Genomic DNA, 57,489 nt, shown 5'->3' on the forward strand with positions numbered 1-57,489 from the left:
AAATCTCGTTGCTTGCTGCGATCAGCGAAGCCTTGAATTCTATCACAACTTTGCCGCCTGATTTCTTTCAGATCGACTAGCAAAAATTTGCATTTCGCTCAGTGAAGCCTTGAATTGTACACAGATTTTGGCAGGCCAGGCAACATCCACACGGACATCCAGACAAAGAACCCCGGCAGGCCTTGCCTGCCGGGGTTCTTTGTCGCTTCTCAGGCGCTAGCTGCCTGCTCCAGTGCATCAACAAACAGTGCTGCCACATCGCAGCCGGTCTGATCAAAGATCTCCTGGAAGCAGGTGGGACTGGTCACATTGATCTCGGTGACGTTGTGACCAATCACATCCAGTCCGATCAATAGCAGGCCACGCTGCACCAAACGCTCCCCAATGAACTCGGCAATTGCCTTGTCCTGCTGCGCCAATGGCTGGGCAACCCCCTTGCCGCCAGCCGCCAGATTGCCACGCACCTCATTGCCCTGCGGAATGCGTGCCAGGCAGAACGGCACGGGCTTGCCGCCGATGATGAGCACCCGCTTGTCGCCATGAACGATGTCGGGCAGGAATTTCTGCACCATGACGCTGGTGGAGCCGCCCTGATTCAGGGTTTCGATGATGCTGCCGAGATTGCGACCGTCTTCGCCAACCCGGAAGATGCCCATGCCGCCCATGCCGTCCAGCGGCTTGAGGATGATGTCCTTGTGCTCTGCATGAAAAGCACGGATGTCCTGGGCGCTGCGCGTGACCAGGGTGGGCGAGATGAACTGTGCAAACTCCATGATGGCGAGCTTTTCGGGATGCTCGCGCAGTGCGCTGGGTTTGTTGAAGACCTTGGCGCCCTCACGCTCGGCCTGACCGAGCATGTGCGTGGCGTAGAAGAACTCGGAATCGAAGGGCGGATCCTTGCGCATGACGATGGCATCAAAATCTGCCAGTGCCGTCAAAGCGCTTCGCGTCTCCTCAAACCAGCGGTCTTGTTCCCCGGTCAGGCTGATGTGGCGCACCTGCGCCATGACCTTGCCGCCGCTTTGCCAGGAGATATGGCGGGGCTCGCAGGCCACGATCTGGTGTCCTCGGCGTTGAGCCTCACGCATCATGGCAAAGGTGGAGTCCTTGTAGATGACAAAGGATTCCAGCGGATCGGCAACAAACAGTATTTGCATGGTGAAAAACTCTAGCGGTAGAGGTAGATACCGGCATCATGCCCAGCCGGGCAAAACACCACAATATGACGGCAGATACTCAGGCCCTGCGCGCACGCAGGCTCTGGACAAGCAAGGCCAGGCTGCCAGCGACCACGCCCCAGAAGGCTGAGCCCACCCCTGCGATGACAACGCCGCTGAGCGTGACCAGAAAGGTGATGAGCGCTGCCTCTCGGTGCTTTTCCTCCTTGAAGGCCGTCGCCATGCCGCCGCCTATGGAGCCCAGCAGGGCCAGTCCGGCGATGCAGGCCACCAGTTCCTTGGGAAAGGCCGTCAGCAGGCCCGTGACCACCGCACCAAAGACACCTATCAAAATATATAGCAGCCCGCACACAGCAGCAGCGGTATAGCGCTTGTCCCTGTCCGCATGCGCCTCGTCTCCCATGCAGATCGCCGCCGTGATGGCGCTGAGGTTGAGGGCATAGCCGCCAAACGGCGCCAGCAACAAGGTCGCCACGCCGGTCATGCTGATGACCTTGGACACCGGTATCGGATAGCCCGTGGCACGGATCACCGCCACGCCTGGCAGATTCTGCGAAGCCATGGTCACGACAAACAGGGGCAACGCCAGGCTGATGAGCGCCTGCAGCGAGAACTCGGGAGCCGTATAGACCGGCATGGCCAGCCCGCCATGCACGGCCGACCACTGCATCTGCCCGCTCAGCGCCGCCCAGGCGGTTCCGGCCAGCAGGGTGATGATGACCGCATAGCGAGGAACCATACGCCGCGAAAGCAGATAGGCAAGCAGCATGACCAGCACCAGGGACAGATTGGTCTCGGCCGCAGAGAAAGCCTGCATGCCGAACTTGGCCAGCACGCCGGCCAGCAGGGCCGACGCAATTTCCATGGGGATGCGGTTCATGATGCGCTCGAACCAGCCGGTCACCCCCACCAGAATGATGAGTGCCGCGCTGACAATAAAGGCACCGATCGCCTCCCCCATGGAGAAACCACCCGCCAGCCCGGCGGTCGCCAGCACCGCCGCCCCTGGGGTGGACCAGGCCACCATGACCGGCATGCGCAGAATCAGCGACGGGACCAGCGAGCACAGACCCATGCCCAGACCCAGTGCCCAGATCCAGGAAGTAATCTGCTCAGGCGTGGCATGAAACGCCTGCGCCGCCTGAAACACCAGGGCTACCGAGCTGGTAAAGCCCACAAGCACGGCCACAAAGCCTGCGGCCACGGCGGCAGGACTCAAGTCTTTGAAAAAGCGCATCCGTGCATTCTGGCACCAGCCCCACCCAAAATGATGCACTCCGCGTAAGCGCGAATGACGAAGCCCATCATCACGTCAAAATCAATAGCTATCAGCGCTTGCGGATAAAGAGCCAAAGGCCTATTTGACTCAAAGTATTTACAGCTCGATCTTGGAGCCCAGCTCCACCACCGAGTTGCTCGGGAGGTGCAGGAAATCAGCCACCCGGCTCGCGTTCTTGTGCATCTGCGCGAACAGCTTTTCGCGCCAGTGCGCCATGGAGTTGTTCATGCGCGGGATGATCACATCACGCGACAGGAAATAGCTGGTGGACATGGAGTCCAGCTTGCAGCCCTGGGTACGCAGCTGCGCCAGCGCAGCAGGCACATCGGGCTCGTTCTTGAAGCCGTAGTGGATGATGACTTCCCAGCAGTCGCCGCCCAGCGACTCGGACTCCACCCGCTTGTCCATTCCGACCCAGGGCACTTCGTGGTTGCGTACGGTCACAAAGAGATTGCGCTCATGCAGCACTTTGTTGTGCTTGAGGTTATGGAGAAGCGCATGCGGCACGGTGCCGGGCTCCCCCGAGAGGAAAACCGCCGTGCCGGGCACGCGCGTGGGCGGATGACGCCAGGTGGATTCCAGAAACTGACGCAGATCCAGCGCATCCGCCTGCAACTTCTGATGCAGCAGCTCGCGCCCTCGGCGCCAGGTCATCATCAGGGTAAAGACCGTGCCACCGATCAGCAACGGGAACCAGCCGCCTTCAAACAGCTTGAGCAGATTCGAGGCGAAGAAAGCCAGATCCACCACGAAGAAGAAGCCCGTCGCCAGCAGGCACAAGGCCAGCGAATAGTTCCAGCGATAGCGGATGACAAAGAAGGTCAGCATGGTGGTGATCAACATGTCCAGCGTCACCGCAATACCGTAGGCCGCCGCCAGATTGCCGCTATTGCGAAACAGCAGAACAGCCAGCGCAATCGCCACAAACAGACCCCAGTTGACCAGAGGCATATAGATCTGGCCGGTCTCCTTCACACTGGTGTGACGTACCTCAAAGCGAGGGAAGTAGCCCAGCTGAATCACCTGACGCGTCACGCTGAAGGCCCCCGTGATCAGCGCCTGCGAGGCGATCACCGTGGCCATGGTGGCCATGATGACCAGCGGCAGCAGCGCCCAGCTGGGCGCCATCATGAAAAACGGGTTCTTGACTGCCTCGGGATTGGCCAGCAGCAAAGCGCCCTGACCGAAGTAATTCAAGGTCAGCGCCGGCATGGCAACGCTGAACCAGGCCAGACGGATAGGCTTCTTGCCAAAGTGCCCAAGATCGGCATACAGAGCCTCGGCACCGGTCACACAGAGCACGACCGAGCCCAGAATGATGAAGCTGATGCCAGGACTGTTCCAGATGAAGCGGACCGCGTAATGCGGGCTGAGTGCCGCCAGGATTTCCGGATGCCCCATGATCTGGTGCACACCCAGCAGGGCGATACAGGCAAACCAGGTCACGGTGACAGGGCCAAAGAACTTGCCTATGCCTGCGGTGCCGCGCTTTTGCACGAAGAACAGCAGAAACAGAATCACCAGCGTCAGCGGAATCACGGCCTTGGTGAAATGTGGCGAGATGACCTCCAGGCCCTCGACCGCCGAGAGCACGGAAATCGCCGGAGTGATAACGCCATCGCCATAGAAAAGCGAGGTGCCGAACATACCCACCAGAAACAACGTGCTGGACAGTCGCGGCCTGTCCTTGACCGTCTGCGAGGCCAAGGCCAGCATGGCCACCAGCCCGCCCTCGCCGTTGTTGTCGGCGCGCAGCACCAGGGTCACGTACTTGAGGGAGACGATGACCGTGAGCGTCCAGAACAGTACCGATAGCACGCCATAGACGTTGTCCGGCGTGAACGGCACATAGCCTGAGCCGAAAACCTCCTTGACCGAGTACAAAACACTGGTTCCGATGTCTCCGTAGACGACACCGATCGCGCCCAAGGTCAGGGCGCCTAGCGAGGATTTCGAATTTTGCACGGTTCAGGAAGCGACTCGTAAGGCAGTCACCAAGTGATCAATTTGTCGGCATTGTGCGCTGTCCTCAGCGCCTGCGAAATCAGTCGTAAATTTCTGCGTCGGGATTAGTGGCTTCCAACTCGTAGCTGGCCGCCAACATGGCCAAACGTGCTATCACGCCATACATATAGAAGCGGTTGGGTGCGCTGGCGCCCGGACGTGCGCTGGCCTGAGGCAGGTGGTTGCTCTGCTGGAAAGCCAGCGGCACATAGCCCGCACCGGGAGCATTGAGGTTCTCGTCCTCGCCGCGCTCGGGGTGCATGCGGTAGAAACCGCCCACCACATAGCGATCCATCATGTAGACCACGGGCTCGGCCACGGCGTTGTGCATGCGCTCATAGGTCAGCACGCCCTCCTGCACGATGACGTCATGCACGGTCTGGCCGTCCTTGATGACGCCCATCTTGTTGCGGCTCTTGCGCGGCAGCGCGGCCAGCTCCTTGGCGTCGCGCACGGTCATCACGCCCATGCCATAAGTACCGTTGTCGGCCTTGACCACGGCAAACGGCTTTTCCTTGATGCCGTATTCCTTGTACTTGCGGCGCACCTTGGAGAGGATCACGTCCACCTGCTCGGCCAGGGCCTCCATGCCCGTGCCTTCGGCAAAGTCGATGTTCTCCACATGACCGAACAAGGGGTTGATCAGCCAGGGGTCGATGCCCAGCAGCTTGCCGAAGCGCTTGCCGACTTCCTCGTAGCTCTGGAAGTGACGGCTCTTGCGGCGCACATTCCAGCCTGCATGCAGCGGCGGCAGCAGGTATTGCTCGTAGAGCTCCTCGATGATGCCGGGCACGCCGGTGGAGAGGTCGTTGTTGAGCAAAATGGTGCAGGGATCGAAATCCTTGAGGCCCAGACGGCGCTTGCTGCGGATCACCGGCTCCAGCTTGATCTCGTCGCCCAGGGGCAGCGTGATGGACAGCGTCTTCTTGATCTCGGGGCTGATGGAGCCGATGCGCACATTGAGACCCGCCATGCTGAAGATGCGCTTGAGCTGCAGCACGCTGGCCAGATAGTGGGTGTTGCGCGTGTGGTTCTCGGGAATGATGAGCAGATTGCGCGCCTCGGGGCATATCTTTTCGATGGCAGCCATCGCAGCCTGGACAGCCAGTGGCAGCATTTCATCGGTCAGGTTGTTCCAGCCGCCTGGAAACAGATTGGTATCCACCGGTGCCAGCTTGAAACCCGCATTACGAATATCCACCGAACAGTAGAACGGCGGCGTGTGCTCCATCCATTCCAGGCGGAACCAACGCTCAATGGCAGGCATGGAGTCGAGAATGCGCTGCTCAAGTTCGTTAATGGGGCCGGTCAAAGCCGTGACGAGATGTGGAACCATAAATACCCTCAGGAGACGATGGTGGGGGGCAATTGTAGAGATTGAAGCATGAGATAGGTGTTTTCCCCAGTCTTTGTTTCAACGACGCCAGAACGCCGGTGACAGCAAAGCCATGAAACTCAGTATCTCGAGCCGCCCCAACAGCATGCCCAGAGTACACACCCAGATCTGGAAATCCGTCAACACCGTGTAGTTGGATGATGGGCCAACCGCGCCCAGTCCCGGTCCCATGCAGTGCACGCTGGCCAGCACGGCAGAGAACGCGGTCAGAGGGTCGAGATCGGTCAGCAGCAGCACCATGCTCAGCACAATGACGGTGGCACCGTAAACCAGCATGTAGGCCAGCACCGAAAAAATCATCGGGTTATCTACCACCGCATCGCCCAGCCGCACCGGCTGCACGGCTCGCGGGTGCACCAGACGTGTCATCTCGCGCCTGGCCTGCTTGACCAGAATCAGCATGCGCACCATCTTGATGCCGCCGCCGGTCGAGCCTGCGCTGGTGGCCACCCCCGACAACAGCAACAGCAAAACAGGAATGAACACCGGCCAGGACAGATAGTCCGTGGTGGAAAAGCCGGTGGTCGTGGCTACCGAGACGGTATGGAACATGCCGTTGCGCAAGGCATCGAGCGGCCCATAGACCCCCTTGACCCAGAGCAGCAGCGCCACCAGCAGGCCCGAGCCCAGCAACACGCCGATCGTGGCGCGCATTTCGGGGTCGCGCATGAAACTATCGATGCGCCCCTTGCGCATGGCCACGAAGTACAGCGCAAAGTTGCAACTTGCCAGCAACATGAACAGCAAGGCCGCGGCCTCCAGCAGCGGCGAGTTGAAATAGGCGAAGCTGGCATCGTGCGACGACAGCCCACCCAGGCTCACCGTGGCGAACATATGCATCAGCGCATCCAGCGGCTGCATGCCGCAGGCCCAGAAGGTCAGAAAACAGCCAATGGAGAACAGCGCGTACACACCCCACAGGCCTTTGGCCGTCTCGGTAATACGCGGCGTGAGCTTGGTGTCCTTGACGGGACCTGCAGCTTCCGCTCTGAAAAGCTGAGCACCGCCGACACCCAGCAGTGGCAACACGGCCACGGCCAGAATCAGAATCCCCATACCCCCCATCCATTGCATGAAGGTACGCCAGACATTGATGGACACCGGCAACTGATCCAGACCGCTGAGCACCGTGGCCCCAGTCGTCGTCAGGCCCGATACGGCCTCGAAGTAGGCATGGGTGAGACTGATGGAAATGCCCACCCGGTTCAGCCCCATCATCAGCGGCACCATGGCACACAGCGGCAGCACTACCCAGACCAGGGTCACCAGAATCACGCCATGGCGCGGTTGCAGATCCTGCTTGTGACGGTGCAGCCCCCCCCACAGCAGCAGGCCCACGCCTACCGTCAGTCCGATCGACCAGGGATAGATGCGCCAGATGCCATCCTGCGTGAACCAGGAGATGCCAAAGGGCAGCAGCATGGCGCCGGCAAACATGATCATCAGCATGCCCAGCACACGCAGGACAGGAAGCAGGTCTTTCATGTGTGCAGCTTAGAAAAAGGTGGCGCTGACGCGGAACAGGTTTTCCACGTTGCGCACCAGTCGCTTGTTGGGCAGAAAGAACACCACATGGTCGCCGGATTCGATTACGGTATGGCTGCGCGGAATGATGACCTCGGTCTCCAATGCCGTGCCCGCCACTTCCTCGCAGGTCTTGCCTTCTGGAATGCCGCGCACAATGAGACCGATATGCACTTCCTCGGGCAGGCGCAGCTCTTCCACCTTGCGCCCCACTACGCGCGAGCTTTTGCGGTCGCCGCGCGCCACGATCTCCAGTGCCTCGGCCACGCCGCGGCGCAGGCTGTGCACGGCCTGCACATCGCCGCGGCGCACGTAAGCAAGGAACTCGCCCAACATGGCCTGCGCCGGCGACAGCGCAATATCGATCTGCGTGCCGTGCATCAGATCGGCATAGGCGCGGCGATTGATCAGCGACAGAACACGGCGCGCGCCCATGCGCTTGGCCAGCAGGCTGGACATGATGTTGTCCTCATCGTCGTCCGTCAGCGCCAGAAACAGATCCACCTCCTCGATGCCCTCTTCCTCCAGCAGGGCCTCATCGGTGGCATCACCCTCCAGCACCAGCACTTCGGCAGGCAGCGCCGACGACAGGCTCAGACATTGCTGGGCGTTGGACTCGATGATCTTGACGTGAAAGCGCCCGGGCGTCTGCGCCAGCTTCCTGGCCAGCCGCAGGCTGACCTGACCTCCGCCCGCAATCATGATGCGGAACACCGGCCGGCTCGGGCGGCCTTCGGGCAGATTGATGGCCTTGAGAGCCTCGGACACATGCTCGGTCGCTGCCAGCATGAAGACCTCGTCGCCGGGCTCTATGCGCGTGGCCCCGTCGCAGCGCACAAACCGGTCTGGCTCGTCCATGAAACGGCGGTAGATCGCCACGATGCGCATGGCCAGCTCGGGCATGCGCTCTCGCACCTGGGCAATCTGCAGGCCCACAGCAGGCGCGCCGGCGCGCGCGCGCACCGAGGCCAATGCGGCCCGACCGCCCGCAAAGGCGCGCACCTGCATGGCTTCCGGGTATTCGATGAGCTTGCGGATGTAATGGGTGACCGATTCCTCGGGACAGATGATGCGATCGACCGCAAAACCCTCCTTGCCCAGCACCGGGTCGTCCACCGCAAAGCTGGACGAGCGCACCCGCGCAATACGGGTCGGAATATCGAACACGGCCTGGGCAATCTTGCAGCAGACCAGGTTCGTTTCGTCCATGGAGGCACAGGCAATCAGCAGGTCGGTATCCTTGGCGCCCGCTTCCGCCAGCACCTGGGGATCGATGCCGTTTCCGACCACGCCGCGCAGGTCGAAGCGCGACTCCAACTCACGCAATGCTCGCGCATCCGTGTCGATGACGGTGATTCCGTTTTGCTCGGACACCAGACTTTCGGCCACACTCTGGCCTACGCGCCCGGCACCCAGAATAATGATTTTCATGGTGTTATGGAAAGGGATCCAAGCTGCGGCATTGAGTCATATCCGGAAAAGACCGCGCCTGCAGCCTCTCCGGAAGACGGATTTCAGGAGCGGACTTCGCCGTCGCCCAAGACCACGTATTTGAGCGAAGTCAGGCCCTCGATGCCCACCGGCCCACGCGCATGGAACTTGTCGGTGCTGATGCCGATCTCGGCGCCGAGTCCGAACTCGAAGCCATCGGCAAAACGGGTACTGGTATTGACCATGACGCTGGCCGAATCGACCTCGCGCAGGAATTTCTGTGCGTGCAGGTGATTGGTGGTCAGAATGGACTCCGTATGGTGGCTGGAGTACTTGTTGATGTGGGCAATGGCCTCGTCCACACCATCCACCAGCTTCACGCTGATGATGGGGGCCAGGTATTCCTCGTACCAGTCCTGCTCCACCGCCTGGGCCAGCCTGGCATCCTTGACGGTTTGCAAAATGGCCAGGGCCTCGGCATCGCAACGCATCTCCACGCCCTTGGCGGCATAGACGGCACCGATCCTGGGCAGAAAGTCTGCAGCCACGGCGCGGGCCACCAGCAGGCTTTCGCTGGCGTTGCAGGGACTGTACTTGTTGGTCTTGGCGTTGTCGGCCACCTTCACGGCCATGGCGATGTCGCAGGGGTCATCCACATAGGTATGGCAATTGCCATCCAGATGCTTGATGACGGGCACCTTGGCCTCGCGGCTGATGCGCTCGATCAGGCCCTTGCCGCCGCGGGGGATGATGACGTCCACATAGTCGGGCATGGCGATGAGCTGGCCCACGGCGTCACGGTCGGTGGTCTCCACCAGCTTGACGCCGTCTTCAGGCAGACCGGCCTCAGCCAGCGCCTGGGCCACCAGCTTGGCCAGCGCCTTGTTCGAGTCAATCGCCTCCGAGCCACCGCGCAAAATGCAGGCATTGCCGCTCTTGATCGAGAGGCTGGCCGCTTCGATGGTCACATTCGGGCGGCTTTCATAAATCATGCCGAACACGCCCAGGGGCACACGCATCTGGCCCACGCGGATACCGCTGGGCATCTGCTTGAGGCCGCTGATCTCGCCGATCACATCGGGCATGGCAGCCAGTTGCTCGCAGCCTTCGGCGCAGGTCTCCAGCACCTTTGGCGTCAGTCGCAGCCTGTCGACCATGGGCGCCGACAGGCCATTGGCCACGGCACGCTCCAGATCGCGGGCATTGTCGATCTGCAGCGGCTCGACGTTCTCGCGAAGCAGACGGGCCAGGGCCTTGAGTGCTTTGTTTTTGGTAGCTGCAGACGCACGCGCCATCAGTGCAGAGGCGGCTTTTGCCTGTACACCGAGGTTGTGCATGTATTCGACGGTATTGAGCGCGTTCATGGCGTGATTTTCGCCGAGATAAGCAAGTTGCGCAGACAAGCCCGACCATGAGGAGGTTTATGGCCCTGCTGACACCTACACTCGGCCTCTGAATCGCAAGGAGACTTATGAGCCACAACACCACAGCGCTGCAGGAAAGCGCCCGCCAGCTCCAGCAGCTGCGCAGCGGATTCGAGCAGCTCGCCCGCTCACAGATCAGCGCCAGCGCCCTCGGCCAGCAGGCACGCGCCGCGACCACATTGCTTGCGGCACTGCCGCCACGCTATGGCGAGGTGCTGCTCAATCTGCTGGATCGGCTCGAATCCAGCGCGCTGTTCACCGAGGAAAGCTGCTCCTTCAGCCAGAAGGACCTGCTGGACAATCTTCGCCTATGGGCCGACAAGGCCCAAGCCCAGCTCACTGCCAATCCCGACTGAGCCGCAAATCAGCGCCCGGCCTGGGCCAGCTGCATGGCCAGCTGCCGCAGGGCCTGCCAGCTGTCGCGTGGCCAGCCCGCGCTGGGCAGGCCTTTGACAATTCCGTCCACGGCATGGGCAGCCTGGAGCAGTTCGGCCGCACGTGCATCGCTGACACGCGGCAGCAGCCGCTCCATCAGCCTCTCCTTGGGGCCCCAGATGCGGTTCTCGCGCAGCGCCATGGGCAGGGGCTTGCCGCCCGCCATGGCGTCCTTGACCCGCTTGATGTTTCGAATGTCCTCGGCCAGCGCCCAATGCACCAGCACCTCGGCCTCGCCTTCGGCCTGCAGGCCGTCCAGCATGCGCATGCTGCGCGCCACCTGACCCGATAGCACGGCCTCGGACAGCTTGAACACGTCGTAGCGCGCCACATTGAGCACGGCCTGCTCCACCTGCGCCAGGCTCAGCTCGCCCTCGGGGTGCAGCAGGGCCAGTTTCTGAATCTCCTGGTGCGCGGCCAGCAGATTGCCTTCCACGCGGTCGGCAAAGAACTGCAGCGTGCGCTGACCTTCTTCCCCGGCCGCCACGCGCTGGTTCTGCAGCGCCAGACGCTGGGCAATCCAATGCGGCAGCGCACCGCGCTCCACCGGGTCGACCTGGATCGAGACACCGTTGCCGTCCAGCGCCCCAAACCAGGCCCCGGTCCTGGTGGCCTTGTCCAGACGCGGCAGACTGATCAGGGTCAGCGTGCTGTCGTTGCCCTGGGCGCTGCTGGCCAGCTGCTGCAGCGCAGCACTGCCATCCTTGCCGGGTTTGCCGCTGGGAATGCGAATTTCGAGAATCTGCTTGTCCGCAAACAGGCTCAGGCTGCCGCCGGCCGCCAGCACGCCGCTCCAGTCAAAGTGCGCGCCCATGACGGTATAGCTGCTGCGCTCGGTATAGCCCTGAGCACGCGCCGCTGCACGAATCGCATCGGCCGCTTCCTGCTGCTGCAAGGGCTCATCGCCATGCAGCACATAGAGCGAGCGCAAGCCCTTGGCCAGATGGGAGGTAAGCTGGTTCAGCGCAAGCTGCATGGAGAAAAGTTTTCTATAAAAAGTATCTGAAACGCCCTGAATTCAAGCGTCAGCAGCTATCAGATTCACCGGCGCATCGCCGGCGACTCAGGCAATGGCTTATGACACCTGCAGGCTCTTGACCGCAGCCAGACGGCGAATGATCTGCTGCACGATGTCGTTGCGCATGTCCTTGTTCAGCATTTCCTCTTCTACTGCCTTGGACAAGGCATTGGTTTCGTTATAGGTCACGTTGCGAATCTGGCGAATCTCGACCGGCTCGATCAGCTCATCGCCGCCGGGCGTGCGCAACGAGAAGCGCACGATCAGGCGCAGTTCGATTTCACGCACCTGGCCAGCCACGTTGGAGCCGATGATCACGCGCTGGGCCTGCTCGCTGATGATCTGGCAGATCACCTCGGCGGTATCGGGCGATGCCGGGTCCTTGACCACGGTCAATTGATCGCTGCTCGATTCCAGACTGCGACGCAGCAAAGTGCCCACGGGCGCACCACGCCCCGCCTGCACATAAATGGAGCGAAACACAAAATTCGGCGCACCGCGCAGGCGAAAGCCGCAGGCCCCCAGCAAAGGCGTCAAGGCCATGGCGGCCAGCAGCGTACGTTTTTGCATCAACTGTCCTCTAATCTTCAAGCCCTGCTGCGAGCATCGCCTCCTGCTCCAGAAATACCGAGCAAAAGCCGCCCCGCAGCGAAGGTATTGTCCCCCTCCCGCGAAGCGAGAGAGGGGGAAGGCGGGGCCGCCTGGGCGCGAAACGCCTCAGGGGGAGACTCCGGTCACACGACAATATTCACCAGACGACCCGGCACCACGATGATCTTCTTGGGTGCACGGCCTTCGGCAAACTTCTGGTACTCCTCATTGGCCAGTGCAGCCGCCTCGATGGCAGCCTTGTCGGCAGTGGCAGACACCAGGATCGCACCGCGCAGCTTGCCGTTGACCTGCAGCACCAGCGAGATCTCGTCCTGCACCAGGGCCTTGGGATCGACCTGCGGCCAGGGGGCATCGAGCAGATCACCCAGGTGGTTGGCATAGCCCAGTTCGCTCCACAGCACATGCGCCAGATGGGGCGTAGCGGGGTAGAGCACGCGCAGCAGAATGCCGAAGCCTTCGATCAGCGCCACCTTGGCACCGGTGTCCTCCAGGGCCTTGAAGTCTTCCAGCGCATTGATCATCTTCATCGCGCCGGAAACCACAGTGTTGTACTGCATGCGCGAGTAGTCGTACTCGACCTGCTTGAGCACGTTGTGGATTTCCAGACGCAGGGCCTTGGCCGCCTTGCCGAATTCCACATCGTCCAGCGACTTGGCGCCGGCCACGCTCTGCACCGCGGAAGCCATGTCCATGCCTGTCAGCTTGCTGCCGAAGTTGTAGACGCGGCGCAGGAAGCGATAGCTGCCTTCCACGGCGGCGTCGTTCCACTCCAGCGTCAGCTCGGGGGGCGAGGTGAACATGGTGTACAGACGTGCGGTGTCGGCGCCGTACTTCTCGATCAGATCCTGCGGGTCCACGCCGTTGTTCTTGGACTTGGACATGGTGCCCACGCCCTCGTAATCGATGGCGGTACCCACGGGCAGCAGGCCGTCGGCGCTGTCCACTTCGACCTTGAGCTTGGCGCCGATGATCTTGCCGGAGTCGTCGAACACATGCTCCACATCCTTGGGCCAGAAGTATTCCTTGGCGCCCTTGGCCGTGCGACGGCTGTAGATGTGGTTGAGCACCATGCCCTGGGTCAGCAGCTTGGTGAAGGGCTCGTCGATCTTGACCAGACCCAGGTCGCGCATGACCTTGGTCCAGAAGCGCGCATACAGCAGGTGCAGGATGGCGTGTTCCACGCCGCCGATGTACTGGTCCATGGGCATCCAGTAATCGGCGCCGTCGGCCACCATCTGCTCGCTGTTCTTGGCGTCGCAATAGCGCATGAAGTACCAGGACGAATCCACGAAGGTGTCCATGGTGTCGGTTTCACGGCGGGCAGGCTTGCCGCAGCAGGGGCAGACCACGCCTGCGTGGAAGGCCTCGGACTTGACCAGCGGATTGCCGGAGCCATCGGGCACCAGATCCTGGGGCAGGACCACGGGCAGATCCTTCTCGGGCACGGGCTGAGGACCGCAATCGGCGCAATGAATGATGGGGATGGGGGTGCCCCAGTAGCGCTGACGGCTGATGCCCCAGTCGCGCAGGCGCCAGGTGGTCTTGAGCTCGCCCAGGCCCTTGTCGCCCACAATCTTGGCCACGGCCTGCACCGCATCCTTGTGGTTCAGACCGTCGAGATCGCCGGAGTTGATCAGTACGCCGCGCTCCTTGTCGCCATACCAGTCGTTCCACTGCTTGTCGTCATAAGCGGCCTGGCCTTCCACGGCCACCACCTGCTTGATGGGCAGGCCGTACTTGTTGGCGAAGGCGAAGTCGCGTTCGTCGTGGGCGGGCACGCCCATCACGGCGCCGTCGCCATAGCTCATCAGCACATAGTTGCCGATCCACACCTCGACCAGCGCGCCGGTGATGGGATGGGTGACGAACAGGCCCGTGGGCTTGCCTTCCTTTTCCTTGACGGCCAGCTCGGCCTCTGTCGTGCCACCCTTTTTGCATTCTTCGATGAAGGCAGCCAGTTCGGGCTTGTCGGCAGCGGCCTGCTGTGCCAGGGGGTGCTCAGGCGCCACGGCGCAGAAGGTCACGCCCATGATGGTGTCGGCACGCGTGGTGAAGACATACATCTTGCCGTCCTGGATCAGTTGGCCGTCAGCCCCCTTGATGTCATGGGTGAACGCAAAGCGCACGCCGGCGGACTTGCCGATCCAGTTCTCCTGCATCAGGCGCACCTTGTCGGGCCAGCCATTCAATGTGGCCTTCTCGTTGCCGACCTGCACATGGTCCAGCAGCTCCTGGGCGTAGTTGGTGATGCCCAGGTAGTAGCCGGGAATCTCGCGCTTTTCCACCAGCGCGCCGGTACGCCAGCCACGGCCGTCGATGACCTGCTCGTTGGCCAGCACGGTCTGATCCACTGGGTCCCAGTTCACCACCTGGGTCTTGCGATAGGCAATGCCTTTTTCCAGCATCTTGAGGAACAGCCACTGGTTCCACTTGTAGTACTCGGGGTCGCAGGTGGCGACCTCGCGGCTCCAGTCGATGGCCAGGCCCATGGCCTGCATCTGCTTCTTCATGTACGCGATGTTCTCGTACGTCCACTTGGCGGGCGGCACTTTGTTCTTCAGCGCAGCGTTCTCGGCAGGCAGGCCGAAGGCGTCCCAGCCCATGGGCATGAGGACGTTGTAGCCCTTCATGCGCAGCTGACGCGTGAGCATGTCGTTGATGGTGTAGTTGCGCACATGGCCCATGTGCAGCTTGCCGCTGGGGTAGGGCAGCATGGAGCAGGCGTAGTACTTGGGCTTGCTGCCGTCTTCGGTGACGCGGTAGGCGTCCTTGGCTTGCCAGTGGTCTTGCGCGGCGCGCTCGACCTCAATGTGGTTGAATTTTTCTTGCATGGTGCAGTGCAGTGGCCGCCAGCCCCACTTGGGACCCGGCAAGGTAGAAATCTGAAATCAGCAGGGATTTTAGGCTGCCCGACCGCTTGCGCCGTTTTAGCCCCGCATGACCGCAGAACCCGCTGCGCCATCCGGGCGGCCTTCCTGCACGCCACGCTGGGAAATACGGCTTTGCGTAAGCTAGTGGCTGTTCACACATTGCTGAACTTTTTGCACGCCAGCCGGTCTGACCGGCCTGTTTCCGTGCCCGACGCCATCGCCTGCCTTCTGCCCGAAGTTGCCAGACTTGCGCTCCTGCCCCGGTCCATTCTTCTGAGGAGCTGCTCTTGCTTTCCCGCTGGTCTTTTGTTTCTGACTGGAATCCCGCCATGCAAATGCTGGCCTCGCTCTGCATCCTGGCCCTGACCGCTCTTGTGGCCGGCTGGCTGACCCAGTGGCTGGGGCTCAAGGTCTTTCGCCGTATGCGCGACACCCTCAGGACCGGCTGGGCCCAGATCCTCATGCACGACAAGGTGCTGCGCCGCCTGGCCAAGGTCGTGCCCTCGCTGATCGTGCAGTTCGGCGTGCAAGGCGTGCCGCATCTGGAGCCGCGCTGGACCACGCTGATCACCAATGTGGCGGTTGCCTTCACGCTCTACCACCTGGCACGCGCGCTGTGCGATCTGCTCAATGCCACGAACGAGGCCCATGAACGCGACGAGGCACGCAAAGCCGCCGTCCAGACCCACTCCATCAAGAGCTATGTGCAACTGGGCAAGCTGCTGGTCTGCAGCTTTGCCGTGGTGCTCATCGTGGCCACGCTGATGGACCGCTCGCCGCTGCTGCTGCTCTCGGGCCTGGGCGCCATGTCGGCCGTGCTGATGCTGGTCTTCAAGGACACCATCCTCTCCTTTGTCGCCGGCGTTCAGCTCGGCAGCAACGACATGCTGCGCGTGGGCGACTGGATAGAGATGCCCCAGGTCGGCGCCGACGGCTTTGTGACCGATATCGCGCTCAATACCGTCAAGGTGCAGAACTGGGACAAGACCATCACCACCATTCCCACCTGGCGGCTGATGACGGACAGCTTCAAGAACTGGCGCGGCATGTTCGACTCGGGCGGACGCCGCATCATGCGCTCGCTGAACCTGGACGCCAACACCGTGCACCTGCTCTCGCCCGAGGAACGTGCGGGCATGGGCCATATCGCGCTGCTGCAACCCTACTGGAGCGAGCGCGACGGCCTGCAGGCCATGCCGGGCGCGGCCGAGGCCGCCATGCCAACCCAGGCCATCGCCGCCCACCAGGTGACAAATCTGGCCGCCTTCAAGGCCTATGCCTACGCCTATCTGATGGGCCATCCGCGCATTGGCAAAGGCCCGGGCATGTTCCTCATGGTGCGCACCATGGAGACATCGCCCACGGGGCTGCCGCTGCAGCTGTTCTGCTACACCAACACCACCGTCTGGGTGGAGTACGAAGGCATACAGGGCGAAATCTTCGACCATCTGATCGGTGTGCTGCCGCAGTTCGGGCTGACGCTGTACCAGCGCTCGTCGGACTATGGCACCCACTATCCGCCCGCCCGTCCCGATGTAGTAGCCCGTTAATACCTGCCGCGTGCCCTGCCTGCCCACAATGGCCTGACCCAACCACAAGGAGACAGACCATGGCAGGCAAGAAAATTTTGATGATTTGCGGCGACTACTGCGAGGACTATGAAACCATGGTCCCGTTCCAGGCCCTGCTGGCCGTGGGCCATACCGTGCACGCGGTCTGCCCCGACAAAAAGGCCGGCGACCAGATCAAGACCGCCATCCACGACTTTGAAGGCGCACAGACCTATAGCGAAAAGCCCGGCCACAACTTCACGCTCAACGCCACGTTTGCCGATGTCAAGCCCGAGCAGTACGACGCCCTGGTCATCCCCGGCGGCCGCGGCCCCGAGTATCTGCGCGGCTATGAAAGCGTGCGCGCCGCCGTACGTCACTTCTTCGACACCAACAAGCCCGTGGCCGCCGTCTGCCATGGCGCGCAGTTGCTGGCCGGGGCCGGCGTACTCAAGGGCCGCACCTGCTCGGCCTACCCCGCCTGCCGCGCCGAAGTGGAACTGGCCGGAGGCAGCTATGCCGACATTCCCGTCGACCAGGCCCATACCGAAGGCAATCTGGTCAGCGCACCGGCCTGGCCTGCCCATCCGGCCTGGATCGCCCAGTTTCTCGCGCTGCTGGGCACGAAGATTTCACACTGAAATCGGCATCCAGCGCTTTCCCATCCAGCGTAGCAAGCTATCAATTCGAGAGTTAACCTCTTGACGCAGCAGTCGCCGGGCCACACCATGGCCCGGTTTTGTTCTGGAGAGTCGCGCCATGTGCCAGGTCTTTATCAGCGCCGATCCGCAGCTCTGGGCCCACCGGGCCCGCTCCATCCGGCTGCATGGAGTCGCCACCAGCATCCGGCTGGAAAACCTGTTCTGGCAGGTACTCGAAGAGATTGCCGCGCGGGACGGCTATACCGTTCCCCAGCTCTGCACCAAGCTCTACGACGAACTGCTGACCGAGCGCGGAGCGGTGGACAACTTCAGCTCTTTTTTGCGCGTCTGCTGCACCCGCTATCTGGCGCTGCAGCTGTCGGGCGAGATTCCACAGGACATGGGCATACCGATTCGCTCGCTGGACAATGCCTCGTCACTCAAGTCCTCAAGCCCACAACTCACGCACTGAGGTTCAGCGCAGATACACGGCCTCGAGTCGCAGCAGCGCACGCCCCTCGGCATCGCTGAGCACCAGCTTCTGCCCCTGCACGGCGTAGCTGCTGACCTGGGCCAGGGTTGCCAGCAGCAGTTGCTCCCGGCGCATGCCCTGCACACAGGCCATACGGGTGCCGCCCACGTCCGAAAATCGCAGCCAGCGCCCGTCCAGGCTGTAGTTGCCGCGCAGGCGATTGCAGCCGCCCGCGCCATGAAAACGGCCGCTGCCGGTCTCCAGCACCAGATGCGGCTCGGGCTGATTGTCATACGCGCTGACATGCGGGCCGTCACCCAGCTGCACCAGTTTCCAGTAGGTATCGAGAAGCGGTGCCGGCACGGTAGCCATGGCTTCGCCCTCGGACGCTGCGGGCTCTGCATCCGCAGCGCCGACTGCCAGGCTCCCCAACAGCAAGAGTGCGCTCAATGCAGGGCGAAGAAAGGTATGCAGCTTCGAGAAAGCAGTCATCACAAACACCTTTTCGGCCTTCAACGCATACAGACAAAGCGCTTGCAGCTCATTATTCAGGAGTCTCAGACGCTCGCGCAAGCACCTGATCACCGCGCACAAAGCTGCAGGCCACCGCATTGGTACAGCGCCAGATAGCCTGCCCCGCCAGCGGCCCGCGCTGCATCAGCAACTTGCGCAGCGGCCATTCGCATTGCGGGCAGACCGGCACAGCATCGGCTCGTCCGTGCCGCACCGGCTCTGCAGCCTCTGCCGCAGCGTCAGCCAACCTGGCAGGAGCCGCAACGGCAGGCTGGGCGGGCGACACCTGCGCCGACAGATCCCTATCGACCGCTGCCGAAGGTGGCGCCGACATGACAGGCTCCAGCAGAACATCCACCTTCTCGGGCGCGGGCGGCCTGACCAGCTGGTCAGCGGTTTCCGCCACCGGCTCCTGCCTGGGCTTGCGCGCCTTGCTGGCCGCCTGCAACTGCCGGACATGCGCCACATGCCGCCTGTCGGTGGCACGACCGGGCTGCAGCCGCAGTTCTTCGAGCTTGTCCAGCAGCGCCTGCATTTGCTCGGGGCTCCACACGGGCTGGGTAAAGCTCTGGATATGGCCGACAAAGCCAAGGCCGCGCGTGACATGGGCCGGCATCTCGGTCTTGAACTCGCAGTCACCCACAAAGGCGATCACCGAGTGCAGATGCTCAGGTGCGATGTCCAGCAACGCCTGCAAGGTCTTGATGTGCTTGTAGTTCTGGCGCAGCGGGTTCTGGAAGCGGCTGCGCTTTCTGAAGATCTGCTGCGTCCATTCGCGCTGCTTTTCGGTGCCGAAGATCCAGCCCTGGTAGTTCTTGGTTTCCAGCACAAACAGGCCGTAGGGCGAAAAGATCAGATGGTCGATCTGCGTGCTGCCGCCATCCGCCGTGGGCAGGGTGACGTTGTGCATGTCCACATAGACCAGCGGATCGAGCTGCCGGCGAATCGCTGCCTGCACGGCCCGCTCGCCTCGCCAGCCCTTGAAGCGCGGCGAGCGCAGCACGGCCGCCAGCACCATGAATGCGAGCGCCAGCCCCAGATACAAAAACAGGCCATCAAAGGCCGTGGAAAGAATCTGATTCATTGATCCCACCATGTCAAACACTGGCGCGTACAAAAGTCAGAGATGCCAAGCAAGAGCCGCCTCGCGGCGGGGGCGCCCAGCCGAAGGCATCGCCCCCCTCCCATAGCGCGCAGCGCGTAGAGAGAGGGACGCCCGGCCAGGGGGAAGGCGCGGGGCAGCCCAGGCAAAGCGCCTCAGGGGGAGGTTTAATTCAACGCCATGCTCAGCTTGCGGCGATAGCTGTTGACCAGCGCCGTCGCCTCGTCCTGCTCGGCACTGTTCTTGCCCAGCAGCTCGATGCCGCCACTGGTCTTGCCGGGAACGGCGTCCTGCTTCTTGGGCTTGGGCGGGGTCAGCAGCTCCAGCACGCCGACGATGAGCTTGCGCGCCGCCTGCTCGTTCCAGGTCTTGTCGCGCATGATGATTTCCAGCAACTCGTCCATGGCATCGGTCCACTGGCTGTGGGCCAGCAGCGCGCGCGCACGGCCGAAGCGGGCGTCAAAGTCGCGCTTGTTGGCGGCGATGGCGGCGTCGTACTTGGCCACATCGGCATTGTCGTCCTGCACGGCAAATTCCAGCGCCTTGAGCCACTGGTTCAGCGCTTCGAAGCGCAGCGGCTGGGGAATGCGCTTGACGGGCTCGGCCAGCAGGGCTGCAGCTTCCTCGAAGCTGCCGGTGGCGATCAGCAGGCGCACATAGTCAAAGCGCGCATCGTCGTTGGCCGGGTCGGCCGCCAGCGCATCGGCCAGCTTTTGCAGCGCGGCCTGGGTGTCGCCGGACTCCAGCAGGGCCTGGGCTTCGTCGGCGTCAGCCTCGGCCGACAGCTCGCCCTCGGAGGGCAGATGCTTGTCCAGGAACTCGCGCAGCTTGCCTTCGGGCTGGGCGCCCATGAAGCCATCCACGGGCTTGCCGCCGATCATCAGCACGCAGGTCGGGATGGAGCGGATGCCGAACATGCTGGCCAGTTGCTGCTCCTGATCGGAGTCGATCTTGACCAGCTTGAAGCGGCCTTCATAGGCAACTTCCAGCTTTTCGAGCACCGGGCCCAGCGTCTTGCAGGGGCCGCACCAGGGTGCCCAGAAGTCCACCAGCACGGGTACGGCCATGGAGGCGGCTACGACTTCGGCTTCAAAATTCTCGAGGGTGACGTCAATCATGTGATTCCCAATGCTGCTTGTGCGCTGCCACGCGGGCAGCGGCGCTGAAAAGTCTGCGAACCGGCCACTCCAGCAGAGTGCCCACCGCGCGATGCTGCGATTCTCCACGCAAATGCGCGAGCGCAAGCCATAGACCAGCGCGGACCGGGTCTTTGCTACTCAGATGGGAGCAGCCTGCGCATGTTTCAAGGTCGATTCAAGGTGTTTTATACCGAAAACCAATGGACTGCATGCGCAAGCAGCTACGGTTTCAAGAGTAACCGCCCCGCGGTCTCGCTCGCCCCTGGGCTATATTGCTTGCGAACCAAGGAGCGCAGACTTGATTGAAGTTTCACAACTGGTGTTTGAATATCCGGGCCACCGTGCCCTCGACGGCGTGAGCCTGTCCATCGCTGCGGGCAGCGTGACGGCACTCGTCGGCCCCAACGGCGCCGGCAAATCCACACTGATGCGCTGCATCGCCGGCCTCGAGCAGCCGCTGTCCGGCCATATCCGTGTCAAAGGCCTGTCGGTCGAGGAACAGCCGCGCGAGGTGCACCGCCACCTGGGCTATCTCTCGGACTTCTATGGTCTGTACGACCGGCTCAGCGTGATGCGCTGCCTGCAGTACTCGGCCCTGTCCATGGGCGTTGCACCCGGTGACGTGGATGCCCGCGTACGGCAGGTGGCCACCCAGCTGGGCCTGACGGAGCTGCTGCACCGCCACCCGACCGAACTCTCGCGCGGTCAGCGCCAGCGCGTGGCGATCGGCCAGGCCATCGTCCACCAGCCCGGCGTGCTGCTGCTCGACGAGCCGGCCAGCGGCCTCGATCCCGATGCGCGCAGCAGCCTCTCGACGCTGTTTCGCCAGTTGCAGGCCCAGGGCATGACGCTGATCGTCTCCAGCCACATCCTCAGCGAACTGGACGAGTACTGCACCCATATCCTGAGCATCCGCGACGGCCGCATCGAAAGCCATGAGGCGCTGCAGAACGCCCACGGCCCGGGCCAGCCCGCCGCTGTCGGCCAGCAACCCCAGCTCTATGCGCTGGAAGTGGTCATGGAGCAGAGCGAAGGCCTTGAGGCCCGCCTGCGTCAGGCCTTGCTGAGCACCTCGGTGCAGGACTTCGACACCACAGGCCGCCGCCCGATCCAGCTCTGGCTGCCGGCCGCCGCCAGCGCACGCGCCCAATGGCTGGCCCAGCTGGTGCAGGCAGGCATTCCCGTCGCCGCGCTGTACCCGGTGCGCGAGCGGCTGCAGGACCGCTATGCGCGCACTGCCCAGGCCCGCGATACCGAAAGTCAGGAGCAAGCATGAGCCAACGCAATCCCGAATTCCAGCGCCAGCTCTGGCTGAACTGGCGCCCCTCGCTGCTGGCCTGGAGCCTGGGCCTGAGCCTGCTCATCCTGGCACTGCCCTTCGCCCTGTCCTCTGCCAAGGGTCTGCCCGGCACGCTGAGCATGACCGCCATTGCCGGCCTGTATCTGGCCGCCATCATCTATGGCAGCGTGCTGGCCGGGCGCAGCCTGGCCGAGGAAGCCAGCCAGAACACCTGGGACTGGCAACGTCTGTCCGTGCTCACGCCCTGGCAGATGGCCTGGGGCAAGCTGCTGGGCGCCACCTTGCCTGCCTGGCTGTATGTGCTGTGGTTTGCGCTGGCCGTGGCGGGTGTGACCCACTTCTGGGCGCTGGAGCCCCTGAAGTTGCAACACACGATTGGCCTGGCCGTGATCTGGGGCCTGGGCCTGCAGACCTGGGCCATGAACTCCGTGCTCATGAGCTGGGGGCTGAGGGACAGGCCCATCAATCGCCGGCGAGCGGCACTGCTGCCTCTGCTGATCCTGTTCTTCGCACCCGGCCCCTTTATCGACCATGTCTACAAAGGCATTGTGGACATCGACGCCGAGCCGGTCTTCTGGTGGGGCCTGAATGTGGGCGGCCTGGGCCTAGCCTATCTGGCCGGAACCCTGGTGCTGGGCCTGGGGCTGCTGGCCCTGTGGCGCCAGCTTTGCACCCGACTCGATGTACGCACCCTGCCCTGGGCCTGGCCTCTGGGTCTGGCGCTGACTGGATTTTTCGCAGCCGGCTCGCTCAATCTGGGCATTGCCGAATTTTTCAGCAGCACAGCCTGGATCGCGCTGATCGGCACCGCCTATGTCGCCCTGCAGCATATGGACCAGCATCTGCGCGCCTGGCGCCAGGTTCAATGGTCGGCCAGCCGCCAGCGCTGGCGCGAAGCGCTGGAGGCGCTGCCGCTGTGGCCGGTCAGCCTGCTGCTGGGCTTTGCCATGGCCTTGCTGCTGCTGTTCGCCCCCCAAAGCCTGGAGGCGGCCATCAGCGGCAAGCTCAACAGCTTTACCTTCTATCTGTGTCTGCATCTGCTGCGCGACTGCCTGCTGCTGACCGGCTTCGCCCTGCTGGCGGGCAGGCTCAAGTCTCCCCTGGCCTCGTTTGTCATCGCCTGGCTGATCCTCAACATCGCCGCGCCGCTGCTGGCCTATGGCATGGGCGGCTATACAGGTGCCATGTTTGTTCAGCCCGTGGTGGCCATGTGGATGAGCTCGCCGGACGGCATAGAGCAAGCCGGTGCCTGGCTCAGCTATGTGCCCTGGGCTTCCCTGAGCCTGCAGATCCTGGTCACGCTGGCCTGGGTCATCCATGTCTTCAGGGACCGCGTGCTGGGCTTTGCGCGCGATAACGCGGCGGCCCATATCCGGGAGTCATAGTTGCTTTGCCCGGACGGCTATGCCCCACAGTCGGGCGGCAATGCGGCGAAACCGTAAAATCAGGGGTTCCACTAGGCCGGGCGGCAGCGCCCTGAAGAACATGAACCCCATCCAAGTTGGCGTGGTCATGGGTTCCAGCAGCGACTGGGACACCATGCAACACGCAGTTGCCATCCTCCAGCAATTCGGTATCGCTTTTGAAGCGCAGGTCGTGTCGGCCCACCGCATGCCGGACGACATGTTCCGCTTTGCCGAAGCCGCAGCCGACCGTGGCCTCAAGGCCATCATCGCCGGCGCCGGCGGTGCTGCCCACCTGCCAGGCATGATTGCCGCCAAGACCACCGTGCCGGTGCTGGGCGTGCCCGTGGCCAGCCGTCACCTGCAGGGTGTGGATTCGCTGCATTCCATCGTGCAGATGCCCAAGGGCGTGCCCGTGGCCACCTTTGCCATCGGCAATGCCGGTGCTGCCAATGCGGCCCTGTTTGCCGTGGCCCTGCTGGCCAACGAGGATGCCGAGCTGCGCAAAAAGCTCGAAGCCTTCCGCGCCGAGCAGACCGAGGCCGCCCGCAACATGACTCTGCCGGTGAACGCATGAGCAACACCGATGTGATCCTGCCCGGCGCGACGCTGGGCGTGCTCGGCGGCGGTCAGCTGGGCCGCATGTTTGCCCATGCCGCACAGGCCATGGGCTATTTCACCGCCGTGCTGGACAAGGACGAGACCAGCCCCGCCGGTCTGGTGAGCCACCAACATGTGCGCACCGGCTATGAGGACGCCCAGGGCCTGGCCGAGCTGGCCGGACTCTGCGCGGCCGTGACCACCGAATTCGAAAACGTGCCCGCAGGCTCGCTGAACAAGCTGGCCGAGAGCCTGCCCGTATCGCCCGCCGGCTCGGCCGTGGCGATCGCCCAGGACCGCGCCGCCGAAAAAGCCCACTTCGTGAAGTGCGGCGTGCCCTGCGCCCCCTATGCCGTGATCGAGACGGCCGAGCAGCTGGCCGCCGTCAACGACGCGCTGCTGCCCGGCATCCTCAAGACCGCACGCATGGGCTATGACGGCAAGGGCCAGATCCGCGTCAAGACCCGCGACGAGCTGATCAAGGCCTGGAGCGAGCTCAAGCAGGTTGCCTGCGTGCTCGAAAAAATGCTGCCGCTGGCGCACGAATGCTCGGTCATCGTGGCGCGCGGCCGCAATGGCGACATCGTCAACCTGCCCGTGCAGCGCAATCTGCACCGCGACGGCATTCTGGCCGTGACCGAGGTCTACGAAGGAAACGTGCCCGCAGCGCAGGCAGAGCAAGCGGTAGCTGCTGCGAAATCCGTAGCTATCGGCCTCGATTACGTGGGCGTGCTCTGCGTGGAATTCTTTGTGCTGGACAACGGCCAGCTGGTGGTCAACGAGATCGCCCCGCGCCCGCACAACAGCGGCCACTACAGCCAGAACGCGATGGATGTGTCGCAGTTCGAGCTGCAGGTTCGCTGCATGACCAATCTGCCCCTGGTGCAGCCGCGCCAGCACAGCGCCACCGTGATGCTCAACCTGCTGGGCGATCTGTGGTTCAAGGACGGCGAAACCGCCAAGGCTCCGGCCTGGGATCAGATCCTGGCCCTGCCCGGTGCCCACCTGCATCTGTACGGCAAGGTCGATGCCAAGCCAGCCCGCAAGATGGGCCACTTGAACATCACCGCGGCAAGCCCCGAAAAAGCGCGTGAAACCGCTTTGAAGGCCGCTGAAATCCTCGGCATTGCTGCGTTCTGATAACACCCCCTGAGCGGCTTTGCCTAGGCGGCACCGCCGCTTCCCCCTAGCCGGGCGCCCCTCTCTCGCTACGCGGGAGGGGGACGACGCCCTCGCTGCGGGGCGGCCCTTGCTCGGCGTCCTTCGCTGATGCTCTGCAAGCGCAAAAGCACCGCACATACGGCGGCGCAGTGCATGAAAGAGGAATTGAAATGATCTTGGATGGAACGCTGGAACCCTCGGTGCAAGCCGCTGCTGCTGCGCTGCAGCAAGGCCGGCTGCTGGGCCTGCCCACCGAGACGGTCTACGGTCTGGCCGCGGACAGCGACAACGATGCGGCCGTGGCGCAGATCTTTGCCGCCAAGGGCCGCCCGGCCAACCATCCGCTGATCGTGCATGTGGCCGACGCCGCCGCCATCACGCGCTATGCCAAGGAAGTCCCGGTCTTTGCCCAGCAGTTGATCGACGCGTTCTGGCCTGGGCCACTTACCTTGATCCTGCCGCGCCTGCCGCATGCCGCCAAGGCATCGACCGGCGGTCAGGACAGCGTGGGCCTGCGCTGCCCCTCCCACCCCGTGGCCCATGCGGTGCTGCAGGCCTGCCAGCAGCTCGATCCGCCGGTCTGGGGCGTCTCGGCCCCCAGCGCCAACAAGTTCGGCCGCGTCAGCCCCACCACGGCCGAGCATGTGGCCACCGAGTTTGGCGAAGAACTGCTGGTGCTCGATGGCGGCGCCTGCGAAGTGGGCATTGAATCGACCATCGTCGACTGCACGCGGGGCGTGCCCGTGCTGCTGCGCCCCGGCGCCATCACGCGTGACGATATAGCGCGTGCCTGCGGCCTGCGACCGCTCTCGAAAGAAGAGCTGACTGCGGATACCCCGCGTGCATCGGGAACGCTTTTGGCGCACTACGCGCCCAACGCCAAGGTGCGGCTCATGGATGCCGGACAGCTGCAATCGGCGCTGGACATCCTGGGCAAGGATGGCAGGAATATTGCCATCTATCACCGCAGCCCCCTCAATGTCACCACCGCCCAGTTGCTGCTGCGCCGCATGTCCGACGAGCCGCGCGACGTGGCCCGCGAGCTGTTCGGCATGCTGCGCAATTTCGACGACTGGGGCGCCAAGCTAATCTGGATCGAAACCCCGCCCGACACCGCCGACTGGGAAGGCGTGCGCGACCGCCTGCAACGTGCGGCGGCTGCGGGCTGAGTGGCCTCTTAGCTGATTTTCAAGTAAAGATACAAATTTTTATTCGTTTTCTTTATTAGACGCCTTCTCTAACCTTGCTTGCTTCAACAGCAACTTCAAAGGTTAGAACCATGGGAACCCGTCGCGACGCGCTTGGCAAGCTTCTGTCCATCAGTGCAGCATCCCTGGGCTTGGCGGCTTGCTCGCGCTCCGACAACCAAGCCAGCAGCGAAACCACCCGCACGGCACAAAATGGCAAGGTCGTTCCCTTCAACTACCCCGACAACCCCTCTTTCGACCTGATCTATCTGGCCGACAGACTGGGCTACTTCGACGGGACCTCCACCCGCCCCAACTATGTGGGCAAGATTGCCGCCCCCCAGATCATTCCGCTGGTCGGCACGGGCGACATCCATTTCGGCTCGCGCATGGTGCCGCTGGTGATTTCGGCCATTGCGGCCGGGGCCGACATGAAGGTGATTGCCGCCGGCAGCAAGACGCTGCAGGAGGCACCGCATATGAAGTACTTCGTGCGCAAGGATTCGGGCATCCGCACGCCCAGGGATCTGGAAGGCAAGACCATAGGCTTCAACAGCTTCGGCGCCTGCGCCGAGTTTGTCTCCAAGACCTATTTCCGCGAGCACGGCGCCGACGTCAACAAGATCAACTTCCTGGTCGTTCCCGACAACCAGGGCGAGCAGGCCGTGATCGGCCGCAATGTGGATCTGGCCATCATCCACCCGCCCCATTCCGGCGGCGCCGAAGCCAACCCCGAGCTGCAGCGTCTGTGGACCGACTACGACCTGGACCGCGGCCTGGGCGGCATGGCACCCTATAGCGTCAACGGCAAGTTTGCGCGCGAGAACCCGCAGGCCGTGCGCGATGTGGTCACCGCCATCGCCAAGGCCGGCAACTGGGTCAACGCCAACACCGACGAAGCGCGCCGCTACACGGCCGAGCGCCTGGGCATGGAGCTCAAGCATGTGGAGCGCTATGCCTATGTGGACGACCAGATCATCACCGAGCCGCCCATCCAGTACTACATCGACGTGCTGGAGCGTGAAGGCAAGCTGCAGCCGGGCAAGGTGGCGGTCAAGGATGTGTACACCAACGAGTTCAACCCCTTTGCCAAGGGAGCTGCGACATGAGCACGGCCCTCGACGACTCCGGCTCCGCCATCAAGATCCGGGCACGCGATGTGCGCATGGATTTCGCCATTGCCGACGAGCGCGGCCGCAAGCAGCAGATCGCCGCCCTGCAGGACTTCAATCTCGATATCCGTGAAGGCGAGTTCTTCACCCTCCTCGGCCCTTCAGGCTGCGGCAAGTCCACGTTTCTCAATGTGCTGGCCGGGCTGGCGCGCAAGAGCGGCGGCAGCATCAGCATCGACGGCCAGTCGGCCAGCGGCATCAACCGCGAGCAGGGCGTGGTGTTCCAGGGCTATGCGCTGTTTCCGTGGCGTACCGTGCTTCAGAACATCGAGGTCGGGCTGGAGATTCGCAAGATTCCCAAACGCGAGCGCCGGGAGACTGCCGAGCAGTTTCTGCATCTGGTGGGCCTGGCCGGCTTCGGCCAGCGCTACCCGCACGAACTCTCGGGCGGGATGCGTCAGCGCGTGGCCATCGCCCGCTCCCTGGCCTATTCGCCCAGCCTGCTGCTGATGGACGAACCGTTTGCCGCCCTGGATGCCCAGACACGCGAAATCCTGCAGTCCGAGCTGCTGCGCATCTGGGAGCAGCACAAGACCACCATCGTCTTCATCACCCACAGCCTCGATGAAGCCATCTATCTGTCGGATCGCATCGCCGTCATGACGCACCGACCCGGTCGCATCAAATCCGTTCTGGACATAGCGCTGCCGCGTCCGCGCCCCGCCGAGATACGCCACGCCCCGGCCTTTGTGCAGCTGCGCGAACAGGCCTGGGATGTACTGCGCGACGAAGTCGCCTTTGCCAGCGGTCACCGCCAGCAACCGCTGGCACCGCTGCTGCCCACCGCCCCTGATTTCAGCCTGGCCTTGCGAGGATTTGCCATATGAGTCAACTGGCCGCATCCCCATCCCGGCGCCCCGCCAAGCCGGTGTCACTGCTTTCCTCCCGGCAACTCGGGCTCCAATGGCTGGAGCGCTCGGCCTGCGTGCTGCTGTTCTTTGCCATCTGGGAATTCCTGCCGCGCTCGGGGCTGGTCAATTCGGCCTTTCTCAGCCCGCCATCCGCGGTTCTGGCAGCCATCGTTCAGCTGGCGCAGACCGGCCAGTTGGGCAAGCATGTGGCGGCCAGCCTGCAGCGCTCCTTGGCAGGGCTGATTCTGGCCGTCGTGGCAGGCGTGGCGCTTGGTCTGCTGATGGGCGTGGTGCGCCGCTTCGAGGCCTTTGTCGACCCCTTGCTTCAGCTGTTCCGTCAGGTTTCTGCCCTGGCGCTGTTTCCGGTCTTTCTGCTGTTCTTCGGCATCGGCGAGGCGTCCAAGATCGCCATCATCTTCTGGGCGGCCTTCTGGCCGGTGTTGCTCAACACCATCAGCGGCGTCAAGCAGGTGGAAAAACTGCTGATTCATTCGGCGCTGTCCATGGGGGCCTCGCACGGCTTCATCTTCTTCAAGGTCATCCTGCCTGCGGCGGCACCGTCCATCTTCACCGGCATCCGACTGGCGGGTGCCTATTCGATCACCGCGCTGGTCGCTGCCGAGATGATCGGCTCGCATGCAGGCCTGGGCTTTCTCACGCTGAACTCCCAGGAAATCTTCCAGATCCCCAGCATGTACGCCGGCATCGTGCTGCTGGCCATTCTGGGCCTGGCACTCAACTATGGGCTGGCCTTGCTCGAAAAGCGCCTGACGCGCTGGCGCAGCGGGCTGGAATTCCATGAGTAGGCCGGTGCAGTCCTGGCGGCGCCTGGCGATTGCCGGTACCGCGCTGGCGGCCGCTGCCGCCGGCGCTGGCGTGCTCTGGCCCGCCTTGCCGCAGCTCGGCGACATCGAGACTGCAGGCCCGGTGCTGCAGCAGGCCCGGCGCAATGGTGTGCTGCATGTGGCCCTGCGCAGCTATGCGCGCCCTGCCCTGCCCGGCGAAGCCTTGCCGCCAGAGCCCGATGCCTATGACCTGGCGCTGGCGGACTGGCTGGGCCGGCAACTGGGCACCAGCGTCAAAATCACCCCCGCAAGCGATGCAGACCTGGTGCTCGAAGGCGTGGCGCCGCAGGACGGCCAATCCGCTGCTGATCGACAGACCGGCGGCAGCTATATGCCGCAGAGCCTGCAACTGCTGGTGCTCAAGCAGCAGGCCTCCCTCTGGAGCCGCCATGCCCCCGGTCACTGGAGCTCCTGGCTGCCGCATGTGGCGCAGAAGGCCGCCCTCAGACCCACGGCCTGCGTCGCCACGGGTCAGGCCTCTGCCAGCACCTTGCAGGCCCAGGGCCTGCAGCCTCTTTTCGCGTCCTCCAGCATTCATGCAGTCAGCGATTTCCTGGCCGGCAAATGCCATGTTCTGGCCGAGTCGCCAGAGGTCATCACGCGCCTGCTGCAACAGGACAACTGGCGCTTCTACACTCGCCTCGGCAACCGCTTTCGCACCACGGATCAGGCCCATATCCGTCTGGCCAAAGCCGATGCGCAGTCCACCCGCTGGCTGCAGCACGCCGTCCAGCAATGGCAGCGCAGCGGTCTGCAGCAACGCGCGCAGGACAACCGCGTCAGCACGATTGCGCTGGAAGCTTCCTTGCTGGAAGACGGAGCCATCTGCCACTGACCTCCCGCCTCTTTTCCGCTCTCCACCTTCTTCACCATGTTCTCCAGTCACTTCAACGACGTACTCGGCACCCTGGAAAAAACTGCCGTCGCACGCGACCGCCAGGGCGGCCATGCGGCAGCGGAAAAAGCCTTGCTGCGCGATGCCGGCCTGCTGCGCCTGGCCATCCCCCACGAACATGGCGGCGATGCGCTGAACTGGCCCGACATCTACCGCCATGTCCGGGCCCTGGCCGCAGTCGACAGCGCCCTGGCCCATGTGCTGGCGTTTCACCAGCTTCAGGTCGCCACCGTGTTGATCTACGGCTCGCGCCAGCAGCAGCGCCTCTGGCTGCGCCGCACCATCGACGAGAACGGCTGGTGGGGCAATGCACTGAACCCGCGCGACACGCGTCTGCAGGCCCTGCCCCGCAGCTCGGAGCTCGCCGGCGGCTATGTGCTCGACGGTCTGAAAGGCTTTTGCTCGGGCACGCGCGGCTCTCATTACCTGACGGTATCGGCCAGCGTGGCAGGCCATGCGCAGCCGGTTCTGGGCCTGCTTGAAACCGCCTCGCCCGGCATTGCCGTCAAGGATGACTGGAACCCCATGGGCCAGCGTCAGACCGACAGCGGCTCGGTTCAGTTCAATCGCGTCCAGCTTCCCGCCAGCGCCGTCATGCGCGACGAGAATGCCGAAGTCACGGCCTTTCATATGCTGCGCAATTGCCTGGCTCAGCTGGTGCTGGTCAATCTGTTTGTCGGCGTGGCCCAGGGCGCACGCCGGCAGGCACGCGACTACGCGCGCGAGCATGGCCGCCCCTGGCTGGGCTCGGCGGTGGAGCGCGCCACCGACGATCCCTATCTGCTGCGCCGCATGGGCGAGATGCAGGCCCAGATTTCGGGAGCAGCCCTGATGGCCGACCACGGCGCAGAGTTGCTGCAAAAAGCCTGGCAGCGCGGCCCTGCGCTGAGCGCAGCGGAACGCGCCGAGGTCGCCATCGCCGTCTTCGAAGCCAAGGTCATGGCCCATCGCTGCACCCTGTTCGCCACCCAGGAAATGTTCGATGTGGTGGGCTCGCGCGGCACCCATGCCGATCTCGGCTTCGACCGTTTCTGGCGCAATGTGCGCACCCATACCCTGCACGATCCGCTGGACTACAAGCTCCAGGCCCTGGGCCGCTGGGCCGTGCATGGCGAAGAGCCCTCGGCCCAGCACTACAACTGAGCCGCAACACAAAAAAAATCCGGGACCAGCCCGGATTTTTCGTGTCGGCCGTGCCGACTCAGAAGCGATAGCCTATGGCCATGGCAAACACATCGGGATTGAGCCTGACGCTGACGCTCTGACCCGAAGACAGGTGGATCTTGGTCTTCAGAAAGCTCTTGGAGTAGGAGGCATCCACAAACCAGCGCTCGTTGAAGTTGTAGACAAAGCCCAGCTGCGCCAGCGCGCCGAACTTGTCGTCGAGCTCGGCCGTGGTCGGATTGGCCAGCGTGCCGCCGCTCAGACCGTTGAGCGTGGCCGTGGTCTTTTCGCCATAGAAATGGGCATAGGTGACACCGACTCCCAGATAGGGGCGGAACGCGGCCTTGGCCTCGTTGAAGCGGTATTGCAGCATCAGCGTCGCGGGTATCGCCTTGGTGCTGCCCAGCTTGCCCACGCCGGCAATCGAGCCTGCTCCCGACAGGTCATGCTTGAAGGGCGTGGCCAGAGGCACGTCCAGAGCCAGATTGTCGGTCACCATATAGGTGATGCCGCCGCCCAGCTGAGTATTGCTGCCGGCGTCGACCTTGGTGTTGGGAAAGGACGGCGCCGACAGATTGCCGCTGCTCACATCAGGCGACAGATGAGTCACGCCCACACGCGCCATCCAGCTTCCGGCCGATTGGGCGCTGGCCAGACCGCAGGCCGCCAGCGCAGCAGCGGCTGCAATGATCCGCACAGAAATTTTCATGGTTTTGTCTCCTTGTTATTGAGGTGCGGACGGATTTACAGCCAGCCCTTCTGGGCCAGAGAGCGGGAAACCAGCTGGCTCATTTGCTGATGGCCGTAAGGCGTGGGGTGGAAACTGTCGGCAAAGACATGGTGCTGCCACCAGTCAGGGCTGGATTTGCCGGGTGTGGCACTCAAGGCCGCCGCCGTGCAGGTGGGGAAGGTATAGGTGGGCAGGCCGCTTGCGTCCACGCCAGTGATCGGGCAGACCGGGTCCTTCACGTTATCGAAGTCGTACTGGGCCGGGTTGCTGATCTGGCTCTTGAACTCGGTGTAGAAATCGACCAGGACCACCTGGGACTGGCCTGCCAGACTGGCAGCCAGCTGGTTGTTGAAGACCTGTACCAGGGCATCGAATGACGCTTCCTGCTTGGCGGCCGCAGCAGCCCCCTGATCCCCGCCGCCTGCGGCCTTGGCAATGCTGGCCAGGACCATCTGGAAGCGCGGTGTCTTGGTAATGGCGGGAACATTCAGCACGGCCACACGCGTGGCGCCCTTGGCGACCACATTCTGCGCAATGGAGCCGGCAAAAGTCTTGGCCAGGGTCTGCAGATAGGCACCCGCCGCCAGGCCGGCAAACTTGGAGGCATCGCCTCCGGCCTGGGTCATCAGGGCCGTGGACGTGCCCGGAGCCTTGGAATCCAGCCAGGCCACCATGGCGTTCAGCGGCTGCGAATTGCCCTTGGCAGCGGCAATCAGCGCCCCGATCACGTCGGCGGCATCGTTGGCGCCGCCATCGATGACGACGAGATCATCGGCGCTGAATCCAGCCTTGGATGCGGCCTGGATCTGCACCAGAACCGACTTGGGCGATGTCGGCGCATCCAGCGGGTTCACGCGGCCACCACCCACTGCGTAGTTGGTGCAGGTGGCGACTTCCTGATAAGTCGTGAGATTTTCGTCACCGGCACGAAAGTGGGCGCACAAGCTCTGGCTGAACTGGTCGGCAATGCGCTCAGGCCAGATCATGGTCGAGCCAGCCCCGGTGGGCGCCGAGCCCTGTACCGTGAACTTGAAGCCGAAGGTACCGCTGTCCGAGAGGCTGTCGCCCATGACCTTGACCGAGGTGACCTTGGCCTTGGGGGTGGTGTCGGCACCGCCTCCGCCGCCACAGGCCACCAGCAGGCCCACCGTTGCCATTGCAGCCGCCAAGAGTTTGAGTTTGCTTGCCAAGATGATGTTCTCCCGAGGTGTTGTGAATCGCACGGTCGTGCTTTTTTCCTCAGCGTCATCCTAGCGACACTCATCCCCGCGTTGTTATCGGGCAATTACCGATGGTCGGACAAAAATCCAACGCCCAATAAGCGGGTCATCAGGCTGTCGCGCAACAAAAAAACCGGACCTTGGTCCGGTTTGTCGAGGCGGGCAAAGGCCGGTGATTGGGCAGGGATAGAGCGGCCGCCCCCGGGCGGCTACTGGGCCGCCGTCCAGTCCACCAGCGCATCCCAGGCCGTGCGCGCTGCCGCTGCATTGGCATGGTTGGCCATGGCCACCAGCACATAGCGCTGGCCGCTGGCACCGTCGACATAGCCGGCCAGCGCGGCCGAGTCGCGCAGGCTGCCGGTCTTGAGGTGGGCGGCGCCTGCAAACCGGCTCTTGCTGCGCCGCAGCGTGCCGTCCACGCCTACGATGGGCATGGAGGAGACGAATTCCGGCATCACGGGCGAGACCCAGGCGTTCTGCAGCATCTGCCCCAGTCCGTTGGCCGTGATGCTGGCATTGCGGCTCAGTCCTGCGCCGTTGTCCACCACGGGCTGCTCGGCATTGCCCCAGCGCGCGGCCCACCACTGTGCCAGCGACTGGCGCGCGGAGTCGAAGCTGGCCACGCCGGTGCGCTGCATGCCCAGGGTGAGCAGCACATGCTGGGCCATGATGTTGTTGCTGTATTTGTTGATGTCGCGCACCACTTCGGACAGTGCCGGAGACTCCAGCTGGAACACCGGCTGCAGGCCCTGGGGCACGCTGCCGTCGCGCACGGCTCCGGTGAGCTTGCCGCCCAGCTCGCGCCACATGCCTTCTATGGCCTTGGCCGCAAAGCGCTCGGGCTGCGCCGGTGCGATGGACCAGCTCTTGTCGCCGCAGCTTGCCGGATAGCTGCCGTTGAAGGCGATGCGCTGCGGATTGTTCATGTCCAGCTGCATTTTGCTGCGCCAGTCGCCGCAATCAGAAGTAGGAGCAGCCAGCGCGACCGTTTGCTGGTTTTCCATACCAAACATTGTTGGATCGTATTGAATACGGGCGATACCAGCTCCTGTATCAGGAGCAATATTCAGCGCCACGGCCTTGTAGTTGATCAGCAGCGCATCGGGCGAGGCGTTGTAGGGCCGCCAGGGCTCGTTGTCGAAGACCGCCGCATCATGCGTGGGCAGCTGAAAGGCGCTGCGGTCCAGCACGATATCGCCCACGATGACCTTGATGCCCATGCCTTGCAGGCGGCGCAGCATCAGCCACAGGCGCTCCAGCACCAGCTTGGGATCGCCCTGGCCCTGGATGTAGAGATTGCCGCGCAAGGCGCCATCGACCACCGGGCCGCCCAGATAGACGGGCGTGCGCCAGACATAGGCCGGGCCCAGTTGGTCTAGCGCCGCATAGGTGGTGACCAGCTTCATGACCGAGGCCGGATTCATGGCCTGGTGCGTGCGCCAGGCCAGGTTCGGTGGCGATTTTCCATCCACATTCATCACCAGCAGCGATACGGCATCGCGCGGAATCTTGGCGCGTTGCAGCGCCGCGTCCACGGCGGCGGGAATGCGGGTGTCGGCAGGCAGGGACTGCGCCAGCGCGGGCTGGGCCAGCAGCGCCAGCAACGATGCGCCCAGTGCGCTCAGGGTCTTGCGAAGAAAGAAGGGAGTCTGCAGCATGGGGCCAGAGTCTACGCCGGGCTGCGCCCATGCCGGGCATTGGCAGCGCCCGCGGCAAGCTGGCTCCGGGCGTCCGATAATGCAGGGCTATGCTGCCCTCTCCTGCAGCCCAGTGCAGCCCAGTGCAGCCCTTATTGCGCTCCAGCCCGCCTGCGGCTGACGCCCCGCCGAACATGAATCTTCTCGCCATCGACACCAGTACCGATACCCTGTTTGTTGCCGTCCAGCGTGGCGATGCCATCTGGCAGCACAGCGGGCCGGGCGCGCAGCAGTCGTCGGCCCAGTTGCTGCCGGCCATCCGCCAGCTCATGAAGGATGCGGGGCTGAGCTTCACGCAGCTGGACGCCATTGCCTTCGGGCGCGGCCCCGGCTCCTTCACGGGCCTGCGCACGGCATGCGCCATCACCCAGGGTCTGGCGTTTGCCGCCAAGGTGCCCGTGCTGCCTGTGGACTCGCTGCTCACCGTGGCCGAAGAGGCCCGTCATCTGCATGGCTGCACCGAGGTAGAGGCCGTGCTCGACGCGCGCATGCACGAGGTCTATCACGCCGCGTTCCGCTATGTGGACGGCCAGTGGATCGAGCCCGAGGACTTCGGCCTGTGCGCCCCCGAGGCTTTGCAGGCTGCAGCCGGCCATGCCGTGGCGGGCAATGCCCAGCCCGTCTACCCCGAGCTGCTGGCGCCCGCTGCCCGCCATGTGCACGCCATGCCCACGGCCACGGCCATGCTGCGCCTGGCACCGGCACTGTTGGCAAAAGGCTGCGCGGTGCCTGCCGAAGAGGCGCTGCCGCGCTATATCCGAGATAAAGTGGCTAAAACCACGGCCGAGCGCGAAGCCGAAAAGGCCGCCGCAGCCCTCACACCCGATGCAACCGGCATCGCCTCCCAATAAGCGCCCAATGACCTTGCCCAGCAGCTCCACACTCGCCGCCGACGCCAGCGCCCAGGATGCGGCATCCCTGGTGCATTTCGAGCCGCTGTCCGCGCTCTGGCTTGACACCCTGCTCCCGATCGAGGAGCAGGCCTATGTCCATCCCTGGACGCGCGGCAACTTCCAGGATGCCATGGTGGCCGGCTACCAGATACAGCTGCTGGTCGATGCCGATCACCAGTTGCTGGGCTACTTTGTCGCCATGCAGGCGCTGGACGAGGTGCATCTGCTCAATATCACCGTCAACCCGGCCTGCCAGCGCCAGGGCTGGGCACGCGTGCTGCTCGATGCGCTGGCTTTGTGGTCGCGGCAGCAGAACGCCCAATGGATCTGGCTGGAAGTGCGTGAAAGCAATGCCCGCGCCCGCGAGGTCTATCTCAGGCATGGCTTTGCCGAAGTCGGGCTGCGCAAGAACTACTACCCCAACCCCAACGGCCCGCGCGAACATGCGGTGCTCATGAGTCTGAAACTATGGCCCTGAACCTGGACGCCCGCCAGCGGGCCATGCTGGAAGCCATGGGTATCACCGTCTGGTTGCCCGAGCCCGTGGAACCCCTGGCAGTGGCTGCAGTCACTGCAGTCGCCGCCGCACCGTCACCGGTTGCCGAGCCCCTACCCGTCGCGGCACCGGCAATGCGCGTGGCGCCGCCGGCCCCAGTAAGCCCACCCGTAACTCCGCCCATGGCTCAGGCCGCTGCACCCGCGGCCGAGGCAGCGCCGGCACCGGTTCAGCCGCCCGCCCAGACCGCCAGGCCCGCCAGCCCACCGCCCCAGAATCTGTCCGGGCACCGGGCGCACGAGCCTCGTCAGTTTGTGCAGCAACCCGCCGCAGGCCCGGCAGGCGAGCCTGGCCTCGGCTGGACCATCAGTCCCGCCCAGCTGGTCTACCCCCATGCGCCGCAGCATGTGCACAGCGCCGAGCAAGGCGGCTGGCTGATCCTGCTGGAGCCTGCCGCCAACCCGCCCCTGCTGAGCCCGGCGCAAAGGCCTGCGGCCGACAGCGCCCAGACGGCGCTGCAGGGCGATGCCGCCAAGCTGCTGGACAATATGCTGCGTGCCCTCGGACTGCAGGAAAAACCGCGTGTCTTCAGCGCCGCCCTGCACCGTGCGCCGCCCGATGCCGACCTCAGCCATGCCCAGGCGCTGCAACCCGCCCTGGAGGCTCTGCTGCGCGAACTGCGCCCGGACTGCGTGCTGGTTCTGGGCCTGGCCAGTGCACGCGCTGTGCTGGGCCGCCATGACGCGCTGGGCCGGCTGCGGGCCGAACCGCACCACATTGCAGGCGTGCCCACGGTGGTGACCTACGACCCCAACTATCTGCTGCGTGCGCCGCAGGCCAAGGCCGGAGCCTGGGCCGATCTGGTGCAGGCCGACGCGTTTACCAAGGGGCTGTGACAGGCGGGCGACAAGCCCCGCTTACCCACTTGCCCAACTATGACGCACGCGACATGCTGCAGTGCAACGTAGCATAATCACTGGCTTCGAATTACTGAAAGACATCCGTGGAAACCTACCCTAGTTGGTAGCTTTCAGCTCCCGGTGAAGACTGTGGGGGTTGAAAGCGCCCTGATCCCTGCAGAACCTCAAGAACAACCGGGAGTGAGCTGATGCTCAACATCTTTACGCTAGCCAATGGTCGACTCGTTCAGGAAGAAATCGAGTCCCTGGCAGACCTTGAACGCTTTCGCCCCGTCTGGGTCGATCTGGAATCGCCAACCCTCGAAGAAAAGCGCTGGATCAAGCAGCACTACGAGCTGTCCATCCCTGAGGATGCGATGGACGACGACATCGAGGAATCGGCGCGTTTTTACGAAGAAGACAATGGCGAGCTGCATATCCGCAGCGACTTTCTGATCGACGACGACGAAGACCCCCGCTCGGTGCGCGTGGCCTTCATCGTCAACCAGCACAACGCAGCGCTGCGCAGCCATGGCGTGCTGTTCTCCATCCACGACGAGGATGTGCCTGTCTTTCGCCTGCTGCGCATGCGAGCGCGCCGTGCGCCCGGCTTGATCGACGATGCCAAGGACGTTCTGCTCAAGCTGTTTGACGCCGATGCCGAGTACTCTGCCGACACGCTGGAGCGCATTTACGACGACCTGGAAAAAGCCAGCAAGATGGTGCTGTCCGGCGATGTGACCGACGAGATGGCCAAGGAAGTGCTGGGTGCCATTGCCCGCCAGGAAGACTTGAACGGCCGCATCCGCCGCAACGTCATGGACACGCGCCGCGCCGTGAGCTTTCTGATGCGCTCCAAGATGCTCAACGCCGAGCAGTTTGAGGAGGCTCGCCAGATTCTGCGCGACATCGAGTCGCTGGACAGTCACACGGCCTTTCTGTTCGACAAGATCAACTTCCTGATGGATGCCACGGTCGGCTTCATCAACATCAATCAGAACAAGATCATCAAGATCTTCTCGGTGGCCAGCGTGGCTCTGCTGCCGCCCACGCTGATTGCCAGCGTCTACGGCATGAACTTCAAGTTCATGCCCGAGCTGGAGTGGGAATTCGGCTACGGCTACGTGGTCGCCCTGATGATTCTGAGCGCCGTCGGCCCCATGCTGTACTTCCGCAAACGCGGCTGGTTGAAATAACACATTCCCGGCACAGCTGGTCGCTCACACATCGACACAGGCAAGCGCCCTCTCCTTGGAGCCGAAGAGCGCGCTTGCCACCAGTCAACGCGCCACTAAATCGCCATTGATCACTCGGGCAAGTCCCTGCGGGTTCGCTTGCTGTACAGCCGCTGGGAGCAGCACATCCGGCAAATCCTGATAGCACACCGGGCGCAGAAAGCGGTCAATGGCGCTGGCGCCCACAGAAGTGAACATAGCGTTGGACGTGGATGGGAAAGGACCTCCATGCACCATGGCGTGGCATACCTCGACTCCGGTCGGAAAACCATTGGCCAAGATGCGTCCCGCCTTGCGCTCCAGCACGGGGATGAGGCGCTGCGCGTCGGCATAGTCTGCGGGATCGATCTGCAGCGTCACTGTCAGTTGGCCCTCCAGTTGCTCAGCCAGTTCAAGAACCTCATCGAAATTCCTGGCCCGAATGACAATAGAGGCCGGGCCAAACATCTCCTCCTGCAGCACAGGCGATGACAACAGGCGCTGCACATCCGTCACATACAGAGCGGCCTGCGCAGCATTGTGCAGCCCATCCGCAGGCTGCCCTTGTGCAACTTTCTCCACACCTTCCACGCCATCAACCTTGGCAACGCCGGTATCAAAGGCCTGGTGAATGCCCGGCGTCAGCATGGTCTGGGCCGGCTTGGTGGCAAGCGCCTGGCTTGCGGCATCGATGAAGCGCTGCACATTGCGGTCACCAATGACCACCACCATCCCAGGATTGGTGCAGAACTGCCCCGCCCCCATCGTCAGCGAATCGGCAAAACCGCGCCCTATCGACTCTGCACGCGCGGCCAGGGCAGCCGGCATCAGAAACACCGGGTTGATGCTGCTCATCTCCGCGTAGACGGGAATGGGTTCCGGGCGTGCGTTGGCGATGCGCATCAACGCAAGCCCTCCCTGGCGAGATCCGGTAAAGCCAACGGCCTTGATGGCAGGATGTGCTACCAATGCTTCACCCAGCTTGCGCCCGGCGCCCATCAGCAGGGAAAACACCCCTTCGGGCAACCCCAAATCTCTGACCGCTTTCTGAATCGCTCGACCCACCATTTCGGAAGTGCCTAGATGGGCGCTGTGGGCCTTGACGACCACAGGGGCACCGGCAGCCAAGGCCGACGCCGTATCGCCCCCTGCCACCGAGAACGCCAGCGGAAAATTGCTCGCACCGAACACCGCCACCGGGCCCAGTGCCATCTTGGCCAGACGCAGGTCGGCACGTGGCAGCGGCGTGCGCTCGGGCTGTGCGTGGTCGATGGCGGGGCTCATAAAACGGCCATCGCGCACCACCTTGGCAAACAGCCGCAACTGTCCAACCGTGCGCCCACGCTCGCCTTGCAGGCGCACCAGCGGCAGGCCGCTTTCGGCCATGGCGCGCTCGATCAAGGCATCACCCAAAGCCATGATGTTGTCGGCAATCAGCTCCAGAAATTCTGCACGCTTGGCAAGCGACAGCTGACGGTAGGGATCAAATGCCTGCGCCGCCAACTGGGCAGCCCTGTCCACTTCGGCCTGCCCTCCCATACCGAACGTGGGCGTTGCGATGAATTGATCCATGCGGGGATCGAACGCTTGCTGCTGTCCTTCTGTGCCGCGCACCGAACTCGCGCCGATAAGCATTTCGCCAGTAATTTGCATCTTTGTCTCCTAATGTGTTTATGGATCGGTATGGCAGAGCTCCAGCCGACCAGGAAGTGCAAGCAACGCCTGGATAACGCACGATCTCGTCAGGAATATGAGCGCCTTTGAAAATCATAAAGTATCTTGATAATATATTTAAATTATCCTTATGAAATTTTCCATCAATCTTGACAGGCTTCTTTGCCATTCCGCGCAACCAGGGCACGTCAACAAGCAGTCCATAACCAAGCACAGGAGCACGCCATGGAACTCATGCCAAACATCGACCTGAACCACCCTGGCCAAAGTGCTCAAACAACCGCATCGAAACCAGGCCACACTGCGCTGACGCTGGATGAGGTGCACAACCTGGCCTATCGCGTATTTACCCACCTCGGCCTGTCTGCTGAACATGCGCAAGCCATTGCGCGCGTGATCACAGCGGGAGAGCGCGACGAGTGCCATTCGCATGGCATGTACCGGGTTCTATCGTGCGCTCGCACGCTCCAGCATGGCGCTGTCGTGCGCGATGCCATACCCATCATCAGCGACCGCGGGCCTGGCGTCGTCGCCGTCGATGCACAGCGCGGCTTTTCACAACTCGCTTTCGAGGTGGGCAGCAAAGTACTGCTCGAGAAGGTCCGGACAACCGGGATCGCAGCCTTGGCCATCAACAACTGCTATCACTTCTCAGCCCTGTGGCCCGAAATCGAAGCCTTGGTCGAGCATGGCGTTGCGGCCTTAGCCATGACCCCCAGCCATTCCTGGGTGGCCCCTGCGGGCGGAAGCCGACCTGTTTTCGGAACCAACCCGATCGCCTTTGGTTGGCCCAGGGTCGGTTCTCACCCCTACATTTTTGACTTTGCGACCAGCGCAGTGGCCCGCGGTGAAATTGAGCTCTACCAAAGAAGCGGTCGCGCACTGCCCGAAGGCTGGGGGGTCGACGCCGAAGGCTTACCAAGTACCGATGCCACAACCGTACTCCAACAAGGCGCCATGCTGACTTTTGGCGGCTACAAAGGCTCTGCCCTGTCGACCATGATCGAGCTGCTGGCCGGGCCATTGATTGGCGACATGACCAGTGCTGAATCACTGCGCATCGACGACGGTGCCGGTGCAACCCCTTGTCATGGGGAAATCGTTATCGCATTTGATCCCCAATTTTTCAGCCCAGGCAATTTCATCGAAGAGCGTCAACGTGCTGAAAAGCTGTTCGAGAGTATTACCGGCCAAGGGGCGCGCCTGCCTTCCCAACGCCGCTTTATCGCAAGAAGCCGCAGTCTAGCCAATGGATATGTGCAGATCCCCGAGCCCTTGCTGCGTGACATCCAGCAGTTGTTGAACTAGGCTCATGAGAACATGCTCGCATGCCTCTGCTGAGGAGAAAGATCCAGATAAAGAGTTTTGTCACAGGCTGCACCAAGCGCCAAGCCCATGATGTATTCTAAATATCGGATCAATATAATCAAAACCCCGCCATCTCTGCTCTTGCGACACGATGGCGCCAGCACGCTTTTTTGATGCCAACTTCCAAGAAATCTCCAGCTGCACGTGTAAAAGCCGCTGCAACAAAAACCAAGACTTTGCCTACGGTAAAGCGCCGTGCTGCAGACCTTGCCTACGACGCCATTGAAACCATGCTGTCGACCATGCAACTTGAGCCTGGAAGTCCCATCGTGGAGGCGGAGTTGGCAGAGCGCACGGGCATGGGCCGGACGCCTGTGCGCGAGGCATTGCTGCGCATGATCTCCATCGACTTGATCGTCCAGCAGCCGCGCCGCGGACTACTGGTTTCCAACATCGATCTGGCAGAGCACCTGGACGTCATCCAGACACGCAGGGTTCTGGAGAATCTGTTGGCGGCTTGCGCTGCCCGGCGAGCCTCGGTACAGCAGCGCAAAGATATCCTCCAATGTGCCAAGCAGATGGTCGCTGCAGCCAAGCGCGGCAACCTGGAAGAGTACATGCATGAGGATCATGCGCTCGATGCCATCATCCATACTGCCAGCCGCAACCGTTCAGCAGTCAAAAGCGTCACGCCTCTGATCGTGCAGTGCAGACGTTTTTGGTATGCCTACCAGCATGAAGGCGATATCCTTGAAGGCGCACTTGCTCATCTGGAGCTGGCTCAGGGTATCTCTACCGGGGATGAAGCGGCTGCCATTACCGGCGCCAACCGCCTGATGGACTATCTGGAAGCTTTTGCCAGACGCATTATCGAAAGCTAAACAGCAGGCCGCTCCCAAGGGGAGCGGCCTGCTGTGCATATTCATGGCGCCTCCCAATCGGCGCCCCCCGATCATCAATCAGAGCTTGGCTCCCACCGCGCGCAGTTCTGCAATCTGAGGCGCTTTGGGCAGCCAGATCTTGTCGAAGGCATCAATCGCAGGCTTATTGTCAAAGGCATTGATATCGCGAATGACAATCGACTCCTTCTTGAGTTTCTCCAGCAGGCCAACCTCTGTCGTCACGATATCGTTGATCTGGCCGTCCAAGGCTTGGCTGGTCAATTGGCGAATCAGGTCACGGTCCTTCCCATCCAGCGTAGCCCAGATACGACCCGAGAACAGTGGTGCCACAGGCATGAACAGCGCGTTCATGGGCATCATCAGTTTCGACACCTTGTCAAAGCGCTGGCTCCAAGAGAGCTCTATATCCGCCTCGAGTCCATCCACTTGCCCATTGGTCATGGCATCGAACACAGCAGGTGTGGGAATGGGAGTCGGCGCTGCGCCGAAATACTGGTAGAAGTCACGGTAAACCGGCGTCGGATTAATACGCAGCTTCATACCCTTGAGGTCATTGGGCGTCTTGATCTCCTTGTTCGAGAACACCACACGCATGCCGGTGATGCCCCAGCCCAAACCGATGCAGCCGGTTTCGCGCGGCAGCACATCCAGCAATTTCAAGGCTGCAGGCGTCTTGACCAGCTTCGCTACAGCAGCAGTGGATCGGACAAGATATGGCGCGTTGATCGAGGCTACGCTCGGAACACGCGTTCCCAGCTCTGCCGCCTGAATCCACCCCATGTCCAGCGCACCCGATTGCAGCTGCTGCATCATGGCCGACTCATTACCCAATTGACCCGAATGAAAGACGGTCACCTTGAGCCTGCCATTGGTTTCTTTCGCCAAAGCTTCTCCAAACTGCACCGCCGCGCGGTTCCACGAATGCCCAGCAGGCGTGATGACGCCTAAGCGCAGTTCCTTGGCCGCAGCCGCACGCGAAGGCGTCACAAAGGCCAGTGGAGCAGCGGCAACAGCCGTGGTCTGAAGAAAGTGGCGTCGATTGAGTGTCATGAAAAACTCCGTAGAGGGAAAGGCGAAGCAGGGCGAAGAATCGGATCAGTTCAGCAAGCCCAACGACAAGCTGGGGAACAGCGAGAGCATGACAAGTGCCACGCAACTGATGATGAAGAATGGCAACGTGACGATGAACATGGGACCCGGCTTGGCACCAGTGACCGCTGCAGCCACGAAGAAGCTCAGCCCCACCGGCGGCGTCATCAATCCCAGCACCAGGTTGATAACGATCACCACTCCAAAGTGGCGGGGGTCGATGTGGTAGATCTCGGTGGCGATGGGTAGAAGAATCGGCGCGGTCATGATCAAGCCGGGAATGCCGTCGATCACCGTGCCAATGACCAGCAAAATCACGTTGACCAGCAGCAGGAAGGTAATCGGGTCATGCGCCACGGTCTGCACCCAGGCAGCGACCATCTGAGGCACCTTGCCGTATATCAACAACCACGAGAACACTGCCGCTGCTGCAACCAGAAACAGCACGATGGCCGAGTAGATGCCCGAACGCAGCATGATCGCGCCCAGGTCTGAGTATTTGAATTCACGGGTCACATAGCGACCGACCAACACTGCGCTGATCGCGCCCACAGCGGCAGCCTCCGTGGGATTGGCGAAGCCGGTGAGGATGGAGCCCACGATGACCAGCGGAATCAACAGTGTCGGGCTGGAAACCAGCACGGTCTTGGCCCGTTCGAGCAAGGTCCGCTTGGGGCTTCGTGGATAGTTGTAGATCACGCCCATACAGGCAATGACTGCAAAGAACAGCACCGTCAACAGAACACCTGGCAATATGCCTGCGACCAGCATATCGCCCACCGCGACCTGGGCCAGCACGCTGTAGACCACAAACATCACCGACGGCGGAATGATCGGACCCAGCATGCCGCCATACACGGTCAGGCCTGCAGCAAAGGTCTTGTCATAGCCTTGCTTCTCCATCTCCGGCACCATCACCTGCGACATGATGGCCACCTGCGCCGTTGCGGAGCCAATGATGGATGACACCAGCATGTTGGCCAGGATATTCACATAGGCAAGCCCACCCTTGATGGAGCCCACAAACGCCATCGACAAGTCCACCAGTCGGCGTGTAATGCCGCCGCTGTTCATGACCTCACCGATCAAGATAAAAAGCGGTATGGCAATCAGGCCATAGCTGTCCACCCCCCCGAACATCTGGGAAGGAAAGGACTGCAGCAACACAGTGTTCTCGGTGTTGTAGATATAAAAAATCCCCGAAAGGCAAAGACAGAGGCCGATGGGAACACCCACCATCATGATCGCGATGAAGAAAATGGAGGTCAGCATGTCAGTTCACCGCATCTGGGTTGGTTGCCGCAAAGCCAGGGTGCTGGCGCTTGGGTGCGAGGCTCATGTCTTCCAACAGGTTGGCAAGTGCATGCAGGCTCATACAGACTGCGAAGATCGGCATGATCAGTTGCAGCACCCAGACCGGCCACTCCAGCGTCTGGGTGTGTTCGGTATAGAGAAAGTTAAACGACTCCGCCGCGTATTCCTTGGCATCAAACCCCTTGCTGGCAATACCAATGGGATCCATCCAACGCCAGCACATCGCAAAGAGCGCCAAAGAAAAAAACAGCACTCCGACCGTGGCAATCACCTTGGCACGCCGCGCGTTGCGAGGACTCAGCTTATCGGTGAGCATCGTCACCGCAAAATCCAGTCGCAGGCGCGTCATGACCGAAGCACCGATGAAGGTGAGCCAGACCACGGTGTACACCGCCGCTTCATCCACCCAGTACAGCGGCATGCCGCTGTAGCGTGTCACCACATTGAGCAAAATGAGTGCGGTCAGAAAACACATCGCGAAGGTGAGCAACCACCGTTCCATGCGCAGCAGCGCATCAGAGGCATCCAGCACCCAGCGCACAATCCATGGCGGCTGCTTGATGGCGGTAGCGGGTCGGGTTGTATCGTCCATATAGGTTCTTTAGATTTGACGAAATGAGGCGCAGATGATTGAATACATCTCAAAAATATATTAAATATATTAAAAGTTTTTTCAATTGATCCAATAGGTGTTTGCCTGGAAACCCGGCGAAACTGCTAACCCTGGTTCCTGGAAGATGCAAGCTTCCGATCTGGATCGATGCCCCAAAAAAAGCTCCCCACGGGGAGCTGACTCACGCTGGATCAATGACTCAGACCCTTGGACCAGGCGGCATACCAGTTACGAAAGAGTTGATACTGGGATTCGGCATACCGGCGTTGCGAGTCGGTCAATACATCGCTTGCATTGAAGTGCAGCGTGTACTCCTTCTTGCCGTTGAGGACCAGCAGGTGCTTGTAGTACAGAACCAGATCCGTGCCTTCGTCAAAGGACGACAGCACGGCCAGTGCAGCATCCAACTCCTGAGCTTGACGCCGAGCAACGACATCCCCCTGAGCTGCTTTTTTGCTCAGCTCAACCAGGAGCAGAACTTCCTTGGGTAGTGCATTGCCAATGCCCGTAATGCAACCCGTAGCACCGCAATTCACAAAACCATAAAACACCTGGGTGTCGACACCCGCCATCAATGTGACGTCGTTGTCCTTCGAGGTGATGTGCTCAGCGGCATAGCGCAGGCCTTCTGCACCGCCGAACTCCTTGAAGCCGATCAGGTTGGAGTACTTGGCGCGCAGCTCGAAGAACATGTCGGCGCGAGTTGCAAAGCCATAGTGTGGGCTGTTGTAGATCACGGCCGGCAGCTTCGGGGCGGCTTCCAAAATAGCAGTGAAGTGGGCTTTCTGCGCAGCCAGGGAAGTGCCGCGCGACAACACCCGAGGAATCACCATCAACCCCTGTGCCCCCACTTTCGCAGCGTGGGCGGCATGAGCCACGGCTTCCTTCGAGTTCACCGCGCCGGTCCCCACAATAGTCGGGATACCTGCGGCCACCAGCCTGGCCACGCCCTCTTGGCGTTGCTCTGCCGTGAGAAGAGGCCAATCCCCCATGGATCCGCAGTACACAACAGCGCTCATGCCTGCGGCCATGAGCTCTTTGCCCATGGCGACCAGCGCGTCGTAATCTGGCGTGCCTTGTGCGGTGCATGGAGTCATGAGTGCAGGAATGGTGCCGGTAAAGATGTTCGTTTCCATAAAACTACCCTTGTAAAAAACCACCTAAGAACACCGCCTTCAGTTCCGCGCAAGTCCGTTGCACGAAACCGTTTGTTGGGATAACGCTCGCTGCATCAGCGCACGGAATCCAGATGAGCGGTGAAATACTTCGTCTTTAAATAGACTGTAAATATATTTGAAATATTCAGAAACGAAGACTAAGTAGTTCTTAGGCGTTGTGCAATAGGGTTCTCCTGGATACCTCGCCGAGATCGTCACCGCCCTTCCGTTGCATCCAGGCAGCGGTCCGCTCGCGACTATGGCCCCACCGCGGCAGAAGCACCGCCCTCAGTTACTGCCCGGCGCTGCGGTCAAACCCGGCGCCGGGCCACGCTGGCGCTGCGCCGGGGTCAGGATGCACAGGTGATCGTTGTATGGCACACAAACCACTCATGGAGGCAGCTTTGCGCTGGTCCCGGTCGCATGCCGGCGGGACTGCCTCTTGCATCCCAGTTCGATGAGTTCGTGCGTTTGTTCCACATAGTCGCGGACGCGCTGAATGCGATGTTCGCCATCGCTCATTACCGCAGTTCCAGTCTGCCAGCACCAAGGACTAAGTGCATTGACGCAGTCCACCTCAGCCCTGCCCCATGCAAGCGGGGATGAAGTCAAGCGCAGGCCCAGGACTGAAAATCCACAGGTCGCAGAGACAAGGTCACTGCACTGCAGAAGCTATCGTCTGAGCAGCATCACAGATGCATAAGGCAGGATGATCTGAGACTGCTTCCACTGAACAGTCTGAGGGTAGCTTATGCGGCACTACCCTCACCGCGCTCGCGCACCCAGAGCACGATGCCGCAGAGCATCACGATCACCTGCGTGCCTATCAGCGCCGCGAAGCCCGCAAAGAATCCCGCGCTCACGCCGCCGCGGGCCGACAGCGTGCCTATCACCGCCCCCATGATGGCCGGCATGAAGCCCGCGACCAGGCTGCCCGCGCCGTTGACCACGCCATAGGCGCTGGCCACATGCTCGGGCCGCGCGCAGTGCTGCACGGTGCTGGGGATGGCCGGGCTCATCAGTCCCCAGCAGAAGTTGGCGGCAATCAGGCAATAAGCTGCCGCATAGCGGTCTTCCATATGGATGGCCAGCCACACTGCAATCGCCACGCCCAAGCTGCCGAAGACAAAGATCAGCGGCACCTGCCGGCGCGCGATGCGGTCGATGATCATGCCGCCGACAAAGACCGCCGCCACGCTCGCATATTGCGGCAGCGAAGCCAGCCAGCCCATCTCGCGCATGGAAAAGCCGCGCGACTCCTTGAGATAGGCGGGCAGCCAGTTGCTGCTGCCCCAGAGATAGGACAGAAAGGCCGCCGTGAGAATGGTGATCAGCCACAGATAGCGCGTGTGCATGGCACCGCGCACGATCCGGCCCACCTGCCCCACGGCCTCGCCCATCGACTGGGGCTTGGGCATGCCGGTCTCCACCTTGGGCATGCGCACAAAAGCCCAGACCAGCGGAACGCCCAGCAGCACGTTGATCAGGCCCAGCACATGGAACGAGGTCTCCCAGTTGTGGCCCACGACTAGGTAGCCGACGAAGGGATAGCCCACCGCCAGGCCCAGTCCGGTGCCCATATTGACCAGGGAGTTGGGTTTGCCGTTCTCGCGGCTCTCGAAATGCGCCTTGATGTAGCTGCCGGCCAGGGAGAACAGCGGCCCCTCGGACACGCCCAGCAGAATGCGCGATGCCAGCAGCAAGCCGTAGCTGTTCATGGCCGGCGACAAAAAGGTCACCACGCCCCACAGCAGCAGCCCCGCGAACAGGCTGCGGCGCACGCCGAACAGCGCCGCGCAGAATGGCGTGAGCACAAAGGACGAAACACCGTAACCGACCATGAAGGCCGTGGCCAGCAGGCCCTGACGCGTTCGATCGTCGGGTGTGAGACCGATGTGCGACAGAAAGTCGTGATCGGTGATGAGGACCGAGATATTGATCCGATCCACGTAGGAAATGGCGACGATCACGAACAGCGTGACCACGCCCCACCAGCGCAACGAGCGTGAGTCTTTCATGATATGGGTCCGGCTAGCGTTGTAAGAGAGAAAAGCCGGGACCGGCACTCGCCGGCCCCGCCAGGGCGCACGTCCTGGCGGGCGCGCGGTTCGGCAGCCGTGCTGCCGCCGAAACCCCGGGGCCGGCCAAGGCCGGCCCTGCGGGGCAGGATCAGAAGAAGTGGCGGATGCCCAGTTCCAGGCCATTGGAGTTGCCGCCCGGCGTGGTACCGGGAGCGCTCAGCCCCTGCACGCCGATGGACTTCGCCGCCGAGCCCTTGTTCTTCAGGAAGGCATAAGTGCCGTAGACCTGGGTGCGCTTGGAGAGGTTGTAGCCATAGCCCACGCTGATCTTGTTCCAGTCCGCATTGCTACCGGACAGGTTGTAGTGGCCAAAGGAGGCACGGGCCTCGCCATTGCCCACGGGAGCCGTCACGCCCAGCTGCACGGCCGTGATCTTGGTGGGGCCGCGTTTTTCCGAGGCCCACAGCAGCATGGGCTTGGCCACGCCGAAGTCGTAGGACAGGCCCACATTGTTCGCCGTCAGATTGGTGTCACTGGTATTGCCGTAGAGCCGGCCCGTGGCCAGCGCACCATTGAAAGCGCCCTGGCGGTAACCCAGGCGCAGGCCACGGTAGTCGCCCTCGCGCTTGTTGGGAGCACCGCTGGGCTGCTCACCGAATGCCAGCTGTGCCTGGCCGTAGAAGCCGCCCAGGTTCTGGGGCAGGAAATAGCTCACCGCATTGCTGATCTGTATGGGCGCACCGCCAGTCGAAGGGATGCCCGGAATGCCCAGCATGGTGAAGGCACCCGTGCCGCCGACGCCGTTGGTCAGGAAGGGATCGAAGATCAGCGTGTTCAGAAAAGTGGCCGAGTCATCGCGCCCCAGGCGCACCTCGCCCCAGTTGCCCATCAGGCTGACTGTGGAGCGGCGGTTGAAGCTCAGACCGCCGCCCGTGGCCTTGCCAGCGCCGCTGTCCACATCCAGGCCGGCCTCGAGCCAGAATCCCGCCTTCAGGCCGCCGCCCAGGTCCTCTGTGCCTCGAAAGCCCAGGCGGCTGATGTTGGCACCGCCTGTGGAAAGACCGGTCTTGGAGGCTCCCGAGCCGCCCAGATGGGCAACGCCGACGTCGACGACGCCGAAAAGCTCGACCTTGGACTGTGCCGAAGCGGCACCGGGCAAAGACGCCAGACAGGCTAGCGCCACGCCGAGGGCCGGCGTATGGATGGATTTCATGGTTTTGTCTCCTCTAAGAGGTGGTTTGGGACGGTGGCTTTTATTCAGTGGCTGGTCCGGTGCTGCGCTGGTCAATTCAACATGGCGCGGCCAAGGGATACCGAGCAAGGGCCCGGGCCGGTCGCGTCGCACCGAAGGTGCCACCTCACTCGCGCAGCGAGCAGGGAAGCACCGGTACGACACGTACCCCGGAGCGTCATATATCCAGAACTAAACGCTCGCTCTTGCAGCCGGAGACGCAGACCATCATGACCTTGTTGGCGGCGCGCTCCTTGGGGCTGAGCACCGAGTCGCGGTGGTCGGGCACACCTTCCAGCACGCGGGTCTCGCAGGAGCCGCAGACCCCTTCGCAGCAGCTGTGGTCCACATCGACACCGGCGTCCAGCAGCGTGTCCAGCAGGGACTTGTCGGGCGTGATCTCGATGAAGCGGCCGCTGCGCTTGAGCTCCACCGTGTAGTTGCTGCGCGCATCGGACGCGGCCTTGACTTCCACCGGCGTGAAACGCTCAATGTGGGCGTTGGCATGGCCGAGCTCGGCGCAGAACTTCTCGAAAGCGTCGAGCATGGGCGTCGGGCCGCAGGAGTAGTGGTGCAGGCCCGCATCGGGTGCGCGCTGCGCCAGCAATGCCTTCAGGTCGGGCGGCCCGCCCGCCTCGGCATCGAAGTGCAGGTGCAGCGGCATGCCCAATGCCGCGAGCTCATCAAGGAAGGCCGCGCTCTTGCGCTCGCGCGCAAAGTACAGCATCTCGAACGAATGCCCCAGGGCCTTGAGCCGGCGTGCCATGCACAGCATGGGCGTGATGCCTATGCCACCGGCCACCAGCACCGAATGCGTCGCTGTCTCGTCGAGTGCGAAGTGGTTGCGCGGCTCGGAGATGGTGATGGGCATGCCCACGCGCAGCGACTCGTGCACGCAGCGCGAGCCACCGCGGCTGGCGCGGTCGCGCAGCACGCCGACCACGTAGCGGTGGCGCTCGCTGCTGTCGTTGGACAGGGAATAGCTGCGCACCAGCCCGTTGGGCAGGTGCAGATCGATGTGCGAGCCGGCCGTAAAGGCCGGGAACTCGCCGCCATCGACCGGGCGCAGCTCCACGCTGATGGTGTCCTGGGCCTCGAAGCGCAGCGTGTGCACAAAGGCCTGCAAGCTGTTGCTCATGATGCGATGCCTTCGTCGATCTGTTCCTGGGCCTGACGACGCAGGTGGCGACGCAGGCGCACCAGGCCGATGTCATGCTGGTAGAGATTCTCGCGCTCGTTGGCGTCGGCTTCCATCTGCTCCATCATGATGCGGTCCTGCTCCAGCACGGCCCAGTGGCGTGCCTCGAGGCGGTTGCGGTAGAGGAAGCGCCAGGTGTCGCGCATCCAGCCCTGCACCTTGCGCGCACGCCAGAAGAACACGGCGCACAGATCGGCGCTGATGGGCGTGACGCAGGCGACGATGGCAAAGTTGCCGCCGGGGCCGCCGGTCTTGGGATAGGGAATCTCCAGGCGCATCCACTGCACGCCGGTTTCGCCATATTCGGTCCAGTCGAAGTTCACGCCGCGCTGGCCGACCTTCTCGAACACAAAGCCGTGATCGGTGTCACGCACCTGGAAGCTGGCCTTGCTGTCGCCCTCGGCCATGGAGTGCGACTGCTTGTGCAGGAAAGTGCCGTGCATGGGGTCCATGACGTTGTCCAGCGCGTAGCGGTAGTCGCTGCGCCACTCGGCATAGCACAGGAAGTTCGAGTACTCGGGCGAGCTCAGTTCCTCGGGCAGGCTGAACTCGGGCGCCTCGTCCACATGCTTGTCGCTGTTGTAGAGAAAGATCGCACCATGCATCTCGCGCACATGGAAAGCCAGCGCGGCGCGCGAGCCTTCGAGCTTGCAGCCGGGGCTGCCAGGCACCTTGGTCACCGTGCCGTCGCAGCGCACTTCCACGCCGTGGTAGGGGCAGGCCAGGCGGTCGCCCAGGATCACGCCCTGGGACAGCGGTGCGCCGCGGTGCGGGCAATGGTCTTCCAGCGCATGGACCTGACCGGCAGCATCGCGCCACAGCGCGATCTTGCGGCCGAAGCGGCGCAGCGAGACGGGCTCGGTCTTGACGAAATCCGAAGGGCAGACCGCATACCAGAGGCTCTTCAGACCCGTGTTGAGCAAACGGTCCACCGGATCGATGGTGATGGTTTGTACGTTCATGGGGTACTCCTGTCCTGTTCTGTCTCAATAGCCCAGACGGGCCATCAGCGCCTGAAAGCTGTCTTCGGTCCAGGGCTCGCCGTTCTCGCCGGCGGGGCCGCTGCGGTTGATGTAGGCCACCAGCTCGGGCAGCGTCTGCACGCCCTCGCCGAAGGCACGCTCAATGGAGTCGCCCAGCAGGTCCTCAAACAGGGTGGAGGCGCGCTCGCGCGCCTGATGCGGCTCGAGATATCGATCAGCGGCCATGGTTCTCTCCTTCGAAAACTGTCTTGAATCGTGGTTCTGCTTCATTGCCCTGAGTGCCGCCCCACACCGAGGGTCTCGTCCCCCTTGGGGGGCGCCGTGCAACGGGAAGGCGCGAAGCGACTCAGGGGGTGGTCATTTAGTCGGCCCGGATATCCAGGTCCTTGATGAGCTTGCCGAAGCGGTTGTAGTCGGCAGCATTGGTCTTTTCCAGACGTGCCGGCTCGCCGCCCGCAGGCAGGGCGCCGAAGGCCGCCATCTTGGCAACCACGTCCGGCATCCTCAGAATTTCATTGAGGTGGGTGTTCAGCAGCTTGACGGTCTCGGGCTTCATGCCCTTGGGGCCGAACAGGCCCTGCCAGGCCGACACTTCCACATCCTTGACGCCCTGCTCGGCCAGCGTGGGCACATTCGGTGCCAGCGGGCTGCGCTGGGCATCGGCCACGGCCAGCACATTGACCTTGCCGCCTGCGTAGGGCGCGATGGGGCCCCAGGTCATGAAGGTCGTGGGCACATGGCCGCCGATCAGGTCGTTGACTGCGGGCGCCACGCCCTTGTAGGGAATGTGGGACAGCTTGGTGCCTGCGGCCTTGTTGAACATCTCGCCCAGGATGTGCATGGGCGATCCGCTGCCGGGGCTGGCATAGGTCAGGCCGTCGCGCTTGCCCTGGCTCGCCAGGGTCTTGATGTCCTTGATGCCCGAGCCCTGGCTGGCAGCCACGAACATGGGCTGCACGCTGGTCTGCACGATGGGCGTGAAGCCACCAAGCACGTCATAGCTCGAACCCGCGTTGGTCTTGAGCACGAACTGGGCAATGGCAAAGGTATTGGGCGCCAGCAGCAAGGTATAGCCGTCGGGTGCGGCCTTGGCCACATGCACGGTGCCGATGGTGCCGCTGGCACCTGGCCGGTTGTCCACCACCACGGGCTGACCCAGTCGCTGGCCCAGCTTCTCTGCATACAGGCGCGCCATGGCATCGGTATCGCCGCCGGCCGGATAGGCCACGACGATGGTGATGGGCTTGCTTGGATAAGCTTGCGCCAGCGCGGAACCGGACATCTGGGCTGCAGCCAGCAATGCAGCAGAGATAACTACCTGGCGACGAATGTTTTTCATGAAATAGCCCGTGGGGTTGTGGTTAAGCCTCTAGCCAGCCAGAGGATCTGGTGAACACATCAGAGACACCGAGCAAGGGCCGCCCCGCAGCGAGGGTGTTGTCCCCTCCCGCGCAGCGAGAGAGGGGGAAGGCGCGAAGCGACTCAGCGGGTGTTTCATTTCTTGTCGGTCAGGAACTTGCCGTCGGCAGCGCCCACGCCCTTTTGGCGCCGCGTATTGCCGTCGAGGCCGCCGTCGATGGCCCACTCGGCGAACACCGTCGGGCCGGGCTCGAACTCGCGCGGCTGCCAGTCGGCTGTCAGCTGGTCCTCGTCGGCGTAGTACTCGACCAGGGCGCCGGCCGGGTTCTTGAAGTACCAGAAATAGGCCGAGGACACGGGGTGGCGGCCCGGGCCGAGCTGGGTGTCCCAGCCGCAGCGCGAGATATGCATGCCGCCGCCGAAGACCTCGTGGATGTCGCGCACGGTGAAGGCAACATGGTTCAGGCCCGCATGCTTGTCGGGGCGCTGCAGCAAAAAGATGTCGTGGTGGCCGCCATCGGGCGCGGTGCGCAGAAAAGCGCCTCGCTCGGGATAGCGGTCCGAGGCCGCAAAGCCGAAGTTCTCCACATAGAAGCGCTCGCAGGCCTGCACGTCCTTGACGAAGAACACCACATGGCCGACCTCGATGGGCTGGGCGCGCTCGTAGGCCGGGCTGGCCTGGTTGATGCGACCCTTGCGGTCCCAGGTGTTGTACTCGGCACTTTGCATCTGCACATCGCGCTTTTGCGTGAGCTGCAGGCGCACGGCCAGGCCGTTGGGGTCGGTGCAGCCGATGCGGCCATTGCCCTGGACGAAGCCTGGAAGCGCGCGGATGCGATCTGCATACAAAGCCAGGTCGGCTTCGCTTTCCACCCCCCAGACCACTTCGCGCAGCGTGGGGCCGGCTTCGATGGCGGGCGGCAGATCGGGGTGATTGGTGGCGGCCACGATCACGCGGCAGCCGTTCAGTGTCTCGAACACCAGCCGGTCGGCCTGCTCCTCGGCCAGGCTCAGGCCCCAGTCGAGGAAGAACTGGCGGCAGGCCGCGAGATCGTCGGCGCCGTAGCTGATTTCGTCAATGCCCAGTACGCTCATGTCGTGCTCCTTCAATTCGCCCAAGCGATGGGGTTCTCGTTCAAACCCCAGTACATGCTCTTCTGCTCCATGTACTGCTGTATGCCCAGACGGCCTTTTTCGCGGCCCAGGCCGCTGTCACGCCAGCCACCGAAGGGCGTGGAGATGGAAAACTGCTTGTAGGTGTTGATCCACACGGTGCCGGCCTGCACGGCACGGCCGATGCGCCACGCGGCCTTGTAGTCGCGCGTCCAGATGCCGGCGGCCAGTGCGTAGACGCTGTCGTTGGCCTGCTCCAGCAGCGCCTCTTCGTCGTCGAAGGGCATGGCCACGAGCACGGGGCCGAAGATCTCCTGCTGGCAGATCTGGTCGTTGTTGTTCACGCCTTCGAGGATGGTCGGGCGGTAGTAGTAGCCGCGCTCGTACAGCGCGCCCTCGGGGCGGTGGCCGCCGGTGCGCAGCCGGCCGCCTTCGGACAGGCCCAGCTGCACGTAGCTCTCGATGGATTCGCGGTGCTTGGCGGTGATCAGCGGGCCCATCTGGGTGCGCTCGTCTGCCGGATCGCCCACGCGCAAGGCGGCGGCCTTGGCCGTGAGGCGCTCCATGAAGTCGCCATAGAGCTGCCTCGCCACGAACAGGCGCGAGCCGGCGATGCACGACTCGCCCGAGGAGCTGAAGATGCCGTAGAGCACACCGTTGACGGCATGGTCGAGGTCGGCGTCTTCCAGCACCATGGTGGCCGACTTGCCGCCCAGCTCCAGCGAGACGGGCATCATCTTGTCGGCCGCGATGCGGGCAATGTGCTTGCCGGTGGAAGTGCCGCCGGTGAACGATACGCGCTTGACCAGCGGGTGCTTGGTGATGGCGTCGCCGATCACCGAGCCGCGGCCGGGCAACACGCTGACGATGCCCTTCGGAACACCGGCTTCCTCGCAGATCTTCGCCAGCTCCAGCGCCAGCAGCGGCGTGGCTTCGGCGGGCTTGACCACCACCGCGTTGCCTGCGGCCAGCGCGGGAGCGAGCTTTTGCGCCTCGCTGGCGATGGGCGAATTCCACGGCGTGATGGCCGCGACCACGCCCATGGGCTCGTAGACGCTCATGGTCATGAAGTCGCCACGCGACGGCGTGATGGTCTCTTCCATGGTCTCGCAGGCCGCAGCGAAGAACTGGAAGGTGCCGGCGGCGCTGGCCACCAGGGCGCGCGTCTCGCTGATGGGCTTGCCGTTATCGAGGCGCTGCAGCTGGGCCAGGGGCTCGGCGCGTTCGCGGATCAGTTGGGCCACGCGATGCAGCACGGCGGCGCGTTCATGGGGCTTTTTCTGGGCCCAGCCGCTGGTGCGAAAGGCCTGGTCGGCCTTCTGGATGGCCTCTTGCACATCGGCCAGGCTGGGGGCGCGCAGGCGGCCCACCACCTCGCCGGTCGCGGGGTACAGCGTGGCGGATTCGTCGCCGCCGCCCAGGCGCCATTCGCCGGCGATATTGATGGGGAGCAGTTCTAGCTTGGACATGGTGAAACTCCTCACTGAGCCTTGGTGGTGGCCGGGATCTGGTCCAGCTTGTTCACAGGCGGGCCCGAGAACGTGGTCTTGAAGCTGCCGATGGCGCGCATGTCGATCTCGAGCAGGAAGGGCCCCTTCTTGCCCCAGGCGCCTTCCAGCACCGCAGGCAGCTCGTCGAGATGGCTCACGCGGGCATGGGGCAGCTTGATGGACGCGCACAACTGTGCGTAGTCGGGCGTGTGCAGCTCCACATAGCAGCGGCGGCCGCCGTAGGAGGCGTCCTGGATGTTCTGGATCACGCCATAGCGCTGGTCGTTCATCAACACGATCATGGTGTCGCACTCTTCCTGCACCAGAGTGGCGAGCTCGCCCAGGTTCAGGATGAAGCCGCCGTCGCCGGCCAGGCCCAGCGTCTTGCGGCCCGAGCCGCTTTCGGCCGCGCCGATGGCCGCGCCAATGGCCATGGGCATGCCCATGCCGATGCCGCCGCCCGTGGCGTGCACGCCTGCGTTGGGCTCGAAGAAGCGCAGCTCGCGGTTGCCCCAGGTGCTGTTGGAGACGGTCACGTCACGCACCCAGTTGAAGTTGCGGCCCACGGCCTGCTGCAGCTGCTGCACCAGGGCACTGTAGGGGCCCAGGCCGTCGCGCATGGTGGCCACGACTTCGTCGTGCACCTGGCGCAGATCGGCCAGCAGCTCGGGATCGGCCCGGTAGCCGCGCGCTTCCAGGCGGTCGGCCAGGCCGTTCAGGGCCAGGGCCGAGTCGCCGCAGACAAAACCGTCATCCATATAGCAGCGGCCCTGCTGAGCGGCGTCCACATCGATGCGCAGCAGCGGGCGCGGCAGCTTGAGTTCGTACTTCAGCGTCTCGTTGCTGCGCAGGCGCGTGCCCACGGCCAGCATGGCGTCGCAGCGCTGGTAGAAGGCCTCGACGGGCTTCTGGATGTTGTAGGCGCCCAGCGATGCGGGATCGTCCTCGGGCACGATACCGCGGCCCTGGCCGGTGCTGACGATGCCGAAGCCCATGGCTTTGAGGCGCTGCACTGCGGCAACGGCATGGCGGGCGCCGCCGCCCAGCCACAGCAGCGGGCGCCTGGCCTTGGCCAACTGGTCGGCCAGTGCATCGAGCGCGGTCTCGCTGGGTGCCAGCACAGCCACCGGCAGCGGCGACAGATCGGCCGGCATGTCTATCAGCGCCTGCTGGATGTCGATGGGAATCTCCACGCTGACCGGGCCCGTGGGGGCAGTCATCGCGGCCTGCACCGCGGCCTTGAGCGTGGACAAGCAGGTCTCGGCGCTCAGCACGCGGAAAGCGGCCTTGGAGACGGACTTCAGCATGGTCAGCTGGTCCGGCGCCTCGTGGATGTACGACAGCTTCTTGTCCAGGTACTGGGTCTCGATCTGGCCCGTGATATGCAAGAGCGGCGTGCCGGCCGTATAGGCTTCCACCAGGCTGCCGGCGATATTGCCCGAAGCCGGGCCGGTGCTGGTGATGCACACGCCCAGGCTGGAGGTGGAACGCGCGCAGGCGTCGGCCATATTGCCGGCGCCAGCCTCGCCGCGCGCCATCACAAAGCGCACCTTGCCGCGTGCAAACATCGCGTCGAGGATGGGCATGTTGTGGATGGAGATCACCCCGAAGGCGGCCTTCACGTCGCAGTGCTCGAGGAATTCGGCAATGACGGCGCCGACGGTGATTTGGGTTGCGTTAGGCATGGCGGGAAAGGCCTCCGGAAACATCGATATGGCTGCC

Annotated in this window: 51 protein-coding genes (1 of these 51 only partly in view); 20 read left to right on the top strand and 31 right to left on the bottom strand. The window is 63.0% G+C overall.

Annotated features, from left to right (window positions below; genetic code table 11):
- Positions 1-209: 209 nt before the first annotated feature.
- The 7 genes from gshB to AAIL67_RS05600 form a co-directional block, all read right to left on the bottom strand.
- On the bottom strand, positions 210-1,157 hold the full coding sequence (gene gshB / locus AAIL67_RS05570; RefSeq protein ID WP_045839398.1) for a glutathione synthase: 948 nt from the start codon (positions 1,155-1,157) through the stop codon (positions 210-212).
- 79 nt (positions 1,158-1,236) lie between these two features.
- Positions 1,237-2,415 carry a benzoate/H(+) symporter BenE family transporter gene (locus AAIL67_RS05575; RefSeq protein ID WP_343483552.1) on the bottom strand — a complete coding sequence of 393 codons (1,179 nt, stop codon included), beginning with the start codon at positions 2,413-2,415 and terminating at the stop codon, positions 1,237-1,239.
- A 138-nt stretch (positions 2,416-2,553) separates the two neighbouring features.
- On the bottom strand, positions 2,554-4,422 hold the full coding sequence (locus AAIL67_RS05580) for a potassium transporter Kup (protein WP_045839396.1): 1,869 nt from the start codon (positions 4,420-4,422) through the stop codon (positions 2,554-2,556).
- Positions 4,423-4,501: 79 nt separating this feature from the next.
- A complete protein-coding gene (gene gshA / locus AAIL67_RS05585) occupies positions 4,502-5,797 on the bottom strand; it encodes a glutamate--cysteine ligase (RefSeq protein WP_004340452.1) in 1,296 nt (431 codons plus the stop codon).
- Positions 5,798-5,875: 78 nt separating this feature from the next.
- Positions 5,876-7,342 (bottom strand): potassium transporter TrkG, encoded by a 1,467-nt coding sequence (locus tag AAIL67_RS05590; protein ID WP_004340449.1) that lies wholly within the window; start codon positions 7,340-7,342, stop codon positions 5,876-5,878.
- A gap of 9 nt (positions 7,343-7,351) precedes the next feature.
- Positions 7,352-8,812 carry a Trk system potassium transporter TrkA gene (gene trkA / locus AAIL67_RS05595; protein WP_034405556.1) on the bottom strand — a complete coding sequence of 487 codons (1,461 nt, stop codon included), beginning with the start codon at positions 8,810-8,812 and terminating at the stop codon, positions 7,352-7,354.
- A gap of 83 nt (positions 8,813-8,895) precedes the next feature.
- Positions 8,896-10,176 carry a glutamate-5-semialdehyde dehydrogenase gene (locus tag AAIL67_RS05600; protein WP_063662142.1) on the bottom strand — a complete coding sequence of 427 codons (1,281 nt, stop codon included), beginning with the start codon at positions 10,174-10,176 and terminating at the stop codon, positions 8,896-8,898.
- 107 nt (positions 10,177-10,283) lie between these two features.
- Between AAIL67_RS05600 and AAIL67_RS05605 the strand changes: the two genes are divergently transcribed.
- Complete coding sequence (locus AAIL67_RS05605; protein WP_034350740.1) at positions 10,284-10,592, top strand: hypothetical protein; 309 nt, start codon at positions 10,284-10,286, stop codon at positions 10,590-10,592.
- An 8-nt stretch (positions 10,593-10,600) separates the two neighbouring features.
- Here the strand turns inward: AAIL67_RS05605 and holA are convergent, their stop codons facing one another.
- From holA to leuS, 3 genes are all read right to left on the bottom strand, one after another.
- The gene (gene holA, locus AAIL67_RS05610) at positions 10,601-11,647 is read right to left on the bottom strand and encodes a DNA polymerase III subunit delta (RefSeq protein ID WP_063662144.1); all 1,047 of its coding nucleotides are present in this window, start codon (positions 11,645-11,647) and stop codon (positions 10,601-10,603) included.
- Positions 11,648-11,746: 99 nt separating this feature from the next.
- Entirely contained in the window at positions 11,747-12,259 is a 513-nt protein-coding gene (lptE, locus tag AAIL67_RS05615) for an LPS assembly lipoprotein LptE (RefSeq protein ID WP_004340434.1), read from the bottom strand.
- Between the two features lie 164 nt (positions 12,260-12,423).
- A complete protein-coding gene (leuS, locus tag AAIL67_RS05620; RefSeq protein ID WP_343483553.1) occupies positions 12,424-15,132 on the bottom strand; it encodes a leucine--tRNA ligase in 2,709 nt (902 codons plus the stop codon).
- Positions 15,133-15,500: 368 nt separating this feature from the next.
- Between leuS and AAIL67_RS05625 the strand changes: the two genes are divergently transcribed.
- From AAIL67_RS05625 to AAIL67_RS05635, 3 genes are all read left to right on the top strand, one after another.
- The gene (locus AAIL67_RS05625; RefSeq protein ID WP_034382255.1) at positions 15,501-16,721 is read left to right on the top strand and encodes a mechanosensitive ion channel family protein; all 1,221 of its coding nucleotides are present in this window, start codon (positions 15,501-15,503) and stop codon (positions 16,719-16,721) included.
- Positions 16,722-16,780: 59 nt separating this feature from the next.
- A complete protein-coding gene (locus tag AAIL67_RS05630) occupies positions 16,781-17,362 on the top strand; it encodes a DJ-1/PfpI family protein (RefSeq protein WP_003060496.1) in 582 nt (193 codons plus the stop codon).
- Between the two features lie 118 nt (positions 17,363-17,480).
- Positions 17,481-17,834 (top strand): ribbon-helix-helix domain-containing protein, encoded by a 354-nt coding sequence (locus AAIL67_RS05635; RefSeq protein WP_343483554.1) that lies wholly within the window; start codon positions 17,481-17,483, stop codon positions 17,832-17,834.
- A 3-nt stretch (positions 17,835-17,837) separates the two neighbouring features.
- Here AAIL67_RS05635 and AAIL67_RS05640 read toward each other — a convergent pair whose 3' ends face one another.
- From AAIL67_RS05640 to trxA, 3 genes are all read right to left on the bottom strand, one after another.
- Entirely contained in the window at positions 17,838-18,326 is a 489-nt protein-coding gene (locus AAIL67_RS05640) for an META domain-containing protein (protein WP_343483555.1), read from the bottom strand.
- 52 nt (positions 18,327-18,378) lie between these two features.
- A complete protein-coding gene (locus tag AAIL67_RS05645; RefSeq protein ID WP_343483556.1) occupies positions 18,379-19,431 on the bottom strand; it encodes a nuclease-related domain-containing protein in 1,053 nt (350 codons plus the stop codon).
- A 185-nt stretch (positions 19,432-19,616) separates the two neighbouring features.
- Positions 19,617-20,567 carry a thioredoxin gene (trxA, locus tag AAIL67_RS05650; protein ID WP_034394605.1) on the bottom strand — a complete coding sequence of 317 codons (951 nt, stop codon included), beginning with the start codon at positions 20,565-20,567 and terminating at the stop codon, positions 19,617-19,619.
- Between the two features lie 319 nt (positions 20,568-20,886).
- On the opposite strand from trxA, the gene AAIL67_RS05655 reads away from it, so the two are divergent.
- From AAIL67_RS05655 to AAIL67_RS05700, 10 genes are all read left to right on the top strand, one after another.
- On the top strand, positions 20,887-21,864 hold the full coding sequence (locus AAIL67_RS05655; protein ID WP_224649222.1) for an ABC transporter ATP-binding protein: 978 nt from the start codon (positions 20,887-20,889) through the stop codon (positions 21,862-21,864).
- Complete coding sequence (locus AAIL67_RS05660) at positions 21,861-23,273, top strand: hypothetical protein (RefSeq protein WP_034350756.1); 1,413 nt, start codon at positions 21,861-21,863, stop codon at positions 23,271-23,273. The genes AAIL67_RS05655 and AAIL67_RS05660 overlap by 4 nt, the downstream gene beginning before the upstream one ends.
- Before the next feature lie 100 nt (positions 23,274-23,373).
- Positions 23,374-23,868: a 5-(carboxyamino)imidazole ribonucleotide mutase gene (gene purE / locus AAIL67_RS05665; RefSeq protein ID WP_003072555.1), complete on the top strand. Its 495-nt coding sequence runs from the start codon at positions 23,374-23,376 to the stop codon at positions 23,866-23,868.
- The gene (locus AAIL67_RS05670) at positions 23,865-25,031 is read left to right on the top strand and encodes a 5-(carboxyamino)imidazole ribonucleotide synthase (RefSeq protein WP_224649225.1); all 1,167 of its coding nucleotides are present in this window, start codon (positions 23,865-23,867) and stop codon (positions 25,029-25,031) included. Before purE ends, AAIL67_RS05670 begins: the two co-directional genes overlap by 4 nt.
- 191 nt (positions 25,032-25,222) lie before the next feature.
- Positions 25,223-26,221, top strand: a complete 999-nt coding sequence (locus AAIL67_RS05675; protein ID WP_343483557.1) for an L-threonylcarbamoyladenylate synthase — start codon at positions 25,223-25,225, stop codon at positions 26,219-26,221.
- 110 nt (positions 26,222-26,331) lie between these two features.
- Positions 26,332-27,348 (top strand): ABC transporter substrate-binding protein, encoded by a 1,017-nt coding sequence (locus AAIL67_RS05680; RefSeq protein WP_003072550.1) that lies wholly within the window; start codon positions 26,332-26,334, stop codon positions 27,346-27,348.
- Entirely contained in the window at positions 27,345-28,238 is an 894-nt protein-coding gene (locus AAIL67_RS05685; protein ID WP_224649226.1) for an ABC transporter ATP-binding protein, read from the top strand. The genes AAIL67_RS05680 and AAIL67_RS05685 overlap by 4 nt, the downstream gene beginning before the upstream one ends.
- Entirely contained in the window at positions 28,235-29,068 is an 834-nt protein-coding gene (locus tag AAIL67_RS05690; RefSeq protein WP_224649227.1) for an ABC transporter permease, read from the top strand. The genes AAIL67_RS05685 and AAIL67_RS05690 overlap by 4 nt, the downstream gene beginning before the upstream one ends.
- A complete protein-coding gene (locus AAIL67_RS05695; protein WP_224649228.1) occupies positions 29,061-29,942 on the top strand; it encodes a hypothetical protein in 882 nt (293 codons plus the stop codon). The genes AAIL67_RS05690 and AAIL67_RS05695 overlap by 8 nt, the downstream gene beginning before the upstream one ends.
- A gap of 36 nt (positions 29,943-29,978) precedes the next feature.
- Complete coding sequence (locus tag AAIL67_RS05700) at positions 29,979-31,145, top strand: acyl-CoA dehydrogenase family protein (RefSeq protein ID WP_253232945.1); 1,167 nt, start codon at positions 29,979-29,981, stop codon at positions 31,143-31,145.
- A 58-nt stretch (positions 31,146-31,203) separates the two neighbouring features.
- Here AAIL67_RS05700 and AAIL67_RS05705 read toward each other — a convergent pair whose 3' ends face one another.
- The 3 genes from AAIL67_RS05705 to dacB form a co-directional block, all read right to left on the bottom strand.
- Positions 31,204-31,875 (bottom strand): OmpW family outer membrane protein, encoded by a 672-nt coding sequence (locus tag AAIL67_RS05705; protein WP_034382270.1) that lies wholly within the window; start codon positions 31,873-31,875, stop codon positions 31,204-31,206.
- A 35-nt stretch (positions 31,876-31,910) separates the two neighbouring features.
- Positions 31,911-33,053, bottom strand: a complete 1,143-nt coding sequence (locus tag AAIL67_RS05710) for an SGNH/GDSL hydrolase family protein (RefSeq protein ID WP_343483558.1) — start codon at positions 33,051-33,053, stop codon at positions 31,911-31,913.
- 272 nt (positions 33,054-33,325) lie between these two features.
- On the bottom strand, positions 33,326-34,774 hold the full coding sequence (dacB, locus tag AAIL67_RS05715) for a D-alanyl-D-alanine carboxypeptidase/D-alanyl-D-alanine-endopeptidase (protein WP_343483559.1): 1,449 nt from the start codon (positions 34,772-34,774) through the stop codon (positions 33,326-33,328).
- Between the two features lie 173 nt (positions 34,775-34,947).
- Here dacB and tsaB point away from each other — a divergent pair, with 173 nt between their 5' ends.
- The 4 genes from tsaB (at position 34,948) to corA (ending at position 38,297) form a co-directional block, all read left to right on the top strand.
- Positions 34,948-35,664 carry a tRNA (adenosine(37)-N6)-threonylcarbamoyltransferase complex dimerization subunit type 1 TsaB gene (gene tsaB, locus AAIL67_RS05720; RefSeq protein WP_343483560.1) on the top strand — a complete coding sequence of 239 codons (717 nt, stop codon included), beginning with the start codon at positions 34,948-34,950 and terminating at the stop codon, positions 35,662-35,664.
- Positions 35,665-35,671: 7 nt separating this feature from the next.
- On the top strand, positions 35,672-36,184 hold the full coding sequence (gene rimI / locus AAIL67_RS05725; RefSeq protein WP_012840217.1) for a ribosomal protein S18-alanine N-acetyltransferase: 513 nt from the start codon (positions 35,672-35,674) through the stop codon (positions 36,182-36,184).
- Entirely contained in the window at positions 36,175-37,098 is a 924-nt protein-coding gene (locus tag AAIL67_RS05730; protein ID WP_063662188.1) for a uracil-DNA glycosylase family protein, read from the top strand. The genes rimI and AAIL67_RS05730 overlap by 10 nt, the downstream gene beginning before the upstream one ends.
- Before the next feature lie 212 nt (positions 37,099-37,310).
- Positions 37,311-38,297 (top strand): magnesium/cobalt transporter CorA, encoded by a 987-nt coding sequence (gene corA, locus AAIL67_RS05735; RefSeq protein WP_034350790.1) that lies wholly within the window; start codon positions 37,311-37,313, stop codon positions 38,295-38,297.
- Between the two features lie 84 nt (positions 38,298-38,381).
- Here corA and AAIL67_RS05740 read toward each other — a convergent pair whose 3' ends face one another.
- Entirely contained in the window at positions 38,382-39,968 is a 1,587-nt protein-coding gene (locus AAIL67_RS05740; RefSeq protein ID WP_343483562.1) for an aldehyde dehydrogenase (NADP(+)), read from the bottom strand.
- A 246-nt stretch (positions 39,969-40,214) separates the two neighbouring features.
- Between AAIL67_RS05740 and AAIL67_RS05745 the strand changes: the two genes are divergently transcribed.
- Positions 40,215-41,297: an Ldh family oxidoreductase gene (locus tag AAIL67_RS05745; protein ID WP_231905825.1), complete on the top strand. Its 1,083-nt coding sequence runs from the start codon at positions 40,215-40,217 to the stop codon at positions 41,295-41,297.
- Between the two features lie 173 nt (positions 41,298-41,470).
- A complete protein-coding gene (locus tag AAIL67_RS05750) occupies positions 41,471-42,178 on the top strand; it encodes a GntR family transcriptional regulator (protein WP_034350795.1) in 708 nt (235 codons plus the stop codon).
- Positions 42,179-42,256: 78 nt separating this feature from the next.
- On the opposite strand, the gene AAIL67_RS05755 is transcribed toward AAIL67_RS05750, so the two are convergent.
- From AAIL67_RS05755 to AAIL67_RS05820, 14 genes are all read right to left on the bottom strand, one after another.
- Positions 42,257-43,249, bottom strand: coding sequence for a TRAP transporter substrate-binding protein (locus AAIL67_RS05755; protein ID WP_012840222.1), 993 nt, complete (start codon positions 43,247-43,249; stop codon positions 42,257-42,259).
- Positions 43,250-43,294: 45 nt separating this feature from the next.
- Entirely contained in the window at positions 43,295-44,560 is a 1,266-nt protein-coding gene (locus AAIL67_RS05760; protein ID WP_253232947.1) for a TRAP transporter large permease, read from the bottom strand.
- Position 44,561: 1 nt separating this feature from the next.
- Entirely contained in the window at positions 44,562-45,194 is a 633-nt protein-coding gene (locus AAIL67_RS05765) for a TRAP transporter small permease (protein ID WP_012840224.1), read from the bottom strand.
- A gap of 212 nt (positions 45,195-45,406) precedes the next feature.
- Positions 45,407-46,351, bottom strand: coding sequence for a dihydrodipicolinate synthase family protein (locus AAIL67_RS05770; protein ID WP_034382285.1), 945 nt, complete (start codon positions 46,349-46,351; stop codon positions 45,407-45,409).
- A gap of 770 nt (positions 46,352-47,121) precedes the next feature.
- Positions 47,122-48,390, bottom strand: a complete 1,269-nt coding sequence (locus tag AAIL67_RS05775; RefSeq protein WP_224649237.1) for an MFS transporter — start codon at positions 48,388-48,390, stop codon at positions 47,122-47,124.
- 151 nt (positions 48,391-48,541) lie between these two features.
- Positions 48,542-49,606 (bottom strand): porin, encoded by a 1,065-nt coding sequence (locus AAIL67_RS05780; protein ID WP_034382288.1) that lies wholly within the window; start codon positions 49,604-49,606, stop codon positions 48,542-48,544.
- A gap of 196 nt (positions 49,607-49,802) precedes the next feature.
- Positions 49,803-50,762 carry a PDR/VanB family oxidoreductase gene (locus AAIL67_RS05785; protein ID WP_224649239.1) on the bottom strand — a complete coding sequence of 320 codons (960 nt, stop codon included), beginning with the start codon at positions 50,760-50,762 and terminating at the stop codon, positions 49,803-49,805.
- Positions 50,759-51,784, bottom strand: coding sequence for an aromatic ring-hydroxylating dioxygenase subunit alpha (locus AAIL67_RS05790; protein WP_224649241.1), 1,026 nt, complete (start codon positions 51,782-51,784; stop codon positions 50,759-50,761). The genes AAIL67_RS05785 and AAIL67_RS05790 overlap by 4 nt, the downstream gene beginning before the upstream one ends.
- A gap of 24 nt (positions 51,785-51,808) precedes the next feature.
- Entirely contained in the window at positions 51,809-52,030 is a 222-nt protein-coding gene (locus tag AAIL67_RS05795; protein ID WP_003060438.1) for a recombinase-like helix-turn-helix domain-containing protein, read from the bottom strand.
- A 136-nt stretch (positions 52,031-52,166) separates the two neighbouring features.
- Positions 52,167-53,144 carry a tripartite tricarboxylate transporter substrate binding protein gene (locus AAIL67_RS05800; protein ID WP_034350813.1) on the bottom strand — a complete coding sequence of 326 codons (978 nt, stop codon included), beginning with the start codon at positions 53,142-53,144 and terminating at the stop codon, positions 52,167-52,169.
- Between the two features lie 155 nt (positions 53,145-53,299).
- On the bottom strand, positions 53,300-54,259 hold the full coding sequence (locus AAIL67_RS05805) for a VOC family protein (protein WP_034350816.1): 960 nt from the start codon (positions 54,257-54,259) through the stop codon (positions 53,300-53,302).
- A gap of 11 nt (positions 54,260-54,270) precedes the next feature.
- Positions 54,271-55,746: an aldehyde dehydrogenase gene (locus AAIL67_RS05810; RefSeq protein ID WP_343483563.1), complete on the bottom strand. Its 1,476-nt coding sequence runs from the start codon at positions 55,744-55,746 to the stop codon at positions 54,271-54,273.
- Between the two features lie 11 nt (positions 55,747-55,757).
- Complete coding sequence (locus AAIL67_RS05815; protein ID WP_063662782.1) at positions 55,758-57,452, bottom strand: thiamine pyrophosphate-binding protein; 1,695 nt, start codon at positions 57,450-57,452, stop codon at positions 55,758-55,760.
- Positions 57,445-57,489: the end of an SDR family oxidoreductase gene (locus AAIL67_RS05820; RefSeq protein ID WP_034382295.1), read on the bottom strand. 756 nt of this gene lie beyond the right edge of the window; the window shows 45 of its 801 coding nt (coding positions 757-801); its start codon lies off the right edge, out of view — the gene reads right to left on this strand; the stop codon is at positions 57,445-57,447. Before AAIL67_RS05820 ends, AAIL67_RS05815 begins: the two co-directional genes overlap by 8 nt.

Origin of the sequence: Comamonas sp. A7-5 (assembly GCF_039581385.1) — a bacterium.
In the GTDB taxonomy this organism is placed as follows: Bacteria; Pseudomonadota; Gammaproteobacteria; order Burkholderiales; family Burkholderiaceae_C; genus Comamonas; species Comamonas thiooxydans.

Coding starts and splice junctions, on each gene's coding strand:
- AAIL67_RS05815 (WP_063662782.1), bottom strand. CDS start 57,452: ATGCCTAACGCAACCCAAATCACCGTCGGCGCCGTCATTGCCGAATTC.
- AAIL67_RS05710 (WP_343483558.1), bottom strand. CDS start 33,053: ATGGCAACGGTGGGCCTGCTGGTGGCCTGTGGCGGCGGAGGCGGTGCC.
- AAIL67_RS05800 (WP_034350813.1), bottom strand. CDS start 53,144: ATGAAAAACATTCGTCGCCAGGTAGTTATCTCTGCTGCATTGCTGGCT.
- AAIL67_RS05645 (WP_343483556.1), bottom strand. CDS start 19,431: ATGAATCAGATTCTTTCCACGGCCTTTGATGGCCTGTTTTTGTATCTG.
- AAIL67_RS05810 (WP_343483563.1), bottom strand. CDS start 55,746: ATGTCCAAGCTAGAACTGCTCCCCATCAATATCGCCGGCGAATGGCGC.
- AAIL67_RS05750 (WP_034350795.1), top strand. CDS start 41,471: ATGCCAACTTCCAAGAAATCTCCAGCTGCACGTGTAAAAGCCGCTGCA.
- purE (WP_003072555.1), top strand. CDS start 23,374: ATGAACCCCATCCAAGTTGGCGTGGTCATGGGTTCCAGCAGCGACTGG.
- AAIL67_RS05780 (WP_034382288.1), bottom strand. CDS start 49,606: ATGAAATCCATCCATACGCCGGCCCTCGGCGTGGCGCTAGCCTGTCTG.
- tsaB (WP_343483560.1), top strand. CDS start 34,948: ATGAATCTTCTCGCCATCGACACCAGTACCGATACCCTGTTTGTTGCC.
- AAIL67_RS05590 (WP_004340449.1), bottom strand. CDS start 7,342: ATGAAAGACCTGCTTCCTGTCCTGCGTGTGCTGGGCATGCTGATGATC.
- AAIL67_RS05700 (WP_253232945.1), top strand. CDS start 29,979: ATGTTCTCCAGTCACTTCAACGACGTACTCGGCACCCTGGAAAAAACT.
- AAIL67_RS05695 (WP_224649228.1), top strand. CDS start 29,061: ATGAGTAGGCCGGTGCAGTCCTGGCGGCGCCTGGCGATTGCCGGTACC.
- AAIL67_RS05745 (WP_231905825.1), top strand. CDS start 40,215: ATGGAACTCATGCCAAACATCGACCTGAACCACCCTGGCCAAAGTGCT.
- corA (WP_034350790.1), top strand. CDS start 37,311: ATGCTCAACATCTTTACGCTAGCCAATGGTCGACTCGTTCAGGAAGAA.
- lptE (WP_004340434.1), bottom strand. CDS start 12,259: ATGCAAAAACGTACGCTGCTGGCCGCCATGGCCTTGACGCCTTTGCTG.
- AAIL67_RS05690 (WP_224649227.1), top strand. CDS start 28,235: ATGAGTCAACTGGCCGCATCCCCATCCCGGCGCCCCGCCAAGCCGGTG.
- AAIL67_RS05660 (WP_034350756.1), top strand. CDS start 21,861: ATGAGCCAACGCAATCCCGAATTCCAGCGCCAGCTCTGGCTGAACTGG.
- trxA (WP_034394605.1), bottom strand. CDS start 20,567: ATGATTGACGTCACCCTCGAGAATTTTGAAGCCGAAGTCGTAGCCGCC.
- AAIL67_RS05635 (WP_343483554.1), top strand. CDS start 17,481: ATGTGCCAGGTCTTTATCAGCGCCGATCCGCAGCTCTGGGCCCACCGG.
- AAIL67_RS05640 (WP_343483555.1), bottom strand. CDS start 18,326: ATGACTGCTTTCTCGAAGCTGCATACCTTTCTTCGCCCTGCATTGAGC.
- gshA (WP_004340452.1), bottom strand. CDS start 5,797: ATGGTTCCACATCTCGTCACGGCTTTGACCGGCCCCATTAACGAACTT.
- AAIL67_RS05790 (WP_224649241.1), bottom strand. CDS start 51,784: ATGAACGTACAAACCATCACCATCGATCCGGTGGACCGTTTGCTCAAC.
- AAIL67_RS05600 (WP_063662142.1), bottom strand. CDS start 10,176: ATGAACGCGCTCAATACCGTCGAATACATGCACAACCTCGGTGTACAG.
- AAIL67_RS05625 (WP_034382255.1), top strand. CDS start 15,501: ATGCAAATGCTGGCCTCGCTCTGCATCCTGGCCCTGACCGCTCTTGTG.
- AAIL67_RS05740 (WP_343483562.1), bottom strand. CDS start 39,968: ATGCAAATTACTGGCGAAATGCTTATCGGCGCGAGTTCGGTGCGCGGC.
- leuS (WP_343483553.1), bottom strand. CDS start 15,132: ATGCAAGAAAAATTCAACCACATTGAGGTCGAGCGCGCCGCGCAAGAC.
- dacB (WP_343483559.1), bottom strand. CDS start 34,774: ATGCTGCAGACTCCCTTCTTTCTTCGCAAGACCCTGAGCGCACTGGGC.
- AAIL67_RS05730 (WP_063662188.1), top strand. CDS start 36,175: ATGGCCCTGAACCTGGACGCCCGCCAGCGGGCCATGCTGGAAGCCATG.
- AAIL67_RS05755 (WP_012840222.1), bottom strand. CDS start 43,249: ATGACACTCAATCGACGCCACTTTCTTCAGACCACGGCTGTTGCCGCT.
- AAIL67_RS05680 (WP_003072550.1), top strand. CDS start 26,332: ATGGGAACCCGTCGCGACGCGCTTGGCAAGCTTCTGTCCATCAGTGCA.
- AAIL67_RS05630 (WP_003060496.1), top strand. CDS start 16,781: ATGGCAGGCAAGAAAATTTTGATGATTTGCGGCGACTACTGCGAGGAC.
- AAIL67_RS05675 (WP_343483557.1), top strand. CDS start 25,223: ATGATCTTGGATGGAACGCTGGAACCCTCGGTGCAAGCCGCTGCTGCT.
- AAIL67_RS05685 (WP_224649226.1), top strand. CDS start 27,345: ATGAGCACGGCCCTCGACGACTCCGGCTCCGCCATCAAGATCCGGGCA.
- AAIL67_RS05670 (WP_224649225.1), top strand. CDS start 23,865: ATGAGCAACACCGATGTGATCCTGCCCGGCGCGACGCTGGGCGTGCTC.
- holA (WP_063662144.1), bottom strand. CDS start 11,647: ATGCAGCTTGCGCTGAACCAGCTTACCTCCCATCTGGCCAAGGGCTTG.
- AAIL67_RS05770 (WP_034382285.1), bottom strand. CDS start 46,351: ATGGAAACGAACATCTTTACCGGCACCATTCCTGCACTCATGACTCCA.
- trkA (WP_034405556.1), bottom strand. CDS start 8,812: ATGAAAATCATTATTCTGGGTGCCGGGCGCGTAGGCCAGAGTGTGGCC.
- AAIL67_RS05805 (WP_034350816.1), bottom strand. CDS start 54,259: ATGAGCGTACTGGGCATTGACGAAATCAGCTACGGCGCCGACGATCTC.
- rimI (WP_012840217.1), top strand. CDS start 35,672: ATGACCTTGCCCAGCAGCTCCACACTCGCCGCCGACGCCAGCGCCCAG.
- AAIL67_RS05705 (WP_034382270.1), bottom strand. CDS start 31,875: ATGAAAATTTCTGTGCGGATCATTGCAGCCGCTGCTGCGCTGGCGGCC.
- AAIL67_RS05575 (WP_343483552.1), bottom strand. CDS start 2,415: ATGCGCTTTTTCAAAGACTTGAGTCCTGCCGCCGTGGCCGCAGGCTTT.
- AAIL67_RS05785 (WP_224649239.1), bottom strand. CDS start 50,762: ATGAGCAACAGCTTGCAGGCCTTTGTGCACACGCTGCGCTTCGAGGCC.
- AAIL67_RS05605 (WP_034350740.1), top strand. CDS start 10,284: ATGAGCCACAACACCACAGCGCTGCAGGAAAGCGCCCGCCAGCTCCAG.
- AAIL67_RS05795 (WP_003060438.1), bottom strand. CDS start 52,030: ATGGCCGCTGATCGATATCTCGAGCCGCATCAGGCGCGCGAGCGCGCC.
- AAIL67_RS05765 (WP_012840224.1), bottom strand. CDS start 45,194: ATGGACGATACAACCCGACCCGCTACCGCCATCAAGCAGCCGCCATGG.
- gshB (WP_045839398.1), bottom strand. CDS start 1,157: ATGCAAATACTGTTTGTTGCCGATCCGCTGGAATCCTTTGTCATCTAC.
- AAIL67_RS05760 (WP_253232947.1), bottom strand. CDS start 44,560: ATGCTGACCTCCATTTTCTTCATCGCGATCATGATGGTGGGTGTTCCC.
- AAIL67_RS05775 (WP_224649237.1), bottom strand. CDS start 48,390: ATGAAAGACTCACGCTCGTTGCGCTGGTGGGGCGTGGTCACGCTGTTC.